Source organism: Bifidobacterium sp. ESL0775 (assembly GCF_029395475.1).
Lineage (GTDB): Bacteria > Actinomycetota > Actinomycetes > Actinomycetales > Bifidobacteriaceae > Bifidobacterium.
On sequence record NZ_CP113917.1, the window covers coordinates 1 to 57,671 of the forward strand.

Sequence of the window (57,671 nt, forward strand, 5' to 3'; positions counted from 1 at the left end):
AGGATGTCGTGCGTGTGTCCCGGGTGTGGGCGGTTGGTGTGGCCCGGGCGGGGCCGGGCATGCGAAAGGCCCCGCGGGAGCTGGTGCTCAACCGCGGGGCCTTCGTTACGTGTGGTGCGGCGGCGGGCTACTCTCCCACACCCTGTCGGGTGCAGTACCATCGCCGTGCCAGGCCTTAGCTTCCGGGTTCGGAATGGGACCGGGCGTCTCCCCTGGGCTATGGCCGCCGCAAATCTTATGTTGTGCGCAACCCGGGGGTTGCGGGATGTGGCGGCTCGGGAACCGGAAAGCGGACGCGTATCGGATGCAAATCGAGTTGTGCCATCCAAGCGCTAGTGCTGCCTGGAGTCAATCGCAGGGGATGCCCTCACGTCCCCAACGAATGGGGAGTGTGATTGCCTTTCGGCCGTTAGTACCGGTCGGCTCCGCCCCTCGCGGGGCTTCCACGTCCGGCCTATCAACCAGGTGTTCTCGCCTGGGGCCTACAAGGGGTCAAAGCCCCTAAGGAATACTGATCTCGGAGCAGGCTTCCCGCTTAGATGCTTTCAGCGGTTATCCCTTCCGAACGTAGCCAACCGGCCGTGCCGCTGGCGCGACAACCGGCATACCAGAGGTTCGTCCACCCAGGTCCTCTCGTACTATGGGCAGGTCTCCTCAATATTCCAACGAGCGCAGAGGATAGAGACCAAACTGTCTCACGACGTTCTGAACCCAGCTCGCGTGCCGCTTTAATCGGCGAACGGCCGAACCCTTGGGACCTGCTACAGCCCCAGGATGCGACGAGCCGACATCGAGGTGCCAAACCATCCCGTCGATATGGACTCTTGGGAATGATCAGCCTGTTATCCCCGGGGTACCTTTTATCCGTTGAGCGATGCCGCGCCCGTGCGCCGGCACCGGATCACTATCTCCGACTTTCGTCCCTGCTCGACCCGTCAGTCTCACAGTCAAGCCCGCTTGTGCGATTGCACTCGACACCCGATTGCCAACCGGGCTGAGCGAACCTTTGAGCGCCTCCGTTATCCTTTGGGAGGCAACCGCCCCAGTTAAACTACCCGCCAGGCACTGTCCCTGACGCGGATCACGCGTCGAGGTTAGACATCAAATGGAGACAGAGCGGTATTTCACCTTGCGGCTCCACGATGGCTGGCGCCACCGCTTCGAAGCCTCCCGCCTATGCTACACAGTTTCCACCTAATGACAATACCAAGGTATAGTAAAGGTCCCGGGGTCTTTTCGTCCTTCTGCGCTTAACGAGCATCTTTACTCGTACTGCAATTTCGCCGAGCTCCTGGTCGAGACAGTGGGGAAGTCGTTACGCCATTCGTGCAGGTCGGAACTTACCCGACAAGGAATTTCGCTACCTTAGGATGGTTATAGTTACCACCGCCGTTTACCGGGGCTTGAATTCACCGCTGCCCCCTCACGAGGAGGGATGACGGATCCTCTTAACCTTCCGGCACCGGGCAGGCGTCAGTGCATATACAGCGGCTTGCGCCTTCGCATGCACCTGTGTTTTTGGTAAACAGTCGCTACCCCCTGGTCTGTGCCACCCCCCGGGGCTCCGGGCGCGAAGCCCTTCACCCCAGGGGGTCTCCCTTATACCGAAGGCACGGGAGTAATTTGCCGAGTTCCTTGACCAGGATTCGCTCGATCGCTTTGGTATTCTCTACCTGACCACCTGTGTCGGTTTGCGGTACGGGCGCCGCAGCACCTCGCGCCGAAGCTTTTCTCGGCAACGGAAACCACCGGGTTCGGCCCCAACGGGCCCCACCATCGCGCCTCACCCTCAATGCGCCCCGGATTTGCCTGGGGTGCGGGCTGCACGCTTGGCCACGGACTACCACCGCCGCGGCCGGCTCTTCCATTGCGTCACTCCTGCGCTGGCCTACCGGAAGGTCTGTCCCAACCACCAAGCATCAGCCACCCCGAAGGGAGGCATCCGCAAGGCGGGAGGTTAGTACCCGACTTTCGGCCCGGACGGTCCTGCGCCGGTACGGGAATATCGACCCGTTCGTCCATTCGACTACGCCTGTCGGCCTCGCCTTAGGACCCGACTCACCCGGGGACGATGAACGTGGCCCCGGAACCCTTGGTCATCCAGCGGACGGGATCCTCACCCGTCTCTCGCTACTCATGTCTGCATTCTCGCTCCCGCACGGTCCACGGCTCGCTTACGCGGCCGCTTCACCCCGTACGGGACGCTCTCCTACCCAGCAGCAAAAGCTGCTGCCGCGTCTTCGGTGGCGTGCTTGAGCCCCGCTACATTGTCGGCGCGGAACCACTAGACCAGTGAGCTGTTACGCACTCTTTCAAGGGTGGCTGCTTCTGAGCCAACCTCCTGGCTGTCTATGCGACTCCACATCCTTTCCCACTTAGCACGCGCTTCGGGACCTTAGACGACGATCTGGGCTGTTTCCCTTTCGACGACGGAGCTTATCCCCCGCCGACTCACTGCCGCGCTCCACCGCCACGGGTATTCGGAGTTTGGTTGCCGTCGGTACGCGATACGCGCCCTCAGGCATCCAGTAGCTCTACCCCCCGGGCGAACCACGCGACGCTGCACCTAAATGCATTTCGGAGAGAACCAGCTATCACGGAATTTGATTGGCCTTTCACCCCTAGCCCCAAGTCATCCCCCCAGTTTTCAACCTAGGTGGGTCCGGTCCTCCACGCGGTCTTACCCGCGCTTCAACCTGCTCAGGGCTAGATCATCCCGCTTCGGGTCCAGGACAGGCGACTCAAACGCCTTTTGAGACTCGCCTTCGCTACGGCTCCCCCACGACGGGTTAGCCTCGCCACCTGCCACTGACTCGCAGACTCATTTTTCGATAGGCACGCCGTCACCCCACAAGGGGGCCCCGACGGTTCGTAGGCGCACGGTTTCAGAAACTGTTTCATTCCCCTCCCGGGGTGCTTTTCACCTTTCCCTCACGGTACTCGTTCGCTATCGGTCAGACAGTCATATCTAGGCTTACCCCACGGTCCGGGCGGATTCACACGGGATTCCACGAGTCCCGTGCTACTTGGGAACCTGGATCGGAAGGCAGCGCGCGACCGGCTACGGGGCCATCACCCTCTACGGCCGGGAATTCAATCCCGTTCGCCTAGCACGCCGCTTTATGACTTCCGCCGGGCGCTCCAGCGCCCGGGCACCAGGCCCCACAACACCCGCCGCGCAACGCCTGGAGGCTATCACACGCGGCCGGTTTGGCCTGATCCGCTTTCGCTCGCCACTACTCACGGAATATCCTTTCCTGCAGGTACTGAGATGTTTCACTTCCCTGCGTACCCCCCGCTCGAAAGCGGTGCCGGCCCATACGGCCGGCGGGTCCCCCCATTCGGAAATCCTCGGATCAAAGCCCTGTCGGCGGCTCCCCGAGGCCTATCGCGGCCCCACACGTCCTTCATCGGTACTGTCTGCCAAGGCATCCACCATACGCCCTTGCCAGCAACACACACCCACACAAGGAATGCATGCCGCAAGGACCTTCTGCGAAAAACTCTGGACAACACATCATCACACTATGAATGATCACAAAACGATCGACCAAATCCCCAATCCAAAAGAATCGGAGACCGGTCTGAAAAAATTGCATCTAACAAAGCAAGAATCATATCTTGCTCGCGTCCACTATCCAGTTCTCAAGCCACCACGCGCATCCGGATCAGGCGCCCCGTCCGGGGCCGCCGTCAGCGGAAGGCATCGAATCGCACCGACCAGAGGTCGGGGTGGCGATCCGGGAGCCCAAAAGCATGCCCACACCACTGATGCATTGTAAAGTTGTCATCCTTGATCTTTTCCACACCAGCAGGACACGGACCGGGAACATCCCGGACGCGTCCGACACCGGCCACCAGACAGTGGCCTGAATTCTCCGTAGAAAGGAGGTGATCCAGCCGCACCTTCCGGTACGGCTACCTTGTTACGACTTAGTCCCAATCACGAGCCTCACCTTAGACGGCTCCGCCCACAAGGGTTCGGACACCGGCTTCGGGTGCTGCCCACTTTCATGACTTGACGGGCGGTGTGTACAAGGCCCGGGAACGCATTCACCGCGGCGTTGCTGATCCGCGATTACTAGCGACTCCGCCTTCATGGAGTCGGGTTGCAGACTCCAATCCGAACTGAGACCGGTTTTCAGGGATCCGCTCCGCGTCGCCGCGTCGCATCCCGTTGTACCGGCCATTGTAGCATGCGTGAAGCCCTGGACGTAAGGGGCATGATGATCTGACGTCATCCCCACCTTCCTCCGAGTTGACCCCGGCGGTCCCTTGTGAGTTCCCGGCATGACCCGCTGGCAACACAAGGCGAGGGTTGCGCTCGTTGCGGGACTTAACCCAACATCTCACGACACGAGCTGACGACGACCATGCACCACCTGTGAACCGGCCCCGAAGGGAGGCGACATCTCTGCCGCTGTCCGGAACATGTCAAGCCCAGGTAAGGTTCTTCGCGTTGCATCGAATTAATCCGCATGCTCCGCCGCTTGTGCGGGCCCCCGTCAATTTCTTTGAGTTTTAGCCTTGCGGCCGTACTCCCCAGGCGGGATGCTTAACGCGTTAGCTCCGACGCGGAACCCGTGGAATGGGTCCCACATCCAGCATCCACCGTTTACGGCGTGGACTACCAGGGTATCTAATCCTGTTCGCTCCCCACGCTTTCGCTCCTCAGCGTCAGTAACAGCCCAGAGACCTGCCTTCGCCATTGGTGTTCTTCCCGATATCTACACATTCCACCGTTACACCGGGAATTCCAGTCTCCCCTACTGCACTCAAGCCCGCCCGTATCCGGCGCAGACCCATCGTTAAGCGATGGGCTTTCACACCAGACGCGACGAACCGCCTACGAGCTCTTTACGCCCAATAAATCCGGATAACGCTTGCGCCCTACGTATTACCGCGGCTGCTGGCACGTAGTTAGCCGGCGCTTATTCGAAGGGTACACTCACTCTCGCTTGCTCCCCAACAAAAGCGGTTTACAACCCGAAGGCCTTCATCCCGCACGCGGCGTCGCTGCATCAGGGTTCCCCCCATTGTGCAATATTCCCCACTGCTGCCTCCCGTAGGAGTCTGGGCCGTATCTCAGTCCCAATGAGGCCGGTCGCCCTCTCAGGCCGGCTACCCGTCAAAGCCTTGGTGGGCCGTTGCCCCGCCAACAAGCTGATAGGACGCGACCCCATCCCATGTCGGTAACCCTTTCCCGCGATCACATGCGATCACGCGGAACACCCGGCATTACCACCCGTTTCCAGGAGCTATTCCGGAACATGGGGCAGGTTGGTCACGCATTACTCTCCCGTTCGCCACTCTCACCGAAGTGCAAGCACTCCGGATCCCGTTCGACTTGCATGTGTTAAGCACGCCGCCAGCGTTCATCCTGAGCCAGAATCGAACCCTCCACAAAAAACATGAAAGGCCGAGAAAATCGGCTCCATACAAAATAATTGACGGAACCATCCCATAAGGGGGGATGGTCCACACTAAAAACCCCGACACCCTTCAAAACCCCTCGGCTACCCGGCAGAACCGGGCGGGCATCGGACTGGCAATCAAAAAAAGCTTTACATATAAAAAGTAGTACAGACACACTCTTGAGTTCTCAAACCACCACCACACCAACAAACAATCTCAACTCTTGGAGAGGAAGTTGCCGTGTTGAGCAGCAAGAGATAAATATACGCGGAAATAAGACTTTGTGCAAGTCAAAGGACACAAAAACCTTAAGAACCGTTGCAATGATGCGGCTCTTTCGGCGTGTCACTACAGGTGTCACTGCACCTTTATGCGTTATTGTAGTGCGGAAATATGAAGAATCAAATCGGACTGATCAATTCACACGCATAATGAGATAGGACGATAATTCACAATATATAGAGGTAACGCGTTCCTGGCCTATTCGTCCGCTGAATGGCGCTTTTGACTACAATAGTATCTATGACTAAAAAAATTGCGGTATTGACTGGTGCAGGCATTTCGACGTCGGCGGGAATCCCCGACTTTCGTGGACCAAACGGCGTGTGGACCAAACATCCTGACCAGATGAGCGTCTATGACATCGACGCGTTCATAAGCGACAAGAAGGCGCGCGAGTATTCCTGGGCATGGCAGAAGGCGTCGCCGGTGTGGAACGCGCAGCCGGGCGAGGCACACAAGGCGCTGGTCAAGTTGGAAAAGGCTGGGTTGCTGACGCTTCTGGCCACGCAGAACTTTGACGCGCTGCACGAGAAAGCCGGCAATTCCAGCGATCTCATCGTCAACCTGCACGGCACCATCGGCACCTCACACTGCATGAAGTGCCATGCCGAATACAAGACGGCCGACATCATGGACAATCTCGACAACGAGCCGGACCCGCACTGCCACCGCAAACTGCCGTATAGCGGCAACCAAACCTGCAACGGGCTCATCAAAACCGATGTGGTCTACTTCGGCGAGATGCTGCCAGACGGAGCCATGGAAAAGTCAATGGCTCGGGTGGCCAAAGCCGATGAGTTCTGGGTGATTGGATCGACGCTTGAGGTCTTCCCTGCCGCCTCGCTGGCACCGACCGCCGTGCAGGCCGGGGTACCGATGACCATTATGAATATGGGGCATACGCAATACGACAATATCGCCACGAGGCTCATTCATGACGATATCGCAAAAGCGCTGCCAGAGTTGGTTGACGAGACTATCGCCGAAGCGGAGAAATAGAAACGGCAGCCCGAAAGCCAAAACAAAGACCATTGAGCAAGTGGGATGCCTGCGGTATCTATTAGCGGCTTTGGGACGCCAACGAAGAATCAGGGAATGACATCCTTGAGAAAGTGATTATTGACGATGACTATGAACGCGAAAGAGGAATTCTACCGAATTCTGGCAGAACAGACAGAGATGGCGCTGGCCACTTCGGTAGATAATATTCCCGATGTCCGGATCGTCAATTTTTATTTCGATCCTGCAGAAAACATGCTTTACTTTGCGACGTTTAAAGACAACAACAAAGTCAAGGAAATGCAGGCAAATGCCCATGTCGCTTTCACGACCATTCCTCGTAGCGGCAATGCGCATGTGAAAGCACAAGGAATTGCTCGCCCAAGCGGGAAAAGCATCGATGAGATTGCTGACGAATTCGTTGCCAAGATTCCCGCTTATGAGAATACTCTGCGTGCAGCCGACGGAAACCTGCTGTTGTATGAAATCAGTTTTAGTATGGCAACCGTGACCAAGGATCTCAGCGATATCGATACTTTTACTATCAAGTAAACATCACTATAACTTGATGGCATTGATATGAGCAGGTGGGATTGCAGGTATCGTGTGATTCCTGATACGAGAATCGCAATATAACCAATGTACAAGTAATAAGGATGTGGGTTTGCCGCAATCTAATGCTGCAGCAAACCCACATCTTTTTGAATGAGATTCTTTAGTAGATACGCTTGGGGTCGAAACCGGCGTCCTTGAGAGACTTGAGAACCTGGGCGATGTGGTCGGGGCCGTTGGTTTCGACGGTGACGCCTAGGGAGACCGAGTCGGTGTAGTGGCCGGAGGCCTTGAACTGGTCATGATTGAGCTCGATGACGTTGGCGCGGGCATCCGCCAGGACTTGCGCGACCTTGACCAGCTGGCCCGGGGTATCGGGCAGCTCGACCTCGAAGTTCATGATGCGGCCGCGGGCGATCATGCCCTTCTGGATGACTGCGCCGATGGTGACGGTGTCGATGTTGCCACCGGAGATGATCGGGACGATGACGTGCTTGCCCTTAGCCGCGGCGAAGACCCGCGAGCGCAGGCTCAGGTGCTCAAGAGCGGCCAGAGAGACGGCGCCGGCGGCCTCGACCACCAGTTTGTGCTTCTCCATCATCAGGAGGATCATCTCGTTGATGTCGCGCTCGGAGACCGTGATCAAATCATCAAGGTATTCGTTCAGGATCGCGAACGTCAAATCGCCGGGATGACCGACCGCGACGCCCTCGGCGGAAGTGACCACCTTGTCGGCGGGAACGACCGTGCCGGCCGCGAAGGAGTTCTTGAAAGCGGGTGAGCCTTCGGGGATCGCGCCGATGACGCGGACCTCGGGCTTGAAGGTCTTGATGGCGAGCGCCACGCCTGCGCCCAGGCCGCCGCCACCCAGCGGGACCACGACGTCGGTGACGTTCGGGACATCCTCGAGAATCTCAAGGCCGATGGTGCCCTGGCCGCAAAGCACCTCGTAATCGTCGAAGGGATGGACATAGACCAAGCCGTCACGCTCGGAAAGCTTGGACGCGTATTCGGCGGCATCGTCGAACAGGTTGCCGTGCAGCACCACGTTGGCGCCGTAGGACTTCGTCGCGTCGACCTTGAGCGGTGGGGTGCTTTCGGGCATCACGATGGTGGCCTTCGCATGGCGCTCGCGGGCCGCGTAGGCGACACCTTGCGCGTGGTTGCCGGCGGAAGCGGTGACGATGCCCTTGGCCAATTCCTCATCGGACAGCGAAGCGATCTTGTTGTAGGCGCCACGAATCTTGAAGGAACCAGTGACTTGAAGGTTCTCCGGTTTCAGGAGAATCTCATGGCCGGTGGCCTCGGAAAGGGCCGGCGAAGGCATGATGCACGTATGGCGCGCGGTACCTTTGAGTCTTTGGGCGGCCTTCTTCAATTCGGTCGCGTGATCGTGCTGCAGTGCTTTGACAACGTCCTCTTGTTTCATACGGGAATTGTACGGCAGGTCGGCACGGCATCCGGCCGAATGTCCAAAAATGCGAAATTACTTTTTGGATTTCGCCGAATGCTTGGGTTTCGCGGAGGTCTTGGCCTTGGACTTGCCCGCGGGCTCGGCCTTCGCCGTGGCAACGGACGCCGGCTCTGGCTTGGATTCGGACTTGAGCTTGGGTTTCGCCTTCGACTCGATCTCGGGAGTCGAGCCTGCGGCGACCGCTTCGGACTCGGCCACCAGATAACCCAACAGACGCGCCGTGTCGGTTGGGGTCGCGATGCGGGAACGGGCATTGGTGTCGCCTGGACCGACCTTGACGGCCCAGCCGATCAGGGACTTGCCGTCCTGCTGGACATCGCTTTCCGCAGCAGCCGAAGAGGGAGCCTTCTGCGTTGTCTCGACGACTCCACGAGGCTCCGCGTTGCTGCCAGCGGCGGCGATGATGGAGGCGAACATCGTCTCGTCAGTGGTGTCGTCGCCCAAGGCCAACACGAAATCATAACGGCCACAGCGCAACAATGGCTCCACTGCCTGCCCTTTGCTCACATTCGCCGGGCAGACCTCGATGACCTTGGCGTTGCGCATGACCATCAGATCGTATTGCGGGCAGATCTTTTTGAGCTCGGCCACCAGGCGTTCGCGCTGTTCCTTGGCGAGTTTCTGGTCGCTCAGGCGGTAATGCCAAGCCAGATCCGTGGACTTGTGCTCGATGAATGATTCCGGAACACGGGCGACCGACTTGTTCATGATGGTCTCGATGATCGGGCGCCATTCCTCGGGATCGGGCAAGCCGTCGGCACGCTTCCATACGCGCTTGGAGGCCGCGGCGTCGGAGGCGACTGGCTCGCTGCGCCATGCGCCGTGCTCGGCGATGAGGCCGACCGGCAAATCGCCGAACCAATCCTCCATCGTCTCCTGCGTGCGCCCGGAAACGATGTACAGATCCACATCGGGGATGGAACCGACCTGGCGAAGCAAAGCCAACAGACGACGCGTCGGCTTCGCGCGGCCCGGGGTGCGCACCAGCTGGGTCAGCGTGCCGTCGTAATCGCACAGCAACAATTTGCGCTTGGACTGGCCCCACTGATGGACCAAATGGTCGCGCTGGGCGCTCTGCAAGCGGCGGTCGGCCATGCGCGGATCGCTGACCTGGCGCAAGGTGCTCAAGAACTCTGTGCTCCACAGACTCGCGGTGCGGTATTTCAGGCGGGCCTGCATGGCGGCGTTGCGGCGCTTGGCCTCGCCGGAACCGATCTCGAGGGCCGAATGCAAGGCCTCGCACACGGCCTCGGTGTCGTAAGGGTTGACGATGAAGGCATCGGTCAGCTCACGTGCCGCACCGCATTCGTCGGAAAGCACCAGCGCGCCATCGCCACCATCGCGGGCGGCCAAGTATTCCTTGGCGACCAGGTTCATGCCGTCGCGCAACGGGGTGACCAGCGCGACGTCGCCGGCGGTGTAGATGCCGCAAACCGGCTTGATGGGCAGCGAGCGGGTGATGTAATGGATCGGGGTCCACGAAAGCAGCGAATACTTGCCGTTGATCTCGCCGACCAACTGGTCGACCTGGTCCTTGAGCTGGCGGTAGGTCTCAACGTCCTCGCGCGAAGGCGTGGCCAGCAGGTAATAGGTGACGTGGCCTACCCATTCCGGGTAGCGGCTGAGCATCAGGGCGAAGGCGCGCAGGCGCTCCGGCAGGCCCTTCGTGTAATCGAGGCGATCGACGGAGATGACGACCTTGTTGCCTTTGGTGCCGCGCTTGGCCGCCGCAGATTGCGCCAGCTTGACCTCGGAAAGGTCGTCTTCGGTGTATGTGCTCCAATTCTCACTGGCCTCGGCCGCGGCTTGGGATTCTGCGGAAAGCGAGGTGCTCACGCGCCTAGTGCGCTTGCCGCTGACAGCCTCGATGCCGTGGCGCATAGCCTGCGCGAGGCTGGAATGGGCGTTGCGGCGGTAGAGGCCGTAATCGATACCGATGGGGAAGGCGTCGACCGTGACGAAGCGTTGCGTCCCACCTTGCTGAACCGGAATGCGGCCGTCCTTGTCGACCTCGGTATGAAGCAGCGAGCGCACAGAGGCGAGGAAATTCACGCAGAAATCCTCGGTATGGAAGCCCAGCAAATCGGCCCCCATCAGGCCTTCAAGCAGTTCCTTGCCGTTGGGCAACTGGTGGAAGATCTCGGGGCTCGGGAACGGAATGTGAAGGAACCAGCCGATTTTGAGCTTGGGGAAGCGGGCGCGCAACAGGGCCGGCAACAGCATGAGATGGTAATCCTGGATCCACACGGTGTCATCGGGATTGACCAGCTCGACGATGGCGTCGGCGAACTTCTGGTTGACTTCCTGGTAGACCTTCCACGTCGAGGAATCGAACTTGGCCTGGTGGGCGAAATCATGGAACAGCGGCCACAACGTATCGTTGGAATAGCCGGCATAGTAGCCGTCGATTTCCCTTTGATCGAGGAAAACCGGGATGCAACGGTTGCTGGTGAACTCGTCGCTGATTTTCTCGATCTCGGCTTTGCTGCGGGTCTGGGGATCGATGCCGCTCCAACCGACCCACAGGCAATCGTTGTGGGATTTGTGGTAGGGGCCGATGGCCGTGGCGAGCCCGCCGATGTTCTGGCTCAAGGCATACGTACCATCCTGCTTGGCATGCAACGACATGGGGAGTCTATTGGAAACGATAATCAAACGAGCCATGAATGCTCCTTCACTCTTCAGGGGAACCACCTCTGCGCGTCCATGCGGATATCTTCAGCCATTTGGACGCATATCACTACTTACAGTATAAGCACCAAATTCCAGCGGAGAGAACGGTTTGCAAAATGTTGCAAAGTGGCTTGGTAATACTAGACAAACATAAAACGTATGACCGGCGGTCTTATCGCAAGACAATCCACGCTAAACCGCGCGATGAACCTAAAATGGAAGATTGACGGTTGGCGGCCGCGTCCTTGCCTATTACCAGACGGGCGGCGACAGCGCGACAGAACACGAAGAGGCGGATATATGGCGGAACAGGAATGGAAGGACAGCGGCGAGGGCGGAGTGGGCCTCGGGAAGGATGCATCGGCGAACTCGGCAGCGGCCGCGCGGACGGATTCGGCGATGGATTCGGCGACGGACGCACAGACGAATCCAACAACTCCGAAAATGGCGGGGGCAGAGAATGGCAACGATGAGATCGCGGACGCCGAAGCCGCGCCGAACCGCGGGCCAGTGCAACAGATCGTCGTCATGATCGTGGCCGGGCTCATCGCCGGATTCTTCTCCGGGCTGTTCGGCATCGGCGGCGGGTCGATCATCGTGCCGATGCTCGTCTGGCTGGGCATGAGCCAGCGCCACGCGGCGGCGACCTCATTGGCGGCCATCATCCCGCTTTCGATCTCCGGGGTCATCTCCTACGCGATGGGCGGGCATGTCGATTGGATCGCGGCGCTGCTGATGGTGGTGGGGACGATCATCGGCTCGCAAATCGGCAGCTGGCTTCTTTCGAGGCTTCCCGAGGTGTTCCTGCGTTGGTTCTTCGTGGCGTTCCTGGCGTTCGTCGTGGTCAGCCAGCTCATTCTGACGCCTTCGCGCAACTCCAGCATCCACCTGACCGTCATCAAAGGCATCCTGCTCGTACTGCTTGGGGTGCTCATCGGCATGCTTTCGGCGCTTCTGGGCATAGGCGGCGGGGCCATCACCGTGCCCGCGCTTTCGCTTTTGTTCGGGGCCAGCGATTTGATTGCGCGCGGCACCTCGCTGCTGGCGATGTTCCCCAGCGCCATCACCGGCACCATCGCCAACTGGAAACGTGGGCTGGTGCATTTGAAGAACGGCCTGATCATTGGCATTGCAGCTGCCCTGGGCACACCGCTGGGCGTGCAGGTCGCCTCGTTCGTGTCGGCGAAGATGGGCTCCTACCTGCTGGCGGCCTACCTTTTCATCATCATGCTGCGTTCCGCATGGACGGCTCTGAAGATCACGCCTGGCATCGGGCCGAAACTGCCACGGAAATAAGCGTTAATCGAGAATAGGAAGATTCAGAGATCATTTTCTAGCATGCCGCCACGGAGCTGCTAGAAAAACCATCATTTAGCCGCTCTCAGTGACTGCTCTCTAGCATCGGTACGAGCACATGCCGAAAACGATCATTTACACGCCATAAATGAACGGTTTTCGGCATAACGTCACGAAGATGCTAGAAAACGGTCATTCGCAGCGCCTGTTGAACGCTTCCTTGCAAAAAACTTTGCTAACAGATTCACGCATTCCGATTCGCGCACGCCGCCGAGGACTTCGGGGCGAGCACCGACATGAGGATCGCGCGGAATATCCCAAACCGAGCCGCACGCGCCGAGCTTCGCGTCCCATGCACCGAAGACGATATGGCCGACATGGGCCTGCAGCGCGGCGCCGGCGCACATCGGACACGGCTCGAGGGTGACCACGAGCGTGCAATCAGCGAGATTCCAAGTCTTCTTGGCAGATATTCGCGAGTTCCCATCCGTCGCTGACGACTCAGCAAAATTCCTCGCGCCAACACCACCTACGCTGGGTTTCTTCTCAATCCCTTTTGCGCTTTTATCGTCAGACTTATGAGAATCTTCCAATTGTATTACGTCAGTATCTTTGAAATCATCCCCGAAACACCCATAATTCCTCGCCGCATCGCGCATCGCCAATACCTCGGCATGGGCGAGTGGGTCGCCGTCGGCCTCGCGGCGATTACGGCCACGGCCGATGATCGAGCCACCGGCATCGAGCACGACCGCGCCCACGGGAACCTCACCCGCATCCGCCGCCTCGCGTGCCAAATCCAGCGCCACACCCATCGCGTTCCGCGCACTTGCCATATCCATGGTTCCAGTCTAAAGGCAAAGCGCAAAGCTTGAGGCATAATGTCGAAACGCGATTCGTTATAGTGGATATGTATTGTGTCCGTTGCCTAAAACCGCAATGAAGCCCGACTACGAACAAAACGAAAGGAACCGAAAGCCGTGGCAATTTTCGAGCTGATCCTCTGTATTCTGGGGGCCGTCGTGCTCTCATCGTTCATCAGCCGGTTCATTCCGCGAATATCGACTCCGCTTGTCCAGATCGCGCTCGGCGTGGCCCTCGCTTTTTTGCCCGCGTTCCCGCACGTCAAGCTCGACCCGGAACTCTTCATGGTCATGTTCATCGCGCCGCTGCTCTACGTCGAAGCGCACGAAATCGACAAGCGGATGCTCTTCAAAACGTTGAAATTCTCACTGCCAATGGCCATCGGGCTGGCGCTGGGGACCATGGCCGTCGTCGGATTCCTGCTGCACGCCGTGTGGCCGGTGATCCCCCTGGCGGCGGCGTTCGCGCTGGGCGCGGCGCTCGGCCCGACCGACGCGGTGGCGGTGTCCTCGCTTTCCAGCGAAGCCTCGTTCACCAAAGAGCAATCCGGCATACTGACCGGTGAGTCGCTGTTCAACGACGCTTCCGGCGTCATCGGCTTCCAGTTCTCGATCCTCGCCGCGGTGACCGGCTCGTTCTCGATGGCCAACGCGACCAAGGATTTCCTGCTTTCGTTCTTCGGCGGAATTATCGTCGGCGTGATTGCGGGCTTCCTTGCCAACTGGGTCTTCACGCTGGCGCGGCAACTGGGCTGGGAGACGATGACCACCCGCATTCTGATGGAACTCTTCCTGCCGTTCCTGGTCTTCCTCGGAGCCGAAGAACTGCACATTTCCGGCATCCTCGCAGTGGTCGCCTTCGGTCTGACCGTCCACTTCGACCGCAACGGCATCGGCGGGCCGAACGTCGCCCGCACGAATATCGTCTCGAACAGCGTGTGGACCGTGCTTTCGTTCGTGCTGAACGGCACCGTGTTCATCCTGCTCGGCATGCAGCTGCCGGGAGCCATGGTCGCCAGCTGGAACGACCACAACGTCAGCAACACCGCTTTGGTCAGCATCATTCTGCTGGTCACCTTCGTGGCCATCGCCATCCGCTTCCTGTGGGTCTGGCTTATCGCCGCGCCCACGCGCGACCGAGAGACCGGCAAGCGCGTCACCCTGAAGGCGCGCTCGTTGCGCGACTCGGCGGTCATGACGTTCGGCGGGCCCAAAGGCACCATCACCCTCGCGTTGATGTTCACCATTCCTTATACCGTCGCGTCCGGCGACGCTTTCCCGATGCGCAATGAGCTCATCTTCATCGCCTCCGGCGTGATCGTCCTGACGCTGTTGCTGGCCAATTTCATGCTGCCATTGCTCGCGCCAGCCAAAGACGATGCCAATGAATCCGAAAAACTCGTCGAAATCACCATCGAGGAACTCAAACGCACCGTGCAGGAGCTGACGGCCCGCGTGAACGACGACAACAGACGTGTGGTGCTGCCCGTCATCGATTCATACAACAATCGTATTACAAAACTCCGGCAACGCATGGGCGGCTTCGATATCCAGGAATTCGAGACTCTGCAGATCGACGCGCTGCATTGGGAAAAGGATTACGTGCACGACCGGCTGGTCGACGCCCAGGCCGACACGCAGATGGACGAGCACAATCGTCAGCTGCAAATCGAGGCGTGCGAGCGCATGCTCGACCAGATCATGAACACGTTGCGGCATACCGCCGACAAGAAGACCCATCATCGTGCGGTTTCGCAGATACGCGGGCGGGTGCATGCGTTGAAACGACAGATCACGGCCTTCGCCAGGCGAGCCAACAACAAATTCCGTCGCACCGCGCCGATGCTCAATGAGAATGAAATCTACTACTATCTGCGGGCCACCCAGATCGACGCCATCGACCACGTCATCAACAAGCTCTATAAGGAAATGCAAGGCGATACCTACAAATCCGAATACTGCACACTGCTGCTGCGCGACTACCAGCGCGCCCGCGCGGAACTTCGCAGCCGCAAGGACGTCGCGGCCGCCGCGAAGGCCGCGCCGCAAATCGACGAGGTCAAGCACGAGAGCTATTCCATCGAGCTCGAGGTCATCCAGAACATGCTCGACAACGGAGAAATTTCGCGGAGCCAGGCGAAGCACCTGCGCAGGAACGTTTATGTGATGCAGGTTGATGCAGAAGCAGAATTATAAGGGTCTCCGACTGTACAACCCTACTTATTTCAACCTGCATCCTTCGCGCGCTTCGGGCGCGCTCACCTCGGCTACACGAAGCCCACTGGGCTTCTTGCTTAACGCCTCAGCAGGTTGATGCTGAGGCTGAAATCTAATCACACAACACCGGAGGAGATGTTGTTGAGGAGGAGCCATTGGGTGAGGTCGACGAATTCGGCGGGGCTCACGGCGTGGTCGAGCTGATGGTAGTGCTTCACCGTCAGCCATGTATGCTCCTCAAGCCAGGCGGTCGCGCCGTAGATCTCGTACTTCGGCAGGACGTTGTCGCGATCGCCGTAACCGTAGAACACCGGCTTCTCCATATCGTCAAGCCGGTCGTCGGCAGGAGCCGTGCCGGGCACCTGTCCCGGGGCCACAAAGCCTGAAAGCGCCGCGACCGCGCGGTAGCGCTCGGGATGTACGCGCAACAGATGGATCGCGAGCGCCGCGCCCTGCGAAAACCCGATGGGCACTAATTCGCGTTCAGGATCGATATGCCCGGCAACCCACTTGTCGACGGCGACGGCGGCGGCGAAAATGTCCCTGTCCAGATCCTCGCCGGTGGGCACGCCGTCGTGGAACCAACTATACGCGCCGGACCCGCTGCCGAACTCCCCCGGCCCCTCAGCCTGGAGCACCAGCGGCGCGCGCAATGAGACGTAGTCATTGCCGGGCGCGACGTAACGCATCATTCCGGCCAAATCCTGCTCGTTCGAACCCCAGCCGTGCAGGCACAGGAACATCGGACGCGTCGGGCGCGCCTTGCCTCCGCCTTGGGAATAGACCACGTGGGAAATCTCCATCGGATCGCCAAAGCGTCCGGGAATGGCATCGGATTGGCGGCCGATCAAGCCGCCCTTTTCGCTTTCCGCCCCGCTGGAATGTTCGCTGCTCACTGCTTCATCGCTCATAGACACCATGATAAACGGCAAACCCAACAGCAGCCGAAAATGTTCACTCCAAGATTCAGAGGCAAAAACGAATCGTCAATGGCGCCAGTGAATGGTTGGCGGGGAAGCCTTGTGCGCATCAGATATCAGACGGCAAACAGCAAACAAATTCGTCCAATCCGTCAGAAACAGGCGCAAAGGCTATTCGTCGTCACTGGACCCAATCGGCTCCAGCTTGCCTCCCCATTGCTGTTGCAGGGTCTTCATCGGCTTGGTGCCGCCCACAGCCATCCACAAGTCGTTGCTGAGCAACCGCAGATCTTTGGGATCCACCTTGCCGCCACCGTATTGGCTGATCAGGTTGCCCGCCTGCGAGCGCACCATGTCGCCGTCCATCGACGCCGCGGCCTTGGACTGGAAGGTGATGAACGCGACGCGCGTGGTCTTGCAGAGCGACGCGGCGTTCACGCCCGGCAATTGGCTGGAGGCGTCAACGTCCGCCCACCCGCTCGTGCAGGCGCCGGTCTGCTGCTCAATGCCTTGTTTCATCTGCGCTTCGTCGCCTTCCGGGGCTTTGGTCTTGCCCTGGACCACAGATACTCTCGGATCTTCGGCGATGATGTTTTTCGTATTATGATTGAACGTTTTAAGCGATACCACCAACGCCACCGCGACAACGGCAATGACCACAACGATGATCAATGCACGGAAAAGGAAAGACTTGTGGCCTCTATGCTGGCGCAAGGCCCGCGATCCACCCGCGCGCGATTCTTCACGGCGCAAATCGTTGACATTGTACGAACGGTAGCCGAGGTCGGAAGGGCCGTCACTTTCTTGCGGACGAGAGCCATCGTCGGCCGCGCCACTGAAGCGATCGGAATCGTCTTTCATGAACATCCTTTTCGTCCACGGACCTCACCGGGGCTTCCGGGATATCCAATTCTCGGTTCCAGAAAGAGTCAGCGCAACCGCGGCCCGCTCCAGGAACCTGTTACTGGGATAAGTTTACCTCGCAGAAAAGCCATTCGTGACCATTTCGCTTCCGTTTTGCGCCTACGCTCAGCGGCCATGGAAACCATCACAAAACCAACGAATTGGATCATCGGGAATGCCGTCAAGATAGAAAGCGTCCCGCGAAAAGAGAAACCCCGGTGCCAGAAGCACCGGGGAAGAGAAGAGAGAAGAAGAAAGGGTTCAATTATCGGCAAATCCAAACTTCAAAATCACCGGTCAACTCTTGCTGACATCTCTTATATAACTACGCAATCCTTGAAGTGAGAATCGGATTACCTGAAAATTAGCTACAAACTTCGGCGTTCACCCAATCATCTCACTCACGACGGCGAACCAGGAGGGCACCAGCGGCCAGGGTCAACGACATGACAGCTACAAGCGCTACCACAGCAACTGACGAACCGGTCTTCGCAAGCGACGAACCTGAATCCTTTACTCTTGCAGCAACTACCGTAACCGGTGACCATCCTACAAGTCTGCCATTAGCATCAAGCACTGCGATGGTATGAGCACCTGAATACCCGGCCGGGATACGCACGGTTACAAAATACCCGTTCGCATCTTTCTTGACCAGCAAAGCATGGCTTTGCCCATCTGAGGTCAATGCGACTGGATCCGAATAGATGTAAGCATATACATAGTACGGACGGCCAGCATCAACAGCGGCCTTGCCACTGTCTCCAAGATTTCCTATGTTCATACGCACATCCGAACCCGCAACGGCCGAAGCTGGAGCCGACACCGAACCTTTGTTCGAGGCAGACAACGACGCAAACGTCGGAGCCACAGGAACACTTACGGATGCCGTTGCGCCAGAGGTCGAATCAACAGGTTTTGAACTACCGCCAGAAACGGTAGGAGAGTTTTCATCGCCCGTGCTGTCAATCGTATACGGCTGTGAAATGGTACCCGAGAAACTTGTATCCCAGTTCAAAGACAACTTCTGCGTAAAGGTCAACGAAACGGTGCCGGGGGCAGTCAATGAATTCCACGTCACCACACCAGCCGAAGCATCATATGTACCGTTGGCAGGAGACACGGAACTCGGCTGGATATACTTACCGTCAAGTCCCACAGCGGTTTTCACCGACACAGAGGAACCAATCCTGACAGGATTCAGTGTGATGCGCTGCCCTCCAGCAGGTTGCTTGTCAATATCACCATTCCCATATCCATTCTCGTATAGTTTTTGATTGATGATACCGCGAAGATGACTGATATCAGATATCTGATTGCCTGCCACGGAGAAGCTGTTAAGCTTGGTTAACTGGTTCAAAGCATCCACATTGGTGAGACGATTACTTGCAAGCGTCAGATTGGTAATCTCGGAAAGAGCGGCAAGAGCATCCACATTCGTGAGCTCATTGCCATCAAGATACAACTCATCCAAATTGGTAAGTTTTGCAAGCTTATCCACATTAGTAATATGATTTCGATTGAGCCATAAATCACTTAGCTTGTGGAGCGAAGCGAGGGCATCCACATTCGTGAGCTTATTGCCATCAAGATACAACTCATCCAAATCGACGAACTTTGCGAGTTTTTCCACGTCGGTAAGAGAGTCATCACTCAGATCCAGATTCGTGAGGTTGGGCAGTTTTTCGATTCCGTTCAAATCAGAAAACTCACTGCCGGATATACCAAAACCTGCAAGGTTCGGCAATTGACTAGCCACATCGATAACCTCATGCGCATCAGCACTCGACAGTCTCTCATTCCTATGAGGATCTGCCACACTACAAGTCCCCTCACCACGATTACTGATGTATAATGCATGAAGGCCTTTAAGATGTCCTATCAACGAGAAATTCTTTCCAAGAGAGGAACCTTGACACTCTGCTTGAATGGAACCTAATTTAGTCAGATATTGGACGCCCTCCCAATCACTAACTTTTTGTGGGAGTAAGAAATTACTGTTTTTCCCCGCCATACTGTCAATCATGTTCTGCGTGAAAATGTTATTCGGTTTCACACTTTCGCTTGTTGAAGAAATTGTAGACGCTACGGCCTTCGCCAGATTCTGATCCGGGAAACATTGCGCTATCGTACTTGTGCCAACCACGCAGCTACTCTCATCTTGCGTGGCAACCAGCGCTTCCGATGCATTCGCTACGCCGACACCGATGCCAGATACTACCATGCACGCGGCCGCAAACGATGCAGCCAATGAATATCTCTTCTTCGTCATACTTACTCTCTTTTCCAACACCATTGACAGGAAATAACTAAACGCACAAACTATGTTACACGGATTCGTAATTTATCCAAAAATAAAATATTAACATTAAAGAGAAACCCCGGTGCCAGTAGCACCGGGGAAGAGAAGAGAGAAGAAGAAAGGGTTCAATTATCGGCAAATCCAAACTTCAAGACCACCGGTCAACTCTTGCTGACAGTTATTATGTAACCCCATAATCCTTGGGAACAGGCTCAGATTCGCTGTGAATTATCTGAGAATTCGACAATTTTGCCTATTTTATGACCTTTAATGGCGGAAAACCGTAATTATAGGCTATTCAAGCAAGCCACAAACGCCTCGGACCGCCGCAACGTCTACACTGAGAGCGGAACAAGAAATTGCCGCGCCCACGGAATTTGGTGGGTGTCCATATCGACCGGGCGTAGGCAGGCAACCAGATTCTGGAGGAACCATGCTGCTGTCTGATCGCGACATCCTCGCCGCCCAAGCCGACGGCCATATCTCACTGGACCCGTGGACACCCGAAATGGTGCAACCGGCCTCCATCGATGTGCGGCTCGACCGGTATTTCCGGCTGTTCAACAACCACGCCTACACCTACGTCGATCCGGCGGAGAACCAAGGCGACCTGACCGAGCAGTTCGAGGTGGGGCCAGACGAGCCATGGATCATGCATCCCGGCGAATTCGCGCTGGCTTCGACTTGGGAATACATCAAACTTGACGGCACCATCGCCGCGCGGCTCGAGGGCAAGAGCTCGCTGGGACGGCTCGGCATCCTGACCCATTCCACCGCGGGCTTCATCGATCCGGGCTTCGAGGGGCACATCACGCTCGAGCTTTCCAACGTGAGCACACTGCCGGTGAAGCTTTGGCCGGGGATGAAAATCGGGCAGATGTGCTTCTTCGAGCTGAGCTCGCCCGCTGAGCACCCATACGGTTCGACCGGCGTCGGCTCGCATTACCAAGGCCAACGCGGGCCCACCCCTTCGCGTTCGTACGTCAATTTCTACAAGGCCGAAATCGAAGACTGAAGTCGTTTCGTCCTTTGCTAACTGTTTTATCCCGTCCGACGTCTAGCCGAATTCTGGACTACTGCGACGAAAAGCACCCTTCAACATGCTTTTCGTCGCGCCACAATCGTCAACGCGACCAAAAGCACGGTTGGGCATGCTTTTCGTCGCGAGTTTAATCTGGTTGCGACCAAAAGCACGGTTGTGCTGACACGCGCGGCGCGCTGACGAGGTTGGCGCGGGGTGCTGGGACAATTGGCGGTATGGCTAACAAGAAGGGCCCGATCAAAGGTTCGGGCGGAAAACATCGCAACGCGCTGAAAGGCCGCGGGCCGACGCCCAAAGCCGAGGACCGCGTGTATCACAAAGCATATCGAGCGAAGCAGCAGAACGAGAAACGCCGTTTCGCCGATCCTCGGCTGGCGGCACGACGTCGCGCGGCTAAGTACACCTCGGAATCCGACGACTTGGTGGTCGGCCGCAACGCCGTGCTTGAGGCGCTGCGCGTGGGCGTGCCGAGCACGCAGCTTTACATCGCCAACCGCATCGAACACGACGACCGCACCCGCGAGATCGTGAAACTCGCCGGCATGCAGGGCCTCAACCTGCTTGAGGCCGACCGGCTGGAGATGGACCGCATCGCGCATTCGCGCAACCACCAGGGCATCATTCTCAAAGTGCAGCCGTACCAGTACCACACGCTCGCGGAGCTTGCCGACAAGGCCGACAAGAAGTCGCACGCCATGGAGGAGGCCGATTCGCAGAGCGCCCGCATCAACGCGAGGCCGCTGTTCATCGCGCTTGATGGCGTCACCGACCCGCAGAACCTTGGGGCTGTCATCCGTTCGGCGGCCGCATTCGGCGCCAACGGTGTCATCCTGCCGGAGCGTCGTTCCGCCTCGGTCAACGCCGCGGCATGGAAGGTCTCGGCCGGCGCGGCCGCGCATCTGCCGGTCGCCCGCGTGGTCAATCTGACCAAGGCCGTCGAAGCGCTGAAAGAGCGCGGTTACTACGTCGTCGGACTTGACGGCGGTGGCGACGCCATCGTCGGCGAAAGCGGTTTCGAAACCGATCCGCTGGTCGTCGTGCTTGGCTCGGAAGGCAAGGGCCTGAGCCGCCTGGTGCGCGAAGCCTGCGATTCCATCGCCGGTATCCCGATTTCCAGCGAAGTCGAGTCACTCAATGCCTCGGTGGCGGCGGGCATCAGCCTCTACGCCGTCTCCCGCGCCCGCAGCAAGGCTGGAGAAAAAGCGGACAATAGCAACTAAGCGGAGACACTACTCGTTTTGAGCCCGTGCCACATTCCAATCCCGCAGGATGCGGCACGGGCTCATGTTTTAAGTTCGCATGCATGCCGTATTTGCCGTATTTGTCACCTTTTACGCGTTTGCTTGACCCGACTACGCAAAAGATGACAAATAGGACAGCTAAATGTCACCTTTTGCGCAGTGGGCCTGTTATCGCGAATAAAAAGTGACAGTTAGCACGGAAATACCAGCATAAAGCGAGCTCAGTGGCTCCAGACGGCGGCATCCTGGTCATATTCGTCCGGATCGTAGCCGTCATCGTCGGCATCGCCCGAATCGTCTGAATCGTCTGAATCGTTCGCAGCCATGGCGCCGTCGCCATTATTCGCGGCAGCATCCGGGCCTTTATTCACGGAATTGGTTTCCGAGCCAGCGTCTATCGCGGATTTAATATTTGCATTACGAGCAGCGACCGTGGACGGGTCAGGCTGTGTCGGCCAGATGTCTTCGGGCACATCGGAATCGGTGTCGAGGTCGCAAGTGTCCCCTGCGGTTTGCGTGGCGCCGAGATTGCCCAAGCCGTCGCCCAAATCAGCGTAACCACCCCTTCCAATGTTGTCGACGTCGTCATTGTCGGAGCCAACGGTGTCCGCGGTATCGACGTCATCGCCACCCTCGGCGCCGCCAGCGGCCTCGTCGTAGGTCGAGCTGTCGTCGACCACGCCGGAATCCGCGTCGGCGTTGATCTCGGCGAGCGCCTTCGAGTCGATATTGTATTGGGGCAGATTGTGCTTGATGTAATCGCTCGCCGCCACGGCCGTGGACACGTCATGTCCAGCTTTTTCGGCCATATACCAACGGTTTTGCAAAACCTCGTGGAAGAACTGCGCGGGCTCGATCTTGGAGCGGTATTCCTTGGGAATCATGCGCACGACGGGCTCGAAAACCTCACGCATCCAGTCAGTCGCGACGATCTCCAGCTCCTCGCCGTCACGCCAAGTGGAGGCACGGTAGGCGTCAAGGTCGTTCAACAGGCGGCGCGCCTGGTTCTCCTGCACGTCAAGACCGGTGAGCCGCAACAGCTTGCGGGAGGCATAGCCCGCGTCGACCACGCGCGGACGGACCAGCACGCGCTTGCCGTCGTCGGCGGTTTTGACCTCGAGCTCGTCGACGTCGAAGCCCAGGTCGTTGAGCTTGTTGACACGCTTCTCGATCTTCCACATCTCGTCGGGGCCGAAGTCCTCCTGATCGGTCAGCGCGCCCCATAGCGAGTTGTAGCGCTCGATCAGCCGGTCGCCGACCGCGACCTCGTCGACCTCGTCGGGCAGCAGCTTGCCGGAACTCAGGTCCATCAGCTCGCCGATGATGTTGGTGCGCGCCAGATCCATGTCGTAATCGCGCTGGCCCACCGTCAGCGAGGTGTAGAGCGCGCCGGTCTCCGCGTCGACCAGGAATGCCGAGAACGCGTCGGCGTCGCGCAGGAAAAGGACGTTGGAAAGCGAGACATCGCCCCAGTAAAAGCCGGAAAGATGCAGACGCACCATCAGCACGGCAAGCGCGTCGATCAGTCGATCGGCGGTGTCCGGGCGCAGGTTTCCGGCGAACAGCGCACGGTACGGCAGGGAGAATTTGAGCTGCTTGGTCACCAGAATCGATTCCAGCGGCTCGCCTTCGCGCGTATGGCGGCCAGTGACCACGGCGATCGGCTTGACGGTGGGCAACTCCAGCTTCTGCAGGCGGCGCAAGAGCTCATATTCGTGCGCGGCCACACGGCTGGTGATCTCTTTCATCGCGTAAATCTCGTCGCCGACGTGCACGAAACGCACGACGTGCCGGGAGATGCCTCGCGGCAGGTTGGCCAAAAGCTCCTTGGGCCAGGTCGCCAGTGGCTTCTCCCACGGCAGGGTGAACATTTTCGGGTTCGAGCTGGCTGCGGTGATCTGCAGCGCCTGGGGCTCGGCCACATCGATATCTCCGGCTTCGGCGGCCGTCACGGACGTAGCCTTGAGCGCTCGCGGATCCATTTGCATTCCACCGGTCAATTCCATACCCCCAAATCTAGCGCCCGTGTGGGATAGTTCATAATCCTCTCTCGAACCCGGCCATCGCGCGGAAATGGCAACGAACACATATCATTCATAAGAAAAACAAGAAAAGGACCCGCACACAAATGTACGGGTCCCTATCAAACGGAGCGAAGTAAAAGAGAGGAAGACACTTCGCTGCACGCTTCGGACCGGAATCCAGAATTCCAGTTCACATATTCAGTTATCGACGCGAAGACGCGACTCAGTTCAGGCGCAGCTCGGTGGCCGGGGAGAACAGGTGCATCTTGGACGGATCAATCTTGATCTTGACGGTGTCGCCGACCTTCGGCAGCTGACGCGGGTTGACGCGAATCGTGGTCAGCTTGTTCTGGTCGGACATCGTGGCGGCGGACTCGGCTGCGGAGCCGTCGGTGATGATGTCGCCGTAGATATATCCGTCGGAGCCCAAGTCCTCAACATTCTGGACCTTGAGCGAGAAGGCGTTGGCCTCGTCGGGAGCGGCGAGCGAAGCGTCCTCGGGACGGAAGCCGACGACGATGCGGCCCTTGTCGTCCGGGGTGAGCTTGGCGACGGCGGCGGGATCGAGATCGATGGTGTCGCTGCCAATCTTCGCCTTGCCGTTCTCCACCGGGTGGGTGTTGATGTTCATGGAAGGCGAGCCGATGAAGCCGGCGACGAAGACGTTCTGCGGCTTGTCATAGAGCTCGGTTGGGGCGCCGACCTGCTGGAGGATGCCCAGCTTGATAACGGCGATGCGGTCGCCCATCGTCAGGGCCTCAGTCTGATCGTGGGTGACGTAGAGGGTCGTGACGCCGAGCTGGCGCTGCAGGGCGGCGATCTGCGTACGGGTCTGCACACGGAGCTTCGCGTCCAAGTTCGAAAGCGGCTCATCCATCAGGAAGACCTTAGGCTTACGAACGATTGCGCGGCCCATGGCGACACGCTGACGCTGACCACCGGAAAGGGCCTTCGGCTTGCGGTCGAGGAACTCGGTCAGGTCGAGGACCTTGGCGGCCTCCTCGACGCGCTGGCGAATCTCAGCCTTCGGAACGCCGGCGATCTTCAGGGCGAAGCCCATGTTGTCGGCGACGGTCATGTGCGGGTACAGGGCGTAGTTCTGGAAGACCATGGCGATGTCGCGGTCTTTCGGCTGCATCGTGGTGACGTCCTTATCGCCAATGTAAATCTTGCCTTTGTTGACTTCCTCGAGGCCCGCGAGCATACGCAGGGTCGTTGACTTGCCGCAGCCGGAGGGGCCGACGAGCACGAGGAATTCACCATCTTTGATGTCAAGTGTGAGATCGGATACCGAGGGCTCCGTGTTGCCCGGGTAGATACGAGTGACATGGTCAAATACGACTTTTGCCATAATTAATATTCCTTTCATCGGCAGGTACGTGCCGAACGATCCGTAGTGAAGGGTTTTGCATCCACCCGCGAGCCAACTTCGGCAAGCGAATTTCCGCACTTTTCATTCCATTATGAGTGGGGCTCTGCAGGGTTCATCCCCTTGAAGCTCAAGCCCCACTATACACGGTTTGGATTGGGGAACCCACCGCGAGTTTCGGAGGCCATCGGAGGCATGGCGAGCCGATATCACCTTCGCTATTTTCCATCATTCCGGACAGACCTATCTGCTACAATGTGAGAATTAAGAATCTGTTGTAACTAAAAAATCTAGTCAAATGGCATTTATTTGAATCTAAAAGTAGACAAAATTTAAGCTGGAACTAATAAGACGAGCGCTTCACCGGCGATTGACGAATTACGCTCATAACGGAATCCGCACACTGCTATGCGTTTTATATAATTATTTTTATTTTTTTTAAAAAACGTTTTATCTTCACTGAAGATAACATAATCCAGGAAATTCCTTCATCGTTCATCCTTATCAATCACGACCACGATTTGACAGCAATGCTTCATTTTCCAACGTTCGGAGATGTTTCTTTCTGCAATCAGCTATCTTTCTTGGTTTTGATTCCTAACTTGGAGCCAATAAAATAAAATAATAAGCGTCAAACGATTCAATATGATTTTCATGTTGCAAAAACTAATAAAACTATCGGAAAATAGCAATATGAATAATATTTCACACTCAAACAACCATATTGACTGGCTACGCGACATCACCCACGACGACTCCATCAACAAAATCTCCCAGCAGGCGGGGATTCCCTACGCAACGCTCTACAAGCGTTTCAAGTCGAACGAGCTGGCGACCGACGAGATCATCGCCATCGCCCGCAGCTACGGCATCAACCCCGTCGACGCCCTGGTGAAGACGAGCATCATCTCCGACGAGGAGGCCTCGGGAGTGCGCGGCGACAACGCCCTGCGCCTGTGCGACATCGAATCGATCGCCAAGGAAATCGTGCGCCGCGACGGCGAGAAGACCCAACGGACCACCAGGAACGAAAGCAACGTCTGAACCTGGCCCTTTGCGGTAAAAAACTTGCGGTGAAAGTCGTGTGAATCAACAAGTTGAGCGGAAACATGCTGGGCGAAGTGGCGATGTCCACGCGCCCAGCCGCACATCGGCGTGCAAAACATCGAAAAATCACCGCGATATTCCTCTTTTAGCGCAAAAATCACGATAAAGCGAGACGGCTGTTGCGTCTGTAGGCGACATCCGTTATTCTCGCAACCATGACATCACAAATCTTCTCTGCGGACAGCAGCGTTCAGGCCGGGTTCAACCTTACCGGCATGAGCTGTATCTCTCGTCCACGCACGATGATGTCTTGTATGACGACTTTTTGTTGTCGCTGAAAACCTTCGATCGTCGATCGTCAGCATTTCTGTATTCTTTTCGCGTTTTCCGAATGTCTTAGTGTCGCTTTGTGGTTGAAACCATCGTTTCGCAATCGATATTCAGCCGCATGAATCATCGATAACGATATTCAAGGAACCGTGAATATATCCCGACGTTGAAATTCCCACGGTGAAACCGCCAGACGTTCTGGAAACCCACCAGAGTCTGCGTATCCCCTGTTTCATAACGGATATTCGAATACAAAATACTTGAGATCCATCAAGCGCAACGCTTCTTATCGCCAAAAATTCATTCCACATATCCATAATTTCATGCAAATTGATTGAGAGGAAGATCATGACCGCAACCATCTGGAACTGGCTGGCGCTCGGCGTCACCGTTCTGCTCTTCGCCGGCCTCGCCGTGCTGAGCCGCACCAAAAAGGCCGGGTTCAGCACCCGCGTCATCATCGCCACGGTGCTCGGCATCGCGATGGGGCTGATTTTCAAGGGCCACACCGACTACGTCGCCGCGTTCGGCACCGTCTGGTCGAACGCCATCGGGGCCATCGTCGTTCCGCTGCTGCTTTTCAGCGTCATCGCCAGCATCACCAACCTCGGCTCGTCCCTGCGGCTCAAGAACATCGGGGTCAAAACCGTGGTGTTCCTGCTCCTGAACACGCTGACCGCCTCGCTGATCACGCTCGGGCTGGCGCTGGCGTTCGGCGTGGGCAAGGGCTTCGACGTCGCCATGCCGCAACACTACGAGGCCAAGCATGTCCCGCCGGTGCTCGGCACCATCGTCGGGCTCTTCCCCTCGAACCTCGTCGCCAACTGGGCCGCCAACCAGGTGGTTCCGGTCGTCATCTTCGCCATCCTCGTCGGCCTAGCCTACAACGCCGCCGCCTCGACACCCAAGGGCGAAGCCGCAGTCAAGCCGTTCAAGACCTTCGTGGACGCCGGTAACGTCGTGCTTTCCAAGGCCACGCAAATCGTCGTCGGCTTCACGCCTTACGCCGTGCTCGCGCTGATCGCCGCCGCCATCTCCAACAGCAACCTCATCGCTCTGGTGCCATTGCTGCTCGTGCTCGTCGTGGCCTACATCGCCATCGCGCTACAGATGTTCGTCGTTCAGCCAGCCATCCTCGGCATGACCACACGCACCAACCCACTGCGCTTCTTCAAGTTCTTCTGGCCCGCCGGCGTAGTCGCGTTCACCTCCGAATCCAGTATCGGCACGATTCCGGTGACCGTGCGCCAATTGCGCAAGGGCGGCGTACCCGATGACATCGCCTCGTTTGTCGCCTCGCTGGGCGCGAACCTCGGCATGCCGGGATGCGCCGGCGTCTGGCCCACGCTGCTCGCGGTGTTCGCGGTCAATTCGTTGAATATGCATTACACGCCGTTGCAGTATCTGCTACTCGTGGCCCTGACCCTGCTGGTCTCCATCGGCACCGTCGGCGTGCCCGGCACGGCCACCATCACCGCGACCTCGCTGTTCGCGGCCACCGGCCTGCCAATCGCCTTCATCGCCATCGCCCAGCCGATCTCGCAGATCGTCGACATGGGCCGCACCGCCCTGAACGTGGCCGGCGCCGCAAACACCGCCGTCATCGTCGCCGCCACCGAGCACCAGCTCGACCGCGACCTCTACGACGGCCGCAAGGAGTTCGTCGATTCGGATCTGGACACGGACGCTGTAGACGCCGAGCGGGATTCATCCAAGGAATTAGTCAGCGCCACTACGGTCAAAGCGAATGTTGAAGCCAGCAACGAAACCGACGCGGGTGATACTACCAACACGAAGCGCAGCGGTTCACAGGGAAATTCCAATGTAGCAGGCGCCGGAACCGCGGCTTCAGCGAACACCTCGGCCTCGCCAAGCCCATCGCTGAATCTCTCGACTGCAGGCAACTTGCTGAGCTTCTCCCCGTCATCCGCGCTCGACGGCCAAGGCGATGACATGTGCGGCCTTCGTTCGTCCGATGATGGGAACGAGCGCAAAACCGAATAATCCGCGGACCAACTCCTCCTCATCGTAAAAGCCGTATCAATGACGCCAATTTCAACGTCATGATACGGCTTTCATATTCATCATGCTTATGGCTCCAGTTCAAACAACCGCAACCAGGCAAAATACCTCATCCGTGGGGCTGGGTTTCGGGCGGAATCACCGACTTGTAGGGCTTGCCCTTGAACTCCTGAGCGTAGGCATCCTTCGCGGCCTGCAAGAGCTCGGGGTCGGTCAGGGCGTCGTAGGCGGTCAGGGCGATGGTCTTGGCGGCCTGCACGAGACCCTTGTGAGCCACGCTGGACTGGCCGTTGGCCACCCACTGCCACGAATGCGCGGGCGTACCGAGCGGCTCGAAACCGCCATAATACTGCGCGGTCGGGGTACACCAGCTCACGTCGCCGACGTCGGTGGACGCCTGGCCCTTGGTGTTGGTGGTGTAGATCAGCGGGAACTTCGGCAGCGCCATGCTGGAATGGGCGATCTCATTCGCTTCTTCGTCGCTCAGCGCCGGGTTCGCGGCCTTCACACGCTCGGCGAGCGGGCCCTCGAAGCCCTCGGGGTTATTCGTCTGAATCTTGCGCTCGAACTCGAGCTCGTCCTGCGTAAGCTGAAGCGGCCCGACCAGATCGAGGTTCCTGTCCATGTCTTCGCTCAGCGGATGGTTCGGCACGTAGTTGGCGCAGGCCGAATCGAAGTCAATCGACAGTTCGGTGTCCGTCATCATCGCGGCGCCCTTGGCGATCTTGACCACACGGTCGTAAATCGGCTTGGCCTGCTCAAGATAGGGGGCGCGCACGAAGAAGTAAAGGGTCGCCGTGGGATGCACAACGTTCGCGGACTTGCCGCCGGCGTCGAGGTAGGCATAGTGGATGCGGGCCTCATCGATGATGTGTTCGCGCAGGAACTGCACACCCACCGTCATCAGCGTGGCGGCGTCAAGCGCATCGCGCCCCTGCTCCGGAGCCGCGGCAGCATGGGCCGCGACGCCCTTGAAGCTGAAGTTAGCCTGCATCACGGCAAGTCCCGATCCACCGGCGACCGTCGTCATATCGGAAGGATGCCAGGTGAAGGCCGCATCGACGTCGTCGAAAACGCCATCGCGGGCCATGAACGCCTTGCCGTAGCCGCTTTCCTCGGCCGGGCAACCGAAAAGTTTCAGCGTACCCTTGAGGTTCTTTTCCTCCATCAGGGTCTTGAGCGCGACCGCCGCGCCCAAAGCGCCCGTGCCGAGCACGTTGTGGCCGCAACCCTGCCCAGGATCGCCCGGAACCACCGGCTTGCGGTCGGGATTGCCGGCCTCCTGGCTCAGGTTGTCGAGCGCGTCGTATTCGGCGGTGATGCCGATGACCGGCTTGCCCGAACCGTACGTGGCAATGTAGGCGTAATCCATGCCGGCCACGCCCTTCTGGATGTCAAAGCCCTCTTTTTCGAGCACTTTGTAATGCTGCTCGACGGACTTCGGCACGGTGAAACGCGTCTCCGGCGTCTCCCAAATGCGGTCCGCGGCCTCGATGAACTCGTCTTTCTTGTCGTCGACGATGTCCATGATCCGCTGTTTGTTGCTGTCAACTGCCATGAAACACTTCCTTTCGGGGCTCGCGGCCCTGTGCGCTTCCATGAGATGGCATCCGTCGCGCGCACGCAGGCAGCGTTTTGGCGATTCATTGCCATTGCGCACCCGCGCATGCCACGACCGATGTTCATACCATAAACCCGGTTGATTACCAACATATTCACATGCCCGCATATCGGGCTCGCCGAACCCCAGGATATTCCCTTGATTCCGTGGGCTTTTCACGACTTCGACGAGATCATAACATAATACAAAACACCATGTGATAGTCATCGTTTTCGTGGCCGTTTCGATAAACGTTCATAATCCATCCGGCGCAACGCGACATCAGGACGATTCGCAAGATTTTAGCTTTCCGCCCACTTTAAAAGCGCTGGCCTATTTCAATGCGATAATAATACATCTATAGATTATTTATCCGTTTAATATCGGTTTCGACAGCAAAACGGGAACCAGGAACGACAACATAGCGGGATACAGCCGGCAACGCACAAATCCATGCTATACGAGATATTGTGGGGTTTAGCACCTCAAGCGAAAGGCGGCGACGATGCGCAACATACGAATCGGAGTAGTGGAAGACGAGCCCGCCGCATGCCAGAAAGTGCTCGACTACCTCAACCGCTACCAAGCCGAAAACGACGAGAACTTCACCGTTTCGGTTTTCGACGACGGCGCGAAAATCGTGGAAGGCTACCGGCCGATCTATGACATCCTGCTGCTCGACATCGAAATGAAAGAAATGGACGGCATGGAGGCCGCGCGACGCATTCGCAAAATCGACAGCAGCGTCGTCATCGTGTTCATCACCAACGCCTCGCAATACGCCATCAACGGTTACGAGGTGCGGGCGCTCTCCTACCTCTTGAAACCCGTGCCGTACTTCGCGTTCAGCCAGGAAATCAAACGCTCCATCGAGACGGTGCGGCGGCAGGCCGACGATTCGATGCTCTTCGAGGCCGGGTCGCAACGCACGCGCATCGAGCTCAAATCCATCGTCTACATCGAATCAATTCGTCATACAATCATCATCCATACGCTTGACGGCAAACTCTCCGTCACCTCGACGCTCAAAGAACTCGAAGCGCAACTGGCCGGGCATGACTTCTTCCGCTCCAATTCCTGCTATCTGGTCAACCTGCGGCACGTCACCGGCATCGAGGACCAAGATTGCATCATGAGCAACGGCGAGCGCCTGCGCATCAGCCGCCCGCGTAAGAAGGCCTTCGTCGCCGCGCTGGCCGGCTACATCAACGGCGGCCTGCAATGAACACGATCACCAACGCGCTGCCCAACATTCCGCGGCTTTACACCGGCATCTGCGAATGGCTGGCCTGCGTCGTGTATCTACTGGTGATTTATCGGCGGGCGCCGAAATGGCGGAGCGCGCTCGTGGCGGCGATCGGACTGCCGGCGATTATCGGCATCCAATATTTCGACGGGGCGATGAGCCTTGACTTCTGGATTTTAGGCATGCTTCTGGCGGTCGCGGGCATGTATCTGGTCATCTTCCTCGGCGCGCAAACGACACCGCGCGAAGGGCTTTACGTCACCGCCCGCGCCTTCGTGCTCGCCGAACTCGTGGCCTCGCTGCACTGGCAGATCGCGACGTTCATCGGGTTCAACAACCACCGCCGTCCCCGTGCGCCCGTTTGGGGACTCGACCTACCCACCGCGATATTGGCCACAATCATCTATTTGGTCGGTTTTGGCCTGGCCTGGGCCATCGAACGACACAATTTCGAACGGGACAAGCCGATGAACCCGAGCCGCACTGCGGTGGCGGGCTCCATCATCATCACCATCGTTACCTTCGCGGTGAGCAACCTGAGTTTCGTCTCGACAAACACGCCCTTCTCCGGATCCGTCGGGCAGGAGATCTTCTACATCCGCACGCTCGTCGATTTGTGCGGATACGCCATTCTCGGCGCGCAACAGGAGCAAGCGAGGGTGGCGCGGGCCAATGTCGAACTCGCCTCCATCAACGCGAAGCTGCAGAGCGAGCACCAGGAGTACCTGCAATCCAAGGAAAACATCGAATCGCTCGGTCGCATTTCCCACGACCTCAAGCACCAGATCACCGCGCTGCGGGCGGAAGTCGACCCTGAGCACGCGGCGGCGGGTTTCGAGCAGCTTGAGGCGTCGGTGCAGGAATACAGCGCACAGGAGCACACCGGCAATTCGGTGCTCGACGTCATCCTCACCTCGAAAGTGAAGGCCTGCGCGCAACAGGGCATCACGTTGACCACCGTGGCCGACGGCAAGCTTTTGGCCGATATGAGCTCGATGGATATCGCCACGCTGTTCGGCAACGCGCTCGACAACGCCATCGAGGCCGCCTCCCAAGTCGCGGAGCCGGAACGGCGCCTGATCAAACTCGCGCTTTACGAGCACGGGCAATTCACGGTCATCCGCGTCGAGAATTATTACGAATCCACCTTGCGCACCGATGACCAAGGCGATCTGCGCACCACTAAATCCGACCAGCGCGCCCATGGCTACGGCGTGAAATCGATCAAACACATCGCCGGCCTCTACCATGGCGACGTCACCATCAAGGCCCGCGACCACTGGTTCACGCTGACGGTGCTTTTGCCGCGATAAAACAAACGCACAAGTCGGCCGATAGGTTATCCACAATGGCGGAATTTCGCCAATCGTATATTCCTATCAACCGACTTGTGCGTTTTCATCGACATCGTCGGCACCGTACGTGACGGCGGCGCCGACATACTACCGTCTTACTTCTTTTCGGCCTTGTCGCCCTTCTTGGCGGGGGCGATCCACCACTTCAGCAGCGGGTAGCTGATGATGACGGCCAAGAGCGTGTTGACCACCGAGGCGAGGGTGGAGGAAATGGCGTCATTCCAGCCGAAGCCCTTGCACAGCGTGGTGATGTAGCCAGGCAGCAGCAGGCCGCAGACCACGATGATGATGGCCAGGATCGCGTACTTCCAAGCCGCGGACTTGAAGCTCGCGTCGGACTTGAAGACCCACTTCATCTGCACCACGAAGTTGACGGCCTGCGCGCAGATTTCGGCGATCAGGAAGGTGAGGAAGCCGCCGAGGCCGTTGGTGCTGGGCTTCGAGTAGTTGAAGATGAGGAAGCTGAACGGCTGGGTCAGGTGCATGGCGTGCACGAACAGCGCGGTCAGGATCCACACGGCCACGAAACGTGTGATCGTCGAGATGTTCGAAAGCACGTTGAACTTGATGAACTCCCAGAGGTTCGGGTACTTGTTAATCAGGCGCTTGCAGGCGGCGATGAAGCCTTTGCCTTCGACGGTTGCGTCGGGCTTGCTGTTTTCAGCAACGTCTCCGGCGCCGTCTTGAACGGTTCCAGGTTGGCTGCTCACATCAGGGGTCGGCTCGTCGATTGACGTTTGTGCGGACTGTTTACTCATTTGTTTTCAAGCTCCTTCGCTACGCGCTTGTTGGCGGAAATATTGCGGAAATAACCGGCGATGAACGAACCGGCGCCCCGGAAGGTGTGGCCGTTCGCGATCTTGACGACGGCCTGGACCATCGCCGAGTCGATCATGCCTTGCGTCATCTTGCACATCGCGCGAGGCGGCATGTTCAGGATGAAGAGGATGTTGAGGTCGGGCTGACCGGTCTTTTGGCGGACCTTCGCCTCCTGCTTGGCAAGTACTTTGGCGACGGTGCGCGCGACGAAACCGCGCGAATCCGCCCACGAGGAAATCGGATCGTTCTCGCCAAAGACAACGGTTTTGCCAGGCGCGACCACACCATGGCCGAAGAGCGCCGTCATCTCGTTGTCGGTGACGTCCTTGACCTGGCCCTTGAGATAATGGCCGAGCACCGGGTTCGGCGGGCACAGATCGATATCGCCCTGCACCATCTGGGTGGTCGAAAGCGCGAGGTTCTCGACGCTGTCGCCGACCAGGATCTCACGCTCGCCGGTCTCGGTCTTCCAAGTGCCGGGCACCACGTCATAATGACGGAATGTATAGCGGTCGAACGGGATGGTGACCGTCTTGCTTTCATGCGCGTCGAGGAAGACCTTCTGGAATCCCTTGAGCTCGCGATCCGGGCGCATCGCGCCGCCCTGCGGCCCGCGAACGTACATCTGGGCGACGGTGGCGCCCGGGATATCGGAATCGTTGGTCAACGTAAATGTAATACCATTTTCGTCACTGCTCAAATCCGAGTACGTAAACGAGCTGTAGCTCAGGCCGTAGCCGAACGGGAAGCGCACGGGCACGCCGGCGGTCTCGTAATAACGGTAGCCGACGAACGGGCCTTCGCGGTAGATGGCGTCGCGGCCGATGGCCGGATACCAGCCGGAGCTGGGGACGTCCTCGTACTTGATCGGCCAGGTCTCGGCGAGATGGCCGGAGGGATTGACCTCGCCGGTGAGCACACGGGCCGTCGCACTTGCGCCGGCCTGCCCGGAAAGACCGATATAGAGGAGCGCGGAAACGTCGTCGAACCAGGGCAGCTCGACGGGGGAGCCAGCCACAAGCACGATAACCACGGGCTTGCCGGTGGCGACCAACGCCCTCACCAGCTCGTTCTGGCCTTCGGGAATGGCCATCGTGGAACGGTCGAGCCCTTCGGATTCGCTGCGTTCGTCGAGACCGACGACGGCGATGGCCACATCGGTGGTGTCGGCCGCGGCCAAGGCGACGGCGTCCTCGACCAGGACGTTGTTCTTGCCGCCATGACGCTCGTAGCCCTGCTGGTAGCCGGCGACTTCCACGCCGTCGATCTTCTTGAGCTCGTCAAGCAGGTTCTCCTCATTGGTCGCATTGACCTTGGAGGAGCCGGAACCCTGATAACGCGCGGTTTTGGCCATGTCGCCGACAACCGCGACACGCGTGCCGGGCTTCAGGGGAAGCACGGGGGCGATCTTGCCGTCCGCGCTGCCGTTCTTCAGCAGCACGCTGGTGCCTTCGGCGACACGACGGGCGATCTTGTGATGGCCCTTGGCCACATCATCGGCCATGAGGTCATCGCGGCCCACGCCTTCGAAACGTGTACGCTCGGCAAGCTTGGCGACCTCGCGGGCGCGGACGTTGATGTCGGCTTCGGCCAGCGTACCGGCCTTTACCGCGCCGACCAGCTCACGCACGGAGGTGTAGCCAGGCGAGGGCATCTCGAGCGTGCCACCGGCCTTCACCGCGGCGACGGCGGAATTGGAGCCGCCCCAATCGGAGATGACCGCGCCGTCGAAGCCCCACTCCTGGCGGAGGATCTCGGTCAAGAGATGCTTGTTCTCATGCGAATACGTGCCGTTGATCTGGTTGTAGGAGGTCATGATGGCCCACGGACGGGCCTCGCGGATCATGATCTCGAAACCGGTCAGATACAGTTCGCGCAGCGTGCGTTCGTCGACCACGGAATTGGAGGCCTGGCGACGCAGCTCCTGGCTGTTGACCGCGAAATGCTTGGGGCAAGAGGCCACGCCATTGCTCTGGATGCCCTTGACCAGCCCAGCGGCCATACGCCCGGCGACCTGCGGGTCTTCGGAATAATACTCGAAATTGCGGCCGCACAAGGGGTTGCGCTTGATGTTCATGCCCGGGCCGAGCAGCACGTTGACATCGAGGTCATGCGCCTCGCGCCCCAGCGCTTTGCCCATCTCCTCGGCCAACGCCGGGTCCCAGGAGTTCGCCACCGTGCCGGCGGTAGGGAAGCAGGTCGCGGGCTTGGACGCGCCGATGCCCAGATGGTCGCCGGCGCCGAGCTGACGACGCACGCCGTGGGGGCCATCGCTCATCACAAAGCTGGGAATCCCGGCCCGTTCGTTGCCGCGCGAATCCCATTCGGAGCCACCGGAAAGCATCGCCGCTTTCTCTGTAACGCTAAGTTCTTCGAGTTTCATGGTCCTCCTTATTAAAAAATCCTGCCGTCCTACCGTCTTGCCAAGCAATTCCGGATCGGACGTTAGTCGGCACATCCATGCGGTGCCACGCCACTTGTGCCACCCCGCATAAATCCACCACTGGCAAATCTATGTAATCGATAATTTCAATGCCTGACCCGTTTAAAGGCTCAGGCTGTCATTCGCGCAATTCACTCGCGCGAATATTCGTAAAGGGGATGAAGCCCCACCACAAGGCTGCGGCGAGGCTTCATCCAAGCGATTTCGGACTAGCGGAATCGCCTAGAGGTCACTGCTCATCAGGTGCAGCCGCATCGACCGAATCACTGGTGACGGAGACCTTGGCTTCGTTACGGCGGCGGAGGTAACGGCGGACCGCTACGATCTCAAGGCCGACGAAGAGGACCGCGGCGATGGCCCAGACGACATACATGGCCGTCTTCCAGACCGGGGTGGCGGCCTTCGGCTCGCCATTCTGATACTCCCAGCTGTTCGCCACGGAGTAGAGGATGTTCTTCGAGGCCCGACGCATCGCGATCACGGAGGTCGCAGACTTGTCGGTGATGTGGTTGGTCACCTTGGTGGTGGCGAGCATGGTGTCGCCGCCGTTGCGGATGATCTGGTCGGCGTTCTGATAGCCGTAGACACCGAAGTAATCGGTGACCACGAAGCCGTGGAAGCCCCACTCGTCACGCAGCACGGAGTTGAGCAAGCCGCTGTTGGCGCCCGCGTAAGTGGGCCCGATGTAGTTGAAGGAGCTCATCGCGGCGGTGGTGCCGCCGGTCTTGACGCCCATCTCGAACGGCTTCAGGTAGATCTCGCGGATCGACTGCTCGTTGGCCCAGGTGCACAGCATGTTGGTGCGGTTGGTTTCCTGGTCGTTCAACGCGAACTGCTTCATGAAGGCGTAGACGCCCTTGGACTGCGCGCCCTGGATCTGGCTGGCGGACAGGGCGCCGGCGAGCTCGCCGTCCTCGGAGAAGTACTCGAAGTTACGGCCGGAGAACGGGCTGCGGTGCGTGTCCATGCCAGGGGCGTACCAGCCGTCCACGTGCATGTCGTGCGCCATGTCGCCGATCATCTTGCCGAATTCCTTGTTGAGGTCCTTGTTCCAGGAACAGGCGAAGGAGACCTCGGCCGGGAAGCCGATGGAGCCGACTTTGGTGAAGTTGTTGTTCAGGGCTGCGGGGCCATCGGCGTCGGTGGTCTTGATCTTGCCGATCGAGTCCACCGCGGGCGTGCCGTAACCGCCGTTGGCGATCAGCTCGTCCATGTCCTTGAAGCTCATCTCGTCGAGCAGCTTGTCCCATTCGGGATCATCGTAGGACTTGCCGCGCAGAGCCGCCAGACGGATGTTGTTCTTCGCGCCCGTGGTCGGCATCTTGTCGCCGGACTTGTTGTGCTCGGCGGGCTTGTAGTTGCCGTTGTTGACGAACTCGGACTTCGCCTTGTCGCTCATCGCGAAATTCGTCGGGGCAGCGGTGGCCGCCTGATAGTTCGCGAAGTGGTCCTTGCGGGAAAGGTAGGTCACGTCGCCGGCCGCGTTGTCGAACCGGTTGGTGGCCGCGGCCTTGTCGCCCGCGTGGGTCTTGGACTTGTTGTAGGTGATGGTGGACGGGATGTTGACCGTTTGATGATCAATCGCCGTATGCGCGTCGGAGTTGATGGAGATGTCGTAATCGCCCTTCTCCAGCACGTAGGCCTTGGCGGTCTTCGAATCGTAGGAGGCCATGTCGTCGTCCTTGAAGGAGATCTTGACGTCCTGGGACTCACCGGGCTTCAGGAGCTTGGTCTTGCCAAGCGCCACGAGGTTGGTGGAGGCCTTCTCGATGCCGCCGTTGGTGTAAGGCGGGTCGAAGTAGGACTCGACGACGTCCTTGCCGGCCTTGTCGCCGGTGTTCTTGACGGTCACGTCGAAGGAGATCTTGCCGTCGGCGTGGTCGATCTTGCCCATCTTCTGGCTGAACTTGGTGTAGCTCATGCCGTAGCCGAACGGGTACTGGACGACGTCGTTGTAGTTGATGAGGCCTTCCTTGGCGGCGGTCTCATAGAACTTGTAGCCCAGGTAGATGCCCTCGGTGTAGTTGACGAACGTCGGCTTGATGGTCTGCAGCTTGCCGGTGAAGTCCGGAACCTTCTGGATGAACTGGTCGACGTTGTTGTACTGGAAATCACCGTAGTTGTTGATGTTCACGGACTTGTGAAGGTCACGCAGGAACGTATCAGAGGTCTTGCCCGAGGGGTTGACGGCGCCGGAAAGCACCTTGCCAAGCGCGGTGAAGCCGGTCTGGCCGGCAGGCGGGCACCACAGCACGGACTTGATCTGCGGATAATCCTTCAGGAAGCTGAACTGGAACGCGTTGCCGCCGTTGTAGACGAGGGTGACGTTCTGGAAGTTCTTGGTGACGGCATCAAGCATGTCCTTCTCGGACTGGTCGAGCTCGAGGAAGGACTGGCCGTCCTTGAAGTCCTCGTAATCCTTGGAGTTGTTGTGATAGGGAACGCCCTTGGCCTTCATGTTGCTGGGCAGGTCGTTGCCTTCGCCACCCTGACGGGCCAGAACCACGACGGCCTGGTCGGAGAAGCTCTTGGCCTGGCTCATCGCGTCGGCCGGATACTGCTTGATCGGGGTCTCGGGCAGGTCCCATTCGGGGGCGAACATCACCTTGGGCTGCGGGCGGTTCTTGGCGTACTTGACGTACATGTCGCTCAGCTTGGTGTTGGTCTGAAGCCCGGCGTTCTTCATGCCTTCGAGGATGGAGACGGTCTTGTACTGCGTGTTCATGGCGCCTGAGCCGGAGCCCGAATAGATCGGGTTGGTGGAGGCCCAGCCGAAGACGTTGACCTTCTTGCCGCTCAGCGGCAGGTTGGAATCGTCGTTCTGCAGCATGGTGATGCCTTCGGCCTGCACATCCTCAGCGAGCTTGTTGGCCCGGCTGATAGTGTTCTGCGAAAGTACGTATTTCTTGGACGTCACGTTGTTGAGCAACGTGGACATAGGACCGGTGAGCATCATGGATACCGCGGCGACGATGGCCACCAGCACCACCAGCCACGTCTCGCTATGCACAAGCTTGCGGGTCCCGGTATTTTGAACCGTCTTCTTGTTGACGGCGACGCTGATGACAATCGCCAGAATCAGAACGACACCGATGGCCACCAGATAGGGCACCAGCGACTTGATGACGTTGACGACATCAGCCATGTTGATCTGCAACATGAGAAGTCCTCTCTTTATGTTTCACATATCATGAATGCGTAATGGCCGCCGCGTCTCATTTGACGTAACAACCACATCTACTCGCTCAACTTCGAACAAAGCCATGCGACGATGCTACATTCACACAGTTTTATTTTGTAATGGCAATCTTGAATTCTTAAGGATGTGGCTCAGCCTGTCATTTTCCGCGCACGTTTTGCAATCAACGCCTATAGTTCCATCTTGATAATGTTAGGCACAAATGACTGGGCCTCCGTCTCGCCCACCATCAAACAATGGTCAGCAAAACGAAGGCCCAGTGCCATCGCAGGATGGATCCGCATCCATCCGATTCAGCCTCTAACGGCTACCGGAGATCACCGTGGTCCTTGCGGCACGCACGGATAATCAAAGCGATTATCGCCACGAGATAGAACAGCACACCCACCACGGAAATGTTGAGTGCCGTCACCTCGCTATGCGGGTAATTGACAGGGATGAAGTAGATATCGGCCGCAAGAGAGACGCGCGCGAGAACGAACATCGCGAACGAGACGACCAACAGCACTTCACCTACCATAACCAACACATCGGCGAGAACGCCACGGCCTGGGCCAGCGGTTGTCGCCTTGCCCTGAGGCAGGAAGATGACTTCGCAGGCGATGGCGATCATCGCCACAATCGTCAGGGACAAAGGCCAGATGCTCATACCGCTGCCAGCCAAGTAACCGGTAGTGGAAGTAATGACATATACAATCACTCCCACCAATGCGGCAAGCACGGCAACACACTCAAGCAGAGAACCTTTGAGCGAGAACGTCGGACCAGATACTTTTCCTGTGTCAATCGTTGCTTCAGTCATGACTTACTCCTTCCCCTTTGTAGGTTGTTCGCCGACATCCGACGAGTTTTTCCCGCGTAGACGGACCACCGCATAGCCAATGATGCCAATCAAGGTCAGCAAGCCGGTCACAACGATGGCCGCGAGGTACGCCGCACGCCACCAGGTAATGATTTCCTTGGTATGAGTGGTGGAATTGACGCCGTTCATAGCATTGGAATTGGCGATCGCCCACAATGCGTAGTGCATGTCGGTTTGGATGGCCTTGACCAGCTGGGGATCGCTGCCCAATGTTTCAGCATTCCAATAGGGCACGCCTTGCTTGCCGAATCCGCAGAACGCCATGGTGCCTGCGATGATTGATTCCTTTGGCGCGGCAGACGGCGAGACAGAGGTGAAATCAGTGACGGAATACCCGGTGAATCCCCACTCCTGACGAAGAATGGAGTTGGAAACCCCGTAGTTCGCACTGACAGGAACCCCTCCGCCACGGTTGAACGACGTCATGATACCCAATGCACCCTGCTTGTATGGAGTGACAGCGGAACCGACGATGCCTTCCGGCAATGAGGTCTTGGCCCCGGATTCACCGATTCGTTTATCGCTGGATTTGAAAGAAGCGGGCTCTCCCTTGGCTTCAATCGCCTGTTCAAAGTTCCGCAGCTCCATTTCGCGGGCGCGCTGCTCGCTCATGAACGTCGCCACACCTTTACGATTAATCTCCTGATCGTTAAAGGCGAAATGCTTCACGTTCACCATGGTGCCCTTGGATTGCGAGCCCTGCGTCACCGCACTCCCCACATATCCGGAGAGAACCGGATCTTCGGAGTAATACTCGACAGAACGCGCGTTATAGGCATGACGGTGAAGGTTCATCGCCGGCCCGATCATGATAGGCAAGTCGAAAATAAGACCCGACTCGCCCAACACGATTTGGCCGTTGCGGTATCCCAGCTCCTTGTTCCAGCTATACGCAAGATTCGTCGCTGAAGGAACCACAGTGGTGCCTTTATTCGCGTACTTCGGGTCCTTGGCATCGGGGAATGCCTCCCCTTGGTATTTTCCTTCGTTGAATTTGTGGGAATCCGAGCCATTCGGGCCATCATCGGTAATCTTGTTTCCCAACCCAATCGAAGGAATAGCGCCAATGGCATGTAGCGCCTTCTCCGCGAAATTCATATACTCCGGAATCGTTATTTGCCGGACCAAAGCATTCCATCGCTTGTCGTTGAAGGATGCGCCTTTCAAGTCGTTGAGTTTCAGATGCGTGGACTTGTCTCCAACTTTGTAAGAGGAGGTGTCGCCTTTCTGAAGCGGAATGAAATCGTTGTTCAGCAACTTCGAAAGTTTCGCGTTCGCGGCAAGCCCGGAATAGGTCTTCGGGAAGGTGCCATTCCAGTTCGAACGGCTCAGGTATTTCACCGTTCCCGGCGCGAAAGCATTGTAATCCATAGCGGAGTTGCCGGCCGAAAGCTGATTCGTGATCTTCTTGCCCGTGCTTGAAGTGGAGAAGGTGCGTGCATCGACATCACCATTCCACTTCCAAGTGTAGGTCTTAGACGCGTCCCCCGCAGAGGTCATACCGTCGGCCACACTGTGGCCTTGCGCGGCAAGCACATTGTTGAGAGCGTCATGCGAATCATTGCCGATGGCGAAGTAATAGCTGCCCGGATCAACGATGTAGGTCTTGGCATGCCGAGCGTCATAACTGGCAAGATTGGCCATATCCACATCCATGGTCACAGACTGGGATTCACCAGGCTTCAGCATCTTGGTCTTTTCGAAGTCCATAAGCTGAATCGCGGACTTCTCAATGCCATACTGCTTGTCGTACTTGGTATATGGCACCGAAGCATAAAGCTGCACGACCGCTTTGCCCGGGACGTCGCCAGTGTTGGTGGAAGTGACCGAGACCGTCGCGGTCTTCTTATCACCACGAATCTTCACACTGTCAAGTTTCTGGGAGAACTTGGTATAGCTCAAGCCGTAGCCGAAGGGATAGGCGACTTCATTGCCGTATTTCCAAGTACCGTCCGTAGTGGCAGGGGTGCCATCAGCGTTGGCATATGTACCGGCTTTGGCGGTCTTGGCGTTCTGCTCGGCGTCCCCACCGGAAACAGTATCCGCATAACGGGTCTCGTAATAGCGATAGCCAGTATAAATGCCTTCTGCCTCAATCAGATATGAATTGACGTTGGCGGTCTTGGCGAACTTCGAAGCGTTCTTCCACGGAATATTGCCGTAGTTGGCCATGGCCGGCGCCAAAGCGGAGTTCACAGCCATCACGTCGCCGAGATGGGCTGAAGGGGAGACGGTGCCGTTGAGCACATCAGCCACACCGTAGAATCCATAGCATCCCGGATTACCAATCCATAAAATAGAGCTAACTTTAGGATCTTCCTTCAAGTTTTCGATTTCCATAGGAATAGTTGAATTGACGAGCACTACAACCTTTTTGAAATTCGCCTCTGCTTCATGGACCAGCGCCATCTCATTGTCATCAAGACTTAGGATGTTACCGGTCGCCGTATTTACATTTTCAGCACGACCGGCCTTGCCAGGAGAATAAGCATCGGTGCCTTCTCCGCCAGGACGCCCGACCACAACGATTGCCGCGTCATTGTATTGGGAATATTGCGAATTATATTGAGGATTCAGCTTACTGAGCTGATTGGGGCCCAACTCGCTTGGATCGTCAAACTTGGTGACCTCAGCATATTCGGGCTTATCGCTGCCTCCTCCGAATTTCGGCTTGGTCCAATGCTTATCCGAAAAGAAGGTCTGATATGCCTTGAGCGTGGAAGGATTCAAATCAAATCCGCGCTGTTTGAAGGCATCCGTGACGCTTACTACCGAGCCGCCATCGGCAACCGATGCCACAGAGCTGCTGTATATCGGTGCATAACTATGTACTCCGAACATAGTAATTTTTGCATTCTTTGCAATTGGCAATGCACCTTTTTCGTTTTTCAACAGCGCATAGGTTTCCGGGGCTTCCTGCATGGCGAAAGATTTGAAACCTTCGTATGCGCTTTTCGCGGTTTTGAACTCGGACTTGTAATTCCAACTGTTGCCCTTGTCCGCAGAGCGATCAGTCACCGTCTCTTCACTACGAGTGCCAAAAAACGCATCGACCGAAGTACGGTAAGTCTCAAAAACCGTCCCGGCGACAACCGACACCGCCAGCACGAACGCACCGATTGTGACCAAGGCACGCCACGGTCGCGCAGAGGCCGCGGAACCTCGATTCCTCTTATCCTGATGTTGTGTCATTTCCCACTACTCCTTTGTATAGAGTATGAAGGGTCAAGAATCTGACTCTTCTCAATTTAAAACTAGAAACAATCGACCTGCACGTGGAACCCGACAAGCACGAAACACTTTTTTGGACGCATGAACGACACAAGGGCCCAACCTGACTCACATTACCTATGGCTTCATGTAGAAGACCGATGGGCGCTGTCCACAGGAGACACCGATGCCGGATATGCACAATTTCATCGGATGCCGTACAGTTGTCAGTAATCCATAAAAGATTCGAGGACAGAGACATGCTGGTGACGGTCGCGGTGATCGAGGACGATGCTTCGGCGTCGAGACGCCTGACAGAGTGCCTTGATAGATTCAGCGCGGACCCGAACAACAAAGACGTCGAATTCAAGGTGACGAAATTTGTTGAACCTACCGCATTTCTCGATCCATACCGCGCCGATTACGACATCGTTTTCATGGACATCGAGCTGCCCAACATGAACGGCTTGGAAGCGGCCCATCGCCTGCGTGCCATCGACGCGCACACCATTCTCATTTTCGTCACCAACATGGCGCAATTCGCAGCGAAAGGCTACGAAGTCGACGCGCTGGATTACATCATCAAACCGTTTTCTTATCCCGATTTCGCCCGTAAACTCACACGAGCTGTGACACTGTGCCGGAAAAACTGCAAGACAGTGGCCATCACCCAACGCGGAGGCACCCAGCTGGTACTGCTCCGCGACATTTCCTATGTCGAAGTCAAAGGCCATACCTTGCTCTACCACACAGAACAGGGCAACATCACCGGCACGGGGAGCCTACAGGATGTCGAGGAAAAACTAAGTGGCGAAGGCTTTCTCAGATGCGGCAAATCATATTTGACAAACCAACGTTTTATCAAGAATATTCATGGCTCTGAGATTCTTCTGACCACAGGCGACCAACTGCCCATCGGTCGTTCATACCACAAGACGTTCCTGGCCTCCCTTGCACAAAGTCTCGGCAATGACCATGTTCTATGAAGCTGATCTCTTTACTGTAGGCGCGGTGCCGCCGCCCCAACCGGTAATCGGGCATATCCTATGGTTTTTCAACGCCTGCGGGTTTCTCATCGAAATGTGCATCGCAATCGGAATGTTTACTTGGAAGCTCGAGCGGAAACCACACTTCGCCAGACGTCTGACATTATGCCTGCTACTGATGTTCTCCATCGGCTGCTGTTGGTCGCTTTTCATACCCACCAACGCATGGACCCTTATCCTGCGGTGCACAGTCTTCTATCTGATGTGCTATCTGGGCCTGCTCTGCTGCCTGGTGCTGAATACACGGCAATCGCTGTTTTATCTGGTTGCGGGCATCGCCACGCAGCATCTCTGCTATTGCGCCGGTATCATCGTCGCCTTGCTGGCCAACCCAGGGCATCTGGCCATAGGAACATTATCGAATTCGCTGGTCTATCCTTTGACCCTTGTCCCTTGTTTCACATTGTCTTATCTGGTATTCGCGAGGCCGCTGGAAGGAAAGGCGCCGGATATTGCCTTCAACGCCAGGATTCTTCTGCTGCTGGTTGGCGTGCTGCTGTGCGTCAACGTTTTCGCCTGTCTTTTCGACGACTTCGTGGCGAAAGTGCCATTCCCTCCGCTCGCTTACATGATGTGCGTACTCACCCGGCTGGTAACCTGCTGCTTCCTGCTGGTGCTACTACGGGAAATCATGGATCGCAGTGAGGCCGAGCATGACAGCATTGTGCTTCAGCAACTCCTTGCCCAGCAGAAGTCGCAAATGATCAAGGACAAGGAAACCGTCGACCTCATCAATGTCAAGACGCATGACCTGAAAAAGCAGCTGTCCACATTCGGTAACCATATAGGGGCCGACGAAATCAACGACCTGAAAAACCTGGCTGATGTCTATGACTCTTCGGTACACACCGGAAACGAGACTTTGGATATCCTGCTGGCTCAAAAATCCTTGATTTGCGAACAACATGGCATCCAATTCGAACGACTCATCGACGGAAAAGCCATTGATTTTATGAAGCCCAGCGATATCTACGCCCTTTTCGGCAATGCCATGGACAACGCGATGGAAGCGCTAGACAAAATCGACACCTCGGATCTACGTTTCATCCGCATGCAGGTAAAAGCAGAAAAGGGGATGGCGGTGATTCACGTGAGCAACCCATACAGCGGTGAGATTACGCTCGACAATGGCCTGCCAGTAACCACCAAGGACGACCATCGCAATCATGGCTTTGGTATTCGTTCCATCCAGATGGTAGCGGAGCACTACCACGGGGCGGTAAACGTCGAGACCAGAAATAATCTGTTCGTTCTTAATATCATCCTATCGAGCGAGTGAGCTTCCTGCGGGTTTCAAAACGGAACCACCTGCAGTTCATGAATCTAAAACCGCACTTCACGACATTCGCATTGTATTGGACCTTAAAGTCAGGGCAGACTAGATAATCGACAACCCGTACGCGCACGGTTCATCGATGACCGTACACGTCCGCTGAAAGCAAAAGAAGGCCGGATGAGCAACGATACCGCAAACCCGAAGGAACAAAACCGATTCGAAAGGTTCTTCGAGCACGGCGCCATCAGCACGCGCATCACCAGCAGCACCGTGAAACCTCCGGAAATGCTGCTGGGTTACCTTGCCGGACCGTTCTGCGCCATTATCTCCAACGCGATCTTCGCCTCATACCTCAACAGGTATTATTCGGATGTCCTGGGCTGGACAGACACCTCAAGATTCGGTGGCTTCTCGGCGGCCCTGCCAATCGTGTCGGTGATCGCGGTCATCGTCGGCAACCTCGTCATCGGCCATTTCATCGACAACACGCGAACCCGACAGGGCAAGGCCAGGCCTTTCATGCTTCTGTCCGTGCCATTTCTCGTAGTGGCCATCGTTCTGCTGTTCCTCGACCCGCGCAACACGTCACCTATGGTCCAAATGATATGGATCGCGATCTCCTATAACCTTTACTACGCGGTCGCCTACCCATTGTATTACACTGCCCACAGCTCCATGGTGGGGCTTTCCACACGTGACACCAGCCAAAGAGGCCTTTTGGCCACGCTCTCCAACGCATCGAATGTCGCCGCCACCGGCATCGGGGCGAGCATTGTGGTGCCGATCGTGCTGCAAAGTTTCCTCTTCGTCCAAACCAACGGCAAAATCGACACCGCCAGAAGCTACGGCCACTGGCGCATCTTCGCCATCGCCCTGTGCGTACTGACCGCCCTGGGCATTCTCTGCGAGTATTACTTCACCCGCGAGCGCATCACCGAAGAGAACATGACCCTCAACATCAAGGAGGAAAAGCTCCCCGTTTCGACCCAGGCCAAGGCATGCATGTCCAACAGCTATTGGTGGATCATCATCGCTTATTTCTTCCTTTTCCAGCTTTCCGGCATGATCAAAAACGGCTCGATGAGCTATTACAGCCGCTGGATGTTCTCCGGCGTCAACACCGAGGCCAAGGCCGGTGCGGCCATGTCCGCACTTGGACTGATCGGCGGTATCCCCACGGCCATCGGCATGCTGCTCGCCTGGCCCATCGCCAATAAGATCGGCAAACGCAATGCCGTCGGCATCGGAATGGTCATCGCCGTGATCGGCGGATGCGTCAGCTTCATCAACGTCCACAGTTTCGTGGTGGTATGCATTGGCGTCGTGCTCAAAGGCATAGGCTCCATACCAGCGATGTACGTGACGCTCGCCCTGCTCTCCGACGTACTCGACCATCTCGAGGCGAGGAACGGATTCCGCTCCGATGGTTTCACCATGTCGGTTTACGGGGCGATCATGGTGGGCATGGCCGGTCTCGGCAACGGCATGATCAATATGCTCCTGACCTCGGCCGGTTATAATCCCGCGTTACAGACGCAGAACACCGGCGTGCAGACTGTTCTGGTCGCTTGTTATTTGGGCGCCGAGCTGGTGTGCTATACACTGATTGCGATTCTAATGATTCCTCTCAATGTGGAAAAACATATCAAAGACGACCAAGCGACTATTGTCGAACACCAGAAACAGGCGGTCGAAGAACAGGGCGGTACGTGGACCGCACCGGCATCACCGGAGCAATGACAATGATATAGATACAATCTCGTTCGTCTCACCGAAATCCAGCAGAAATTCGCGCCCCGCCGGCGCGCCAGCAGAAAGCAAAACCCATGCAAGCCACACCATTCAACGATTCTTGGGCCTACAGGCATTTGGACAGCAACGAGACGTTTACGCCGGTGACCTTGCCGCATGATGCCATGCTTTACGAGCCGCGTCTGGAGAACGCCCCGGGTGGGACCAACACTGGGTGGTTCGACGGACGCGATTATGAATATATCCGCCATTTCAAGCCCGGCGAAGACCTGCGCGGTGGCACCATCATTCTTGAGTTCGAAGGCGTCTACCGGCTCGCTGAGGTCTTCGTCAACGGCCAAAAAGCCGGCTCATGCGACTACGGGTACACCGGGTTCACGGTTGACATCACCGACCTGGTCACCTTGGGCGAGGACAACGAAATCCGGGTGGTGGCCCACAACGCCGACCAGCCCAACTCCCGCTGGTATTCCGGTGCGGGCATCTACCGTCCGGTGACCCTTTGGGCAGGGCCGCGCGAGCATATCCGTTTCGAAGGCATCGGGGTACGTACGATATCGACGAATCCGGCGAGAATCGAAATCACGCTGCAGGCCACCGGCCCGGGCAAGGCGCATGTTGAAATCTTTGAAAGAAAAGGCGATGCCGACGCATCAATGGCCACTACGTCACGGACGTTTCCAGCAACACGCTCTGTGCCGATGTCCAAAGGTATTACAAAAGGAGCTTCTGAGTCAACGCCGACAATAGCGTCCACGGATTGCGAAACCGATGACGATGGCAAGGCAAGCGTCACGATCGACATTCCCGATGCGAAATTGTGGAGCCCTGAGCATCCTGATCTCTACACCTGCCAAGTAAGCTATCAGGCCGCAAAAGACGGCAAGCCTACCGCGGGTCACACTACTAATACCACTGTCGCAACCGCCGCCGGTACCAACGCCGTAACCGCCGGGGATACGGCCACTGGCACCGCCGCCGACACCGCTGGAGATACCGCCGCCGACACCGCCGCAGAGACTACCACCGACACCGCCAGCACGACTTTCGGCGTGCGCACACTGGCTTGGGGCGATAGCGGATTCCTTATCAACGGCAAACGCACCATCATGCAAGGCGCCTGCATCCACCACACCAACGGCATACTGGGAGCCGCCGCGTTCCCCGATACGGAACGTCGCAAGGTCCAAGAGCTGAAAGCCCAAGGCTACAATGCCATACGTTCGGCCCACAACCCGTGTTCCAAAGCGTTTCTCAAGGCCTGCGACGAGCTGGGCATGCTTGTTCTGGACGAATACATCGACCACTGGTACATCCACAAAACCCTTTACGATTATGTCGATTATTTCTCGGCCAATTGGCGCAAGGACCTGACGGCCATGGTCTCGAAGGACCGCAACCATCCCAGCGTCATCATGTATTCGATCGGCAATGAAGTCAGCGAGACCGCCGAGAAGAAAGGCATCGCGTTGACCCGTTCCATGGTGAACCTGTTGCATACCTTGGATTCCAGCCGACCGGTGACGTGCGGAATCAATATTTTCTTCAATTTCCTCAGCTCGATCGGGTTCGGCGTCTATTCCGACGACAAGGCGCGCAAAGAGGTCGAAGCGGAATCCGGAGAACGCGCCCCGAAACTTTCTCGAGAGGACATCGTTCCGGGAGCATGCGTGACTCCCGGAGCCCAAAACGGACAAGCAAAACCCAAACACAAAGCCGTGGGCAGCGAGTTCTTCAATAATCTCGCGGGAATCATGGGCGCCGATTTCATGAAAACCGGAGCCACGCTACACGTCTGCGACGTCAAGACCCGCGACGCCTTCGCACAGCTCGATATCGCAGGTTATAACTACGGCATCAAACGTTATCGAAAAGACCTACAACGCTATCCGCATCGGCTCATCCTCGGTTCCGAAACGTTCTGTAGCGACGCCTATCGGTTCCGCGAAATGGCCAAAGAGAACCCACGGCTTATCGGAGACTTCGTATGGGCAGGCATGGATTATATGGGCGAAACCAGCGTCGGAGCCTGGGAATACGAGGATTACGCCCCTGCGGAAAACGGTTTCGGCTGGCTCACCGCCGGCTCGGGCCGCCTCGACTTGACGGGAAGGGTGACAGGTGAGGCGCTATACACCCGCGTCGCGCTTGAAAAGAGCCAAGGCCCCTATCTCGCGGTACGGCCGGTGAACCACACAGGCGACAAACATTCCCCAAGCGCTTGGAAAATGACCGACGCCATGCCTTCCTGGAGCTGGGAAAGCTGCGAAGGACGCAAGGCGAACGTGGAAGTCTATGCGCGCGCAGCGAGCGTCGCCCTGATCCTGAACGGACAGGAAATCGGTCGAAAACCATTGCGCAACGACTGCTTGGCACGTTTCAGTTGCACTTACCAACCCGGAATTCTCGAAGCCATAAGCTTCGACGAAAACGGCAAGGAAATCGGTCGGTGCACCTTGACCAGCGCCCAAGGTGCGACCAGACTCACTGCTTCTCTGGAGCCCGAAAGCGGTTTTGAAGAATCACAATCCCTTTCGACGGACACACCGGAACGCAAGCAAAACAACGCTTCCGTCGCCTGCCAACCCGGACATCTGGCATACGTACGCGTGCGCTATACCGGTATCAACGGAATCACCAAACCGCTAGAACGCGGCACATTAAGCGCCAAAGTCAACGCTGGCCGTCTGGTTGCATTCGGATCTGCCGCCCCTTACAATCCAGACAGCTTCTTCACTGGCAACACCGACACTTACTATGGCGAAGCTTTAGCCATTATCGAACTGCCCGACGCAACTGACGGCCAACAATCCGATGGCGAAAAATTGCCAGTCATCCTGAACGTCACCGACGGCAAGTTGGAAACCAGCCTCGCCATCACAATCGTGTAGCAGGCCGCACGCCCAAGTAGTATTAAGGGTATGAGCGACTTGAACGCGTTGGACTTGGAACCCGGGGAGATCGTCGGCGGATACACGCTGATCTCGCGACTGGGCGGCGGCGCGATGGGCTCGGTCTGGCGGGTGCGCGACGACGGCGGACAGGTCTACGCGATGAAGATTTTGCGGGATTCGCTCAAGGACGATGGCGAAACCGGCGGCAGCTACCAAAACGACGACATATCCGCGGAAAACAATTCCGGGAGTTACACAGACGTCAACAGCGTCAACGGCTCCACGGGTTACGATTCCACAGGCAACAATGCAGCCGGCAATGGATATGGCGCTTCCGGGTACGGCCAGAACAACGGGAACGTGGGCGCAGGTAATACATCACAACCGCACCATCACCACAGCCACGACCCACACGTCACGGCCCGCGAGCGCATGCGGCGCGAGGCGGTGGCGATGCGCAAGATCAACCATCCCGGGGTCTGCGCCATCGTCGACATGGAACTTGATGATTCCCTCGCTTTCATCGTCACGGAACTGATCGAGGGCAAGAATCTGCGCGACGACGTGGCGGCGAACGGGCGGTACGTCGGCGATGACCTGCAGCGCCTCGCCTCCAAACTCATCGACGCCGTGCGCGCGGTGCACGCGCAGGGCATCATTCACCGCGACATCAAGCCGACCAACGTCATGGTCTCGGCTTCGGGCCCCGTCTTGGTGGACTTCGGCATCGCCATGACCGCCGGCGAAAGCCACGTCACGCGCACCGGCTTGGTGATGGGCACGCCCGGCTTCATCGCCCCAGAAATCATCGACGGCGCGGAAAGCAATGAGGCCACGGACTGGTGGTCGCTCGCCAGCGTCATCGCCTTCGCCGCCACCGGCCGGCCGGTGTTCGGCAGCAAACCGATGATGGCCGTGCTCGAACGCGAGGCCAGCGGCAACGCCAACCTCGCCGGCCTGCCACCAAACACACTCAACGCCCTGCGCAGCGCGCTCGACCCGGACCCAGCCAAACGTTGCAGCCCGGACCAACTGCTGCAAGCCATTTCGCTCGACGCCTTGAACCCCTTCGCCAACGGCGAATTGGATGACGAGGACGACGGCATCGGCAATGAACCAGTTCTTGGAGCCGGCAATTTCGGTAATACACTGGGCGCCGGGAATCCCGACAATCCCGATAATCCCGCTTCCGATACGCCCAATGGCACGGCACAAGGGGTGGTGCCCCCTTTTGGCCAAAGGCCTCGAACTGATCCGACTCCGCCGAACAAAGCCTCGAATAGCCTTCGAACCTCATGGACGGATAATCCCGCCGGATCCCCCACGCAATCACTTGGCTCCCCGCAACCGCAATTACGCGGCTCGACGCGGGCCATGCCGCGACCCACCGGCAATCGGCAACCCGCCGGCAATCGGCAAGCCCCGTCAACGCAAACGCTACGCGGACAGGATCAGCCGGAAGCGGGAAGCCCGGCTGCAACAACCCCAGACGAGACCGTGACCGAGGCACTGCCCAGCCCTTCGGCGCAGGACCTCACGGCGACGTCCGCGATGCCGCAAAACAGCGGCCCAGCAACGGCGACAATGCCGCTTGATACCGACATGACGCGCGGCATGGAACCGACGTCAACGCTGCCCACCTCGAACCCGCCCGCCGCACAACAAAGCGAGGCTGGCACGATGCCGCTCGCCGTGTCACCGGCGATGCAGACGCTGCAGCCCCTTGACCCCAGCCGGCAAGCCCAACCCGTGTCGTACGCACCCTATATATACGGTCCCGGCCAACCGAACATGCAGGTGGCCGCAGCGCCCCAGCCGTTGGAACCAATCGCGAACCCCGCGGACGTACGGCGCGGCAAGCTGATCTCAAGGTCCAGGTTGCCGCTATGGCTCGCCACGGTCCCGCTCGCGCTGCTTGCCGCCACGGCTCCGTTGGTATCGCTTTGCTGCGCCGCGGCCCTCGTCTGGCTCCTGCTCACGCTCGGCTACAGTGAGGAGGCCCAGCTCGAGCGCGAGGGCAAGCGCGGCGGCATCCGCAAGAAATCCGACATGGCGTTGCGTGTGGCGAGCCTGCCCTGGCATGTCCTCAAAGCCCTGGTCTTCGCCATCGTGCGCGCGCTGGGCATGGCGCTTATCGCCGATGTGGCGCCGATCGTGGTCAGCCTCGTCTCCGGCCTGCCCACGAAGATGGTCGATATCGTCATCGGCTCGTGGCGCATCCCGTTCCCCCTGTCCGCGGACCTTTCGCTCTCGTATTCCAGCGCGGCGCTCGCGATATTCATGGCCGCGGCATGGCTCATCACCGCCTTTGGCCCGAAAACGACGATATTGCGCATCGGCGCGGGACGCCTGCGCGGGATGAAGCCCGAACCTGGTACCGGCGACCCAGCGATGACGGCCTTGCCTGAATCCGCCGCACCGCCAAGCGATGAATACCTTGGAACCGAAGACGAGCTGGATGACGAAGCCGAGGATATCGAAGAAACCGCCAAAACCATGCACCACCTGACGTGGCGCTGGATCCTGCTGATCCTATGGATCATCCTCACCTTGGCGGCCTTGGCACTGGCCCTGACGAACCGCCAGATCGACTGGGTTCCCCTGCCCAATCCGCAGTTGTAATACAACCAAGCCGAAGGGGCGACAACTCACACAACTCCCATCAAAAACCTATAGCCAAACCCAAACCCGACCATCACCATGTGACTTGCGCTACGAATCCCCGCGATCCCCTCAGCCCTCAGAGATTCATCTACCCATGCGGGCAAAATAAGAGAACATTCAGTTTTGTGAGTACACTTGCTACTTTGGTCGCCCAAACGGTGTAAACACTAAGATTCGCCGGCACTTGGCACCAAGTAACTACAAAGAAGGACACATGGCACAACAGGGCACAAGTAAGTCGCAGAAGCGCAAGGCGCGGGCGAAGCGCCAGGCCGAGCAGGAGGCGCTTGAGCGCGCGCAGGCCGAGGAAGCCGCGAAGGAACGCAAGCAGCAGACCATTATCGGGGGCATCGTCGTCGCCGTCATCGTGGTGCTTGTCGCCGTCATCGCCATCGTCACGCTTCACTCTGTCCACAAGAAAGCGCAAGTGCAGAAGGTGTCGAACAGCACTTCGTACAGCGCCCTGCAAAAGGTGAAGGTCAAGCCCACCGTGGTCGACGACAAGGGCGGCATCCTCATCTCCAAGGACGGCTACGGCAAGAAGCTCGACAAGGCCCCGACCGTCGAGATCTACATGGACCCGCTGTGCCCCGGCTGCGGCTCGCTGCACCGCCAGATCGACGGCGACCTCGACAAGCTCGTCGACGCCGGCCAGATCAACCTGGTCTACCATCCGATGAACTTCCTCGACCAAGATTCCACCGACCAATATTCCACGCGCGCCGCGGGGGCCATCCTCTACGTCGCCAGCCACGACGCCAACGCCGAGCATCTGATGGGCTTCGTCAGCAACCTTTACAACAAGGACTACCAGCCAGAAGAGGGCCCGGATTACAAGGCGACCGGCAACGACAAGATCAAGGAACAGGCGCTTAAGGCCAGTGTCGCCGAGGATGTCATCGACAAGGCGTTCGACGGCCGGTACAACAAGTGGCTCACCGCCTCGTACAATTACACGATCACCCGCAAGGAGCTGCAGAACCAGAGCGGGCAGAACAAGGGCAGCATGAGCACGCCGGCAGTCACCATCAACGGCACACTCATCGACCAGAGCGAGATCTCCCAGCTGAACATCCCGCAGGAGCAGGCCCTGCTGAAGTCGTTGGGGCTTAAGGACTCGCAGGTCGGCGAGCGCGGCGTGATGCCGAAGATCGGCGGCACGGGAGCCCCTCAATCGTTGCAGTAGCGATAAGTTGAGGCCGCTCAAAAGCGATGAGGCCGATTGGATGGGGATGAACCCAAGATAGCCGACAGCCTCAAACAACAATCCGGCGGGCAGATGCCCAAACAGCAACCTGTCCGCCGGTTTTCATACGTGAGTCGCTGTGGCCTTCCAACAACAAGCGCATCAATACAGCAGTGGCAAGTTCTTTTGCACCAATAAGATAAACGTCAGACTAATCCCTTTTATGCATCGACGTTTTCGGCGTCGCACCCACCGGCGTAATCGAGCCTTCCTGTTAAAATTCGACTTGTCTGGTTTCTTCTCGGCGACGACGGGAAGCCAACGCCTCCTTAGCTCAGATGGCCAGAGCGGCCGCCTTGTAAGCGGCAGGTCGTCGGTTCGATCCCGACAGGAGGCTCACCGGTGCAATGAAGCGGTGGACGTAGAGACAGGCAGTAATGAGTAGTGATCAGTGGTAATTAGCAGTAACAAGTAGTGATCAGTGATGTTGTATTCACGGTTGAGACGGGCGGTGCGCTTGAATCGCCGTGATTTGTAGTTTGCAGTATTGAATTGGTGCCCACGAAAGTGGGTTGCCTGCGTTGTGGCATGGCCGCGTTGGCCGCGCATTTCCGGCGTGAAGGAGGCGCCGGTCTTACTCTTCGCTCGAGTAAGTTAGCGTTGTCTTCTCTAGTGAAGGCAGCGTCCAAGGACGAAACTTCCCCCAATTTGCTTCGTCCTTTAGGGGCGGGAACATCCCCTTCTCTCCCGCCCCTTTTCCTCTCTTTCAAGGTTATTCATCGGGCTTCAAGGCCGTCGCTCGCAATCCGGCGTCGAAGCGGCCGGGTGATGTGCCTTCTTTGCAAAATCTTGACTTCATGGGCGGGACTCGTATTGCACCCTTTAAGGTTGTGCCGCTAGACTGGATACCAGATTGCAAGACTAGGCATGCGGTGCATGTCTGAATATTTCTTCAGGGGGCTTGGATGGCACGTCGATGGACTCCGCGGCGTTTTGTGACGTTGCGCAGGATTCGCGTGGCGCTTTGCGCAGGGGTGGTGTTGGTGGCCAGCATCGTCTTTTTCGCGATCACCGCTCGCAAAACCGTGGCGCTGAACATCAACGGCGAGACCAGAACCGTCACCACCTATTCGGCCTCCGTCCCCAGGCTCCTTGAATCGCAAGGCGTCAAAACCAAAACCCACGATTTCATCGATTCCACCGACGAGAAGGCCGGCCTCAAGAACCACGACGTGGTCACGGTGCGCAGCGCCTATCAGGCCACCATCGACATCGAGGGACAGGAAGTGCCCTTCTGGACCTACGCCACCAGCGCCGACCAGCTGCTCGGCTTCTTCAAGTCCAATGACCAGAACGCCGCGAAGGTGTCGGTCAACGTCGGCAACGTCTATAACCAACTCACCGGCGGATTCGTCATCAACAAGGCCGGCCCCGTCACCGTCATCGCGGACGGCAAGACCTCCGTCGCGCCGAACGGCAAGCTTACGGCCGCTTCGATTCTCGATTCCAAGAACATCACCATCGGCAAAGAGGACCGCGTCAGCGTCAGCGTCGAGAACGGCCAGACCATCCTGCGTGTCCAACGCGTCACCCACGGCCAGGAGACCAAGGACGTCGCCTTGCCATTCGCCACACGCACCGTGGTCGATTCGAGCCTGCAGCCCGGCCAGACCGAGGTCCGTCAGGTCGGCCAGAACGGTAACAAACAGCAAATCTACGATGTCACCTACGTCGACGGCCAGGCCGAAAGCTCGACCCTGAAATCCGAAACCGTCACGCAGGCGGCGATCGACCAAGTAGTGGCCGTGGGCCCGGCCGCACCCGCCACACCGGCGCCTTCGACCGGTAGCGGCAGCGGGTCGAGTTCTGATGGCAATTCGGGCGGCAACGATTCGGGTAATAACTCGAACGGCAATTCGACTCCCGCCCCCGCGCAACCAAGCACGCCTTCCGCGCCCGCACAGAACCCGGCTCCAACCCCCGCTCCTACCCCGTCTCCGGCTCCAGCTCCAGCTCCTGCTCCGGCCCCGGCTCCCGCGCCGACACCGACGCCTCCAAGCTCAGGCGGCAGCGTCCTGTGGCATCCGTCGCCTGCGGCCGCGCAGATCTACGCCCGGGGGGCGGCGGCGCAATACGGCTGGACCGGCCAGCAATACAACGATCTGGTAACACTTTGGAACAAGGAATCGGGCTGGCGCTGGAACGCCGGCAATCCCAGTTCGACCGCGTACGGCATACCCCAGTCTTTGTATTACGCAGGCGCGGCACCCGATTGGCGCGACAATGGGGCGACCCAAATCCAATGGGGTCTCAACTACATCAAGACCCGCTTCGATTACGGCAGCCCGTCGGCCGCATGGCAAAAGTGGCTTTCCCGCTGCAAGCCCCCGTATTCGGGCTTCGGCGGCTGGTACTGAGCTGTTGGTTCCGTCCAGATTCAGGTCGAAATTCAACTTTCATTCCCTGCGTACTTCATTGTTCGGTTTGCGCAGATTATTGACTCGCGAGTTAAGGGTATGTTGAAAGCATGAGTGAACATACGACAGACGCCAATAGCTTGGATCATAACGGTCACCTGCTGGGGGCGGGGGACGTGCGGCGGATCGCGAGCGAGGCGGGGATCAGCCCGACCAAGAAATTCGGGCAGAACTTTGTCATCGATCCGGGAACCGTGCGGCGGATTGTGCGCGAGGCCGGGGTAGGCGCGGATATCCGCGTGCTCGAGGTCGGGCCGGGGCTGGGCTCGCTTACCTTGGCGCTTTTGGAAACCGGAGCCGCCGTCACGGCGGTGGAAATCGACCCAGCACTGGCGGCACGTCTGCCGGAAACCGTCGCCGAATTCATGCCGGAAGCCGCCGGCCGGCTTACCGTCGTCACCGCCGACGCCATGAGCCTGAGTCCTGAGACCCTGCCCGAGTTCGCGCCGAATCATCAAAACGGTAACGCCCAATCCTTGAAAACCGAGGCAACTTCCACGGCCAATAATGCGAATGACGGCAACCCATTCACGCTGGTTTCCAATTTGCCATACAATGTGGCGACGCCGATATTGCTAACATTGCTGGAACGGTTCGGGAACCTTGACCATTTCCTCGTCATGGTGCAGAAAGAGGTGGCCGACCGGCTCGCGGCCAAACCCGGCTCCAAAATC

Annotated in this window: 31 protein-coding genes, 1 tRNA gene, 3 rRNA genes and 3 pseudogenes (1 of these 38 running past the window's edge); 19 read left to right on the forward strand and 19 right to left on the reverse strand. The window is 58.0% G+C overall.

The annotated features are described in order from the left end of the window. Positions 1-114: 114 nt before the first annotated feature. The 4 genes from rrf to OZX73_RS00020 all read right to left on the reverse strand — a co-directional run bounded on the left by rrf (position 115) and on the right by OZX73_RS00020 (position 5,407). Positions 115-231: ribosomal RNA gene (gene rrf / locus OZX73_RS00005) — 5S ribosomal RNA — on the reverse strand. 157 nt (positions 232-388) lie between these two features. Next, positions 389-3,459, reverse strand: a 23S ribosomal RNA gene (locus tag OZX73_RS00010). Positions 3,460-3,668: 209 nt separating this feature from the next. After that, complete coding sequence (locus OZX73_RS00015) at positions 3,669-3,791, reverse strand: hypothetical protein (protein ID WP_277149451.1); 123 nt, start codon at positions 3,789-3,791, stop codon at positions 3,669-3,671. Positions 3,792-3,884: 93 nt separating this feature from the next. Further along, positions 3,885-5,407 (reverse strand): 16S ribosomal RNA (locus tag OZX73_RS00020). Together the 16S, 23S and 5S rRNA genes form the textbook arrangement of a ribosomal RNA operon. Before the next feature lie 530 nt (positions 5,408-5,937). Here OZX73_RS00020 and OZX73_RS00025 point away from each other — a divergent pair. Both OZX73_RS00025 and OZX73_RS00030 read left to right on the forward strand, forming a co-directional pair. Then, the gene (locus tag OZX73_RS00025) at positions 5,938-6,696 is read left to right on the forward strand and encodes a Sir2 family NAD-dependent protein deacetylase (protein ID WP_277149454.1); all 759 of its coding nucleotides are present in this window, start codon (positions 5,938-5,940) and stop codon (positions 6,694-6,696) included. Between the two features lie 126 nt (positions 6,697-6,822). Continuing rightward, on the forward strand, positions 6,823-7,248 hold the full coding sequence (locus OZX73_RS00030; RefSeq protein WP_277149455.1) for a pyridoxamine 5'-phosphate oxidase family protein: 426 nt from the start codon (positions 6,823-6,825) through the stop codon (positions 7,246-7,248). A gap of 163 nt (positions 7,249-7,411) precedes the next feature. Here OZX73_RS00030 and ilvA read toward each other — a convergent pair whose 3' ends face one another. Beyond that, positions 7,412-8,677, reverse strand: coding sequence for a threonine ammonia-lyase (gene ilvA, locus OZX73_RS00035; protein WP_277149457.1), 1,266 nt, complete (start codon positions 8,675-8,677; stop codon positions 7,412-7,414). 57 nt (positions 8,678-8,734) lie between these two features. Then, positions 8,735-11,386 carry a bifunctional alpha,alpha-trehalose-phosphate synthase (UDP-forming)/trehalose-phosphatase gene (locus OZX73_RS00040; RefSeq protein ID WP_277149459.1) on the reverse strand — a complete coding sequence of 884 codons (2,652 nt, stop codon included), beginning with the start codon at positions 11,384-11,386 and terminating at the stop codon, positions 8,735-8,737. Between the two features lie 309 nt (positions 11,387-11,695). Between OZX73_RS00040 and OZX73_RS00045 the strand changes: the two genes are divergently transcribed. Beyond that, positions 11,696-12,691 carry a sulfite exporter TauE/SafE family protein gene (locus tag OZX73_RS00045; RefSeq protein ID WP_277149461.1) on the forward strand — a complete coding sequence of 332 codons (996 nt, stop codon included), beginning with the start codon at positions 11,696-11,698 and terminating at the stop codon, positions 12,689-12,691. A gap of 170 nt (positions 12,692-12,861) precedes the next feature. Here the strand turns inward: OZX73_RS00045 and OZX73_RS08800 are convergent. Both OZX73_RS08800 and OZX73_RS08805 read right to left on the reverse strand, forming a co-directional pair. Next, a pseudogene (locus OZX73_RS08800) lies at positions 12,862-13,146 on the reverse strand (nucleoside deaminase); the annotation flags it as partial. Between the two features lie 132 nt (positions 13,147-13,278). After that, positions 13,279-13,533: pseudogene (locus tag OZX73_RS08805) on the reverse strand (deaminase); the annotation flags it as partial. A gap of 138 nt (positions 13,534-13,671) precedes the next feature. On the opposite strand from OZX73_RS08805, the gene OZX73_RS00055 reads away from it, so the two are divergent. Continuing rightward, positions 13,672-15,750: a Na+/H+ antiporter gene (locus OZX73_RS00055; RefSeq protein ID WP_277149465.1), complete on the forward strand. Its 2,079-nt coding sequence runs from the start codon at positions 13,672-13,674 to the stop codon at positions 15,748-15,750. A 137-nt stretch (positions 15,751-15,887) separates the two neighbouring features. On the opposite strand, the gene OZX73_RS00060 is transcribed toward OZX73_RS00055, so the two are convergent. From OZX73_RS00060 to OZX73_RS00070, 3 genes are all read right to left on the reverse strand, one after another. Further along, the gene (locus OZX73_RS00060) at positions 15,888-16,682 is read right to left on the reverse strand and encodes an alpha/beta hydrolase-fold protein (protein WP_277149468.1); all 795 of its coding nucleotides are present in this window, start codon (positions 16,680-16,682) and stop codon (positions 15,888-15,890) included. Positions 16,683-16,862: 180 nt separating this feature from the next. Continuing rightward, entirely contained in the window at positions 16,863-17,552 is a 690-nt protein-coding gene (locus OZX73_RS00065) for a hypothetical protein (RefSeq protein ID WP_277149470.1), read from the reverse strand. Between the two features lie 439 nt (positions 17,553-17,991). Continuing rightward, positions 17,992-19,863, reverse strand: a complete 1,872-nt coding sequence (locus OZX73_RS00070) for a leucine-rich repeat domain-containing protein (RefSeq protein WP_277149472.1) — start codon at positions 19,861-19,863, stop codon at positions 17,992-17,994. Positions 19,864-20,326: 463 nt separating this feature from the next. Between OZX73_RS00070 and dcd the strand changes: the two genes are divergently transcribed. After that, positions 20,327-20,908, forward strand: coding sequence for a dCTP deaminase (dcd, locus tag OZX73_RS00075; protein ID WP_277149474.1), 582 nt, complete (start codon positions 20,327-20,329; stop codon positions 20,906-20,908). Between the two features lie 242 nt (positions 20,909-21,150). Continuing rightward, positions 21,151-22,155: a 23S rRNA (guanosine(2251)-2'-O)-methyltransferase RlmB gene (gene rlmB, locus OZX73_RS00080; protein WP_277149477.1), complete on the forward strand. Its 1,005-nt coding sequence runs from the start codon at positions 21,151-21,153 to the stop codon at positions 22,153-22,155. 677 nt (positions 22,156-22,832) lie between these two features. On the opposite strand, the pseudogene OZX73_RS00085 reads toward rlmB, so the two are convergent. Both OZX73_RS00085 and ugpC read right to left on the reverse strand, forming a co-directional pair. Further along, a pseudogene (locus OZX73_RS00085) lies at positions 22,833-24,182 on the reverse strand (DUF4032 domain-containing protein); the annotation flags it as partial. Positions 24,183-24,423: 241 nt separating this feature from the next. Beyond that, entirely contained in the window at positions 24,424-25,551 is a 1,128-nt protein-coding gene (gene ugpC / locus OZX73_RS00090; protein WP_277149479.1) for a sn-glycerol-3-phosphate ABC transporter ATP-binding protein UgpC, read from the reverse strand. A 711-nt stretch (positions 25,552-26,262) separates the two neighbouring features. Here ugpC and OZX73_RS00095 point away from each other — a divergent pair. Then, the gene (locus OZX73_RS00095) at positions 26,263-26,613 is read left to right on the forward strand and encodes a hypothetical protein (RefSeq protein ID WP_277149481.1); all 351 of its coding nucleotides are present in this window, start codon (positions 26,263-26,265) and stop codon (positions 26,611-26,613) included. A gap of 681 nt (positions 26,614-27,294) precedes the next feature. Next, the gene (locus OZX73_RS00100; RefSeq protein WP_277149483.1) at positions 27,295-28,950 is read left to right on the forward strand and encodes a dicarboxylate/amino acid:cation symporter; all 1,656 of its coding nucleotides are present in this window, start codon (positions 27,295-27,297) and stop codon (positions 28,948-28,950) included. 127 nt (positions 28,951-29,077) lie between these two features. Here OZX73_RS00100 and OZX73_RS00105 read toward each other — a convergent pair whose 3' ends face one another. Beyond that, positions 29,078-30,526, reverse strand: a complete 1,449-nt coding sequence (locus tag OZX73_RS00105) for an amidohydrolase (RefSeq protein ID WP_277149485.1) — start codon at positions 30,524-30,526, stop codon at positions 29,078-29,080. A 547-nt stretch (positions 30,527-31,073) separates the two neighbouring features. Between OZX73_RS00105 and OZX73_RS00110 the strand changes: the two genes are divergently transcribed. Continuing rightward, a complete protein-coding gene (locus tag OZX73_RS00110; protein ID WP_277149487.1) occupies positions 31,074-31,793 on the forward strand; it encodes a LytTR family DNA-binding domain-containing protein in 720 nt (239 codons plus the stop codon). Further along, on the forward strand, positions 31,790-33,127 hold the full coding sequence (locus tag OZX73_RS00115; RefSeq protein WP_277149489.1) for a sensor histidine kinase: 1,338 nt from the start codon (positions 31,790-31,792) through the stop codon (positions 33,125-33,127). The genes OZX73_RS00110 and OZX73_RS00115 overlap by 4 nt, the downstream gene beginning before the upstream one ends. Positions 33,128-33,264: 137 nt before the next feature. On the opposite strand, the gene OZX73_RS00120 is transcribed toward OZX73_RS00115, so the two are convergent. From OZX73_RS00120 to OZX73_RS00140, 5 genes are all read right to left on the reverse strand, one after another. Beyond that, positions 33,265-33,927 (reverse strand): GtrA family protein, encoded by a 663-nt coding sequence (locus OZX73_RS00120; protein WP_277149491.1) that lies wholly within the window; start codon positions 33,925-33,927, stop codon positions 33,265-33,267. Further along, positions 33,924-36,371 carry a glycoside hydrolase family 3 C-terminal domain-containing protein gene (locus tag OZX73_RS00125; RefSeq protein WP_277149493.1) on the reverse strand — a complete coding sequence of 816 codons (2,448 nt, stop codon included), beginning with the start codon at positions 36,369-36,371 and terminating at the stop codon, positions 33,924-33,926. The genes OZX73_RS00120 and OZX73_RS00125 overlap by 4 nt, the downstream gene beginning before the upstream one ends. A 289-nt stretch (positions 36,372-36,660) precedes the next feature. Then, positions 36,661-39,591 carry a glycoside hydrolase family 3 N-terminal domain-containing protein gene (locus tag OZX73_RS00130; protein WP_277149495.1) on the reverse strand — a complete coding sequence of 977 codons (2,931 nt, stop codon included), beginning with the start codon at positions 39,589-39,591 and terminating at the stop codon, positions 36,661-36,663. 346 nt (positions 39,592-39,937) lie between these two features. After that, complete coding sequence (locus OZX73_RS00135) at positions 39,938-40,432, reverse strand: hypothetical protein (protein WP_277149497.1); 495 nt, start codon at positions 40,430-40,432, stop codon at positions 39,938-39,940. A gap of 3 nt (positions 40,433-40,435) precedes the next feature. Further along, complete coding sequence (locus OZX73_RS00140) at positions 40,436-43,684, reverse strand: glycoside hydrolase family 3 C-terminal domain-containing protein (RefSeq protein WP_277149499.1); 3,249 nt, start codon at positions 43,682-43,684, stop codon at positions 40,436-40,438. A 278-nt stretch (positions 43,685-43,962) separates the two neighbouring features. Here OZX73_RS00140 and OZX73_RS00145 point away from each other — a divergent pair, with 278 nt between their 5' ends. The 9 genes from OZX73_RS00145 to rsmA form a co-directional block, all read left to right on the forward strand. Beyond that, positions 43,963-44,688, forward strand: coding sequence for a LytTR family DNA-binding domain-containing protein (locus tag OZX73_RS00145; RefSeq protein WP_348519453.1), 726 nt, complete (start codon positions 43,963-43,965; stop codon positions 44,686-44,688). Next, positions 44,672-46,027 (forward strand): ATP-binding protein, encoded by a 1,356-nt coding sequence (locus OZX73_RS00150; RefSeq protein WP_277149501.1) that lies wholly within the window; start codon positions 44,672-44,674, stop codon positions 46,025-46,027. The genes OZX73_RS00145 and OZX73_RS00150 overlap by 17 nt, the downstream gene beginning before the upstream one ends. A gap of 174 nt (positions 46,028-46,201) precedes the next feature. Continuing rightward, on the forward strand, positions 46,202-47,764 hold the full coding sequence (locus tag OZX73_RS00155) for an MFS transporter (RefSeq protein WP_277149503.1): 1,563 nt from the start codon (positions 46,202-46,204) through the stop codon (positions 47,762-47,764). 86 nt (positions 47,765-47,850) lie between these two features. Then, a complete protein-coding gene (locus OZX73_RS00160) occupies positions 47,851-50,667 on the forward strand; it encodes a glycoside hydrolase family 2 TIM barrel-domain containing protein (RefSeq protein WP_277149505.1) in 2,817 nt (938 codons plus the stop codon). Positions 50,668-50,697: 30 nt separating this feature from the next. Continuing rightward, on the forward strand, positions 50,698-53,292 hold the full coding sequence (locus OZX73_RS00165) for a serine/threonine protein kinase (RefSeq protein ID WP_277149507.1): 2,595 nt from the start codon (positions 50,698-50,700) through the stop codon (positions 53,290-53,292). 256 nt (positions 53,293-53,548) lie between these two features. Beyond that, complete coding sequence (locus tag OZX73_RS00170) at positions 53,549-54,520, forward strand: thioredoxin domain-containing protein (protein ID WP_277149510.1); 972 nt, start codon at positions 53,549-53,551, stop codon at positions 54,518-54,520. 323 nt (positions 54,521-54,843) lie between these two features. After that, positions 54,844-54,917, forward strand: a tRNA-Thr gene (locus OZX73_RS00175). A 568-nt stretch (positions 54,918-55,485) separates the two neighbouring features. After that, positions 55,486-56,937, forward strand: a complete 1,452-nt coding sequence (locus OZX73_RS00180; protein ID WP_277149512.1) for a G5 domain-containing protein — start codon at positions 55,486-55,488, stop codon at positions 56,935-56,937. 110 nt (positions 56,938-57,047) lie between these two features. Continuing rightward, a protein-coding gene (gene rsmA, locus OZX73_RS00185) for a 16S rRNA (adenine(1518)-N(6)/adenine(1519)-N(6))-dimethyltransferase RsmA (RefSeq protein ID WP_277149514.1) crosses the window boundary here: on the forward strand, positions 57,048-57,671 show its 5' portion. The gene runs 339 nt beyond the window's last position; only the first 624 of its 963 coding nucleotides appear in the window; the start codon lies at positions 57,048-57,050; its stop codon lies beyond the right edge, outside the window.

What these genes read in the sequence shown, in the direction of transcription:
- OZX73_RS00015 (WP_277149451.1), bottom strand. Translation starts at nt 3,791, where the DNA reads ATGACAACTTTACAATGCATCAGTGGTGTGGGCATGCTTTTGGGCTCC.
- OZX73_RS00025 (WP_277149454.1), top strand. Translation starts at nt 5,938, where the DNA reads ATGACTAAAAAAATTGCGGTATTGACTGGTGCAGGCATTTCGACGTCG.
- OZX73_RS00030 (WP_277149455.1), top strand. Translation starts at nt 6,823, where the DNA reads ATGACTATGAACGCGAAAGAGGAATTCTACCGAATTCTGGCAGAACAG.
- ilvA (WP_277149457.1), bottom strand. Translation starts at nt 8,677, where the DNA reads ATGAAACAAGAGGACGTTGTCAAAGCACTGCAGCACGATCACGCGACC.
- OZX73_RS00040 (WP_277149459.1), bottom strand. Translation starts at nt 11,386, where the DNA reads ATGGCTCGTTTGATTATCGTTTCCAATAGACTCCCCATGTCGTTGCAT.
- OZX73_RS00045 (WP_277149461.1), top strand. Translation starts at nt 11,696, where the DNA reads ATGGCGGAACAGGAATGGAAGGACAGCGGCGAGGGCGGAGTGGGCCTC.
- OZX73_RS00060 (WP_277149468.1), bottom strand. Translation starts at nt 16,682, where the DNA reads ATGAGCGATGAAGCAGTGAGCAGCGAACATTCCAGCGGGGCGGAAAGC.
- OZX73_RS00065 (WP_277149470.1), bottom strand. Translation starts at nt 17,552, where the DNA reads ATGAAAGACGATTCCGATCGCTTCAGTGGCGCGGCCGACGATGGCTCT.
- OZX73_RS00070 (WP_277149472.1), bottom strand. Translation starts at nt 19,863, where the DNA reads ATGACGAAGAAGAGATATTCATTGGCTGCATCGTTTGCGGCCGCGTGC.
- dcd (WP_277149474.1), top strand. Translation starts at nt 20,327, where the DNA reads ATGCTGCTGTCTGATCGCGACATCCTCGCCGCCCAAGCCGACGGCCAT.
- rlmB (WP_277149477.1), top strand. Translation starts at nt 21,151, where the DNA reads ATGGCTAACAAGAAGGGCCCGATCAAAGGTTCGGGCGGAAAACATCGC.
- ugpC (WP_277149479.1), bottom strand. Translation starts at nt 25,551, where the DNA reads ATGGCAAAAGTCGTATTTGACCATGTCACTCGTATCTACCCGGGCAAC.
- OZX73_RS00095 (WP_277149481.1), top strand. Translation starts at nt 26,263, where the DNA reads ATGAATAATATTTCACACTCAAACAACCATATTGACTGGCTACGCGAC.
- OZX73_RS00100 (WP_277149483.1), top strand. Translation starts at nt 27,295, where the DNA reads ATGACCGCAACCATCTGGAACTGGCTGGCGCTCGGCGTCACCGTTCTG.
- OZX73_RS00105 (WP_277149485.1), bottom strand. Translation starts at nt 30,526, where the DNA reads ATGGCAGTTGACAGCAACAAACAGCGGATCATGGACATCGTCGACGAC.
- OZX73_RS00110 (WP_277149487.1), top strand. Translation starts at nt 31,074, where the DNA reads ATGCGCAACATACGAATCGGAGTAGTGGAAGACGAGCCCGCCGCATGC.
- OZX73_RS00115 (WP_277149489.1), top strand. Translation starts at nt 31,790, where the DNA reads ATGAACACGATCACCAACGCGCTGCCCAACATTCCGCGGCTTTACACC.
- OZX73_RS00120 (WP_277149491.1), bottom strand. Translation starts at nt 33,927, where the DNA reads ATGAGTAAACAGTCCGCACAAACGTCAATCGACGAGCCGACCCCTGAT.
- OZX73_RS00125 (WP_277149493.1), bottom strand. Translation starts at nt 36,371, where the DNA reads ATGAAACTCGAAGAACTTAGCGTTACAGAGAAAGCGGCGATGCTTTCC.
- OZX73_RS00130 (WP_277149495.1), bottom strand. Translation starts at nt 39,591, where the DNA reads ATGTTGCAGATCAACATGGCTGATGTCGTCAACGTCATCAAGTCGCTG.
- OZX73_RS00135 (WP_277149497.1), bottom strand. Translation starts at nt 40,432, where the DNA reads ATGACTGAAGCAACGATTGACACAGGAAAAGTATCTGGTCCGACGTTC.
- OZX73_RS00140 (WP_277149499.1), bottom strand. Translation starts at nt 43,684, where the DNA reads ATGACACAACATCAGGATAAGAGGAATCGAGGTTCCGCGGCCTCTGCG.
- OZX73_RS00145 (WP_348519453.1), top strand. Translation starts at nt 43,963, where the DNA reads ATGCTGGTGACGGTCGCGGTGATCGAGGACGATGCTTCGGCGTCGAGA.
- OZX73_RS00150 (WP_277149501.1), top strand. Translation starts at nt 44,672, where the DNA reads ATGACCATGTTCTATGAAGCTGATCTCTTTACTGTAGGCGCGGTGCCG.
- OZX73_RS00155 (WP_277149503.1), top strand. Translation starts at nt 46,202, where the DNA reads ATGAGCAACGATACCGCAAACCCGAAGGAACAAAACCGATTCGAAAGG.
- OZX73_RS00160 (WP_277149505.1), top strand. Translation starts at nt 47,851, where the DNA reads ATGCAAGCCACACCATTCAACGATTCTTGGGCCTACAGGCATTTGGAC.
- OZX73_RS00165 (WP_277149507.1), top strand. Translation starts at nt 50,698, where the DNA reads ATGAGCGACTTGAACGCGTTGGACTTGGAACCCGGGGAGATCGTCGGC.
- OZX73_RS00170 (WP_277149510.1), top strand. Translation starts at nt 53,549, where the DNA reads ATGGCACAACAGGGCACAAGTAAGTCGCAGAAGCGCAAGGCGCGGGCG.
- OZX73_RS00180 (WP_277149512.1), top strand. Translation starts at nt 55,486, where the DNA reads ATGGCACGTCGATGGACTCCGCGGCGTTTTGTGACGTTGCGCAGGATT.